Here is a 55,868-nt window from a genome sequence, read left to right on the forward strand (position 1 = left end):
GCGACGCCAAACATGGCTGGATCCGCCTGGAGCACAACGCCGACGAGAACAGCCACGACGGCCGCGGCCCCACCCGCCGCGCGGCCGCCGCGGGGGCGACCGCGGCGGACGCCTCCACCCGGGCCGCTGCCGCCCGGGACCGGGCCGGCCACGCGGACCTCGACTCGCCGGGCCACGGCCTCGCCGGCCTCCGCGAACGCGTCGACTCCGCCGGCGGCACCCTGACCATCGGCAACCGCGACGGCGGCGGGTTCGTCCTGCGAGCCACCACCTGACCGTGCCACCCCGTACGCACACCAGGAACTGCCGTTCGAGCAGCTCGTGCCGAGCGCTGGGCCCTCGTCACGGCGGCACCGTATTGCGGTTGCCCGCGGCCCGGGCGGCGGGCAGGCTCCGACCGATGGAGGCACCTCCCGTCCCGGACGGATCGCAGCGGCCGGGCCGCGTCGGCGGAGCAGCTCAGGCGGCCGGCACGGACGGGCCGGCCGGAGCCGCGCCCGCCGCCGCGACACCGGCCGTGACCGACGGCGGTCAGCGACTGATGCCGGTGGTGCCAGGTGCGGACGGCACAGGAAGGACCGGATCGTGACAAGCACGGACAACAGGCCGCCGAGGTGGGTCGACGAGGCGTTGCCGGCGACGGTCCGGGCGAAGGCGGAAGCTGCCGGCGCGCACGACTGGCTGCGGCGGCTGCCCGAGCTGGTCGCCGACATCGAGGCGGACTGGGCCATCCGCGTCGGGCGGGTGTACACCGACGCCACCGAGGCCTTCGTCGCCGACGCCACCATGACCGACGGCACGCCCGCGGTCCTGAAGCTGATCGTGCCGCGCGCGGGCAACGCCGCGGCCAACGAGGTGACGGTGCTGCGGCTCGCGGACGGCGACGGGTGCGCGCGGCTGCTGCGGCACGACGTCGCCCGGGACGCACTGCTGCTGGAGAAGCTCGGCCCGAGCCTCTTCGAGCTGGGGTTGCCGGTCACCACGCGCCACGAGATCCTCTGCGACGTCGCGAGCCGGGTGTGGCGGCCGGCACCGGACGCCGGGCTGCCGACCGGGGCTGCGAAAGGCGCGTGGCTCACGACCTTTCATCACCGGGGCGTGGGAGCGGCTGGACCGGCCCTGCGCCGAACGCACCGTCGCGCACGCACTCGCCTGCGCCGAGCGTCGCGTCGCCGCCCACGACGACGAACGGGCTGTCCTCGTCCACGGCGACGTCCACGAGTGGAACACGCTGCGCGCCCCCGACGGCTTCCGCCTCGTCGACCCTGACGGGTTGCTCGTCGAGGCGGAATACGACCTCGGTGTCATCATGCGCGAAGACCCGGTGGAGCTGATGGCGGCCGACCCCCGTGACCGCTCGCGCTGGCTCGCGGCCCGCACCGGCCTCGACGAGAGGGCGATCTGGGAGTGGGGTGTCGTCGAACGCGTCTCGACGGGCCTCGTCCTGGTCCAGGTCGGCCTCCAGCCGGTGGCCGCCCAGATGCTCGCAGCCGCCGACACGATCGCCGCGATGCGCACCTGACACCTCCAAGAGCAGTGGTGAGATCGATCGGGTCGAAGTCTGGCGGGCCGGCCGGCGGCCGCCCGCCGGTTGATCAGGCGCGCGAGAGCAGGACGCGGGCGGCTACGTTGCGGGTGGCGATCCCGAGCCGCGTCTTCGGGATCAGCATCGTCGCGGCGAGGCCGGCGGCGCGCTGCTTGGCGTCGGTGCGGGTGCGGTGAGCTGCCTCGTACACCATGAACGCCGACGCATGGTCGGACGGACTCGCCGCGAGTGCGGTCGCGAGGGTGTGCGCGCCTGCCATGGCGAGGCTCGAGCCGTCGCCGAACAAGGAGACACAGGACGCCGCGTCGCCGAGCAGCGTCACCCGCCCCTGTGACCAGGACGGCAGGCGGACCTGGCTGACGGAGTCGAAATAGAGGTCGGGTGTCGCCTGCAGCCTGGCGAGGAGCTCGGGGACCCGCCAGCCGGCGCCCGCATAGGCGTCCGTGACGATGCGCTTGTGCTGGGCGGTGTCGCGGTGGTCGAAGCCGTCGACCATCGGACCGCGGAAGATGAACGCGACCATCGGCCGGCCCGTGGACGGATGGATCGACACGAGCCTGCCGGGCGTGTTGTGCATCAGCACGTCGCGCGGATGGTCGGCCGGCTCGTCCAGTGGCATCGTCGCCACCCAGACGCCCATGTGCCGCACGAACTCGCGCTCGGGACCGAAGACGAGCCGGCGCACCGCGGAGTGCAGGCCGTCGGCGCCGACGAGGAGATCGAAGCGACGCGGCGCGGCCCGCTCGAACGTGACGTCGACGCCGCTCGTGTCCTGTGACACCGACGTGATGGTGTCGTCCCAGAGCAGCTCGGCGTCGCCGCGGGCGGCCTCCTGCAGGATCTTGGCGAGGTCGCCTCGGGGAAGCTCGACCTCACTGTTGCCCGCCGCGCTCTTGGAGCTCGGCATGGGGATGCGGCCGGCCGGGCGGCCCTTGGCGTCGATGACGAGCATCGAGGTGGCGTGGGTGGCGGCGGCCCGCAGCTGGGGCATGATGCCCAGCTCCTCGGCCACGGGCAGTGCCGGGCCTCGCACGTCGACCGGATTGCCGCTGGAGCGCAGGCCGCTCGCGCGCTCGACGATCGTGGGCCGGAACCCGCCGCGGGCCAGGAAGTGGGCGAGTGTCGGGCCGGCCACGCCTGCGCCAGAGATGAGGACGGTGGGAGGAGTCATGCCACCACGATAGCTGCATCCAGTGCAGAATTGCAATGAGTGCGAGTCGGCAGTTGATGCGGTACGATGTCGGCATGAGCTTGCGTGACCGCAAACGCGCCCGAGTCCGGCAGTCCCTCGTCGACGCCGCGACCGAGCTGTTCGAGCGGGACGGTTATGAGCGCACGACCGTGGCCGACATCGCCGCGGCGGCGGACATCGGCACGCGCACGTTCTTCAGCTACTTCGCGAGCAAGGAGGAGCTGCTGTTCCCCGAGAGCGACCGCCGGGTCCAGGCGACGGTCGACGCGATAGCCGCCCGCGACCCGGAGGACTCGCCGGTCGAGGTGCTGATCCGCGCCCTGTATCTGACCGGCGTCGACAGCGACGACCTGACCGACCGGCTGGCGGCGTTACGGCTGCGGCTGATCCGGGAGGTGCCGGCGGTGCGGGGGCGGGCGCTGCAGATCCAGCTGGACGCCCAGCAGCAGATCGCGGCGCATCTGGCCGAGGCGTTCCCGGAGCAGCTGGACCGGGTCAAGGCGGGGGCGTTGGTCGGGGCTTTCGTCGGGGCGGTGACCGGGGCGGTGCAGGTGGTGATGGAAGACCTGCCGGCGCATCACGACCCGAAGGAGATGCGGGCGGCGGTGGAGGAGGCGACCGGCGTGGCGCTGCGGCCTTGGATGACGACGCGGCCTCACTAGGTCCCGATGGGGGTGGGACAAACGTCATCGTCTCGCACGCCGCCGGGCCAGCACGCCGGGCCAGCACGTCGACGCAGCACGCTGGGCCAGCACGTCGGTCTGGCAGGTCGAGGCAGCGCGTCGAGCCAGCGCGTCAGGCTAGCGGGTCGAGGCAGCGCGCTGGGCCAGCACGACGAGGCAGCACGTCGAGGCAGCACGTCGAGGCAGCACGTCGAGGCAGCACGTCGGGCCAGCAGGTCGAGGCAGCGCGCTGGGCCAACACGACGAGGCAGCACGTCGAGGCAGCAGGTCGAACCAGCACGACGAGGCAGCACGTCGGGCCAGCACGACGAGGCAGCACGTCGAGGCAGCACGTCGGGCCAGCACGACGAGCTAGAACGTCGAGCCAGCACGTCGAGGCAGCGCGCCGGGCTGAGAGGTCGAACCAGCAGGTCAAGGCAGCGCGCTGGGCCAGCACGACGAGGCAGCAGATCGAGCCAGCGCGTTGGGCTAGCACGACGAGGCAGCACGTCGAGCCAGCGCGGCGGGCCAGCACGACGAGACGGCCGGGTGGAGCCGGGTGGAAGCGGTGAACCGCGCCGGACGGGTGACCTGGGGAGGGCGGTCGGGCATGATCGTGGCACAGTGGCACGAGTACGGGAACAGCACGGAAACGGACAAGGGGGACAAGCGATGAACAGCTTCTTCGATAGGGTGAAGGACCTCGCCGACCAGCACGACGACAAGGTTGACGCCGCGCTGGAGAAGGTGGGCGACATCGTCGACGACAAGACCGGCGGCAAGCACACGGAGCACATCGAGAAGGCCGTCGACGCCGCGCAGCAGCACACCGGGGGCGGGGACTCCACCAAGCAGTGAGCGGAGGTCAGCCGGCCGTCTTCTTCGCGGCGGAGTAGGCCAGGTGCAGGAAGTCGGCGCCGGCGATCGCGGACGCCACGGCCATGCCGAAGCGGGTCGCGCGGGGGGCGAACACGAGGCCGGCGCCGAGGCCTGACGCGACCCAGACCGCAGTACAGAACGGGCAGGTCAGGAGCTCGCCGAGGGCGTGCTGGACGCCGTGGCCGCGGGGGGTCTCGTTGACCTCCGCGGAGCCCGCGGCGCTCTCGAACTTGGTGACGGAGGCGCGCAGCGGGCTGGTGACGGCGTCCTTGGTGATGAGCCGGGACAGCTTGTGGGTGGCGACGGCCAGCAGGGCCACGTCGGTCGGGGCAGGGCGCTCGGGGAGCCGCTTTCCCGTGAGTTTGGCAACACCGGCGGCCGTGGCGACGGCGGCGCCGAAGACGGCCATGACGGTGGCGTACCCCCGCAGCGGACGCTCATCGGGCGCCTTCCGCGCATAGGTGGCCGCGGTCCGGACATCGACGTCTGCCATGGATTGGCAGCTACCCGGACCGTCCGAGCCGCAAACCAGGTGATCGTCTCGGGTACGATGGGTCCGCACCGTCGGCCCCCGCGCCGCGACACCACCGTCAGCGCCGGGCAGGACGACCCCTCAGACGTTCGGAGACTTCATGGCGGTCCGCCGCCTCATCCCTGCATCCTCGTCGGCGACCTTCGCCGATCTCGGCGTCCCAGCACCGCTCGTCGCCGCGCTCGCCGCCAGCGGCGTGACTGAGCCGTTCCCGATCCAGACGGCCACGCTGCCGGACGCGATCGCCGGTCGTGACGTGCTCGGGCGGGGTCGCACCGGCTCCGGGAAGACGTATGCGTTCGTGCTGCCGGTGCTGATCCGGCTCGCCGCGAGCCGGGCACCACGACGCCCCGGACGCCCCCGGGCGCTGGTGCTCGTGCCGACCAGAGAGCTCGCGACGCAGGTCGAGGCCGCGATGGCCCCGCTCGCGCAGGCGCTGTCGCTGCGCACGCAGGTCGTGTTCGGCGGCGTGGGGGCCAACCCGCAGATCGCCGCGTTGCGCGCCGGGGTCGACGTGCTCGTCGCCTGCCCCGGGCGGCTCGACGACCACGTGCGGTCCGGTCACGCGCGCCTCGACGACATCGAGGTCACCGTCCTGGACGAGGCCGACCACATGGCCGACCTGGGCTTCCTGCCGGTGGTCCGCCGGCTGCTGGACGCGACGCCCGCCGACGCGCAGCGCCTGCTGTTCTCGGCGACGCTCGACGCCGGCGTCGACGTGCTCGTCCGCCGGTACCTGAGCGACCCGGTGACGCACAGTGTCGACCCGGTGGCGGCGCCGCCGGTGGACATGACCCATCACGTGCTGCACCTGCGGGACGAGGACCGGTTCCCGGTGCTGGTCGAGCTGACCGCCGCGCCCGGGCGGACCGTGGTGTTCACGCGCACGAAGCGCGGCGCGAAGACCCTGGCGCGCAAGCTGGTCGCCGCGGGTGTGCCGGCCGTGGAGCTGCACGGCAACCTGGCGCAGAACGCCCGCGACCGGAACCTGACCGCGTTCTCCGACGGCAGCGCCCGCACGCTGGTCGCGACCGACATCGCCGCGCGGGGCATCCACGTCGACGACGTCGCGCTGGTCATCCACGCCGACCCGCCGGCGGAGCACAAGGCCTACCTGCACCGGTCGGGCCGCACGGCCCGGGCGGGTGCCAGCGGCACCGTGGTCACGCTGATGACCGACAAGCAGACCGGTGACGTGCGGCAGCTGGCCCGCGAGGCCGGGATCAAGCCGACGATCACCAGGCTGCGCCCCGGCGACTCGCTGCTGACCGAGCTGGCCCCGGGCGTGCGCACGTTCCACGAGCCTCCCGCCGAGCCGGTCGCCGTCCCGCGGCAGCAGGGTCGCGCCAGGGCCGAGGACGGCACCGACACCCCGCGCGGCTCGGGTCGCCGCCGCTCGGGTCGCCGCCGTGGAGCGGGCAGCGCGGCAGAAAGTGCCACAAGCCCAAGCGTCGCCGGTACGATCACAGCCCCCGCCTCCCCCACCCGCCGCAGCACCGCGCCCGCCGCGGAAGGCCCCGGCCGGACCGGACGCCGGGGCGGGAGCGCGCGCGGCGGCGAGCCGAAGGCCCGCGGCGGCGAGGAAGCGACGGCACGCCGGAGCGGGGAAGCCACGGCGACCCGGGGTGGGGACACCACGGCACGCCGCGCCGGAGACGGCACCGGACGCCGCAGCGGGGAGGCCACGGCATCCCGGGGCGGTGACACCACGGCACGCCGCGCCGGGGGCGAGGCCGGTGACGCGGGCAGCGGTCGCCGGCGCGGACGGCGCCCCGCCACCCACCGCGAAGGACAGCGGGAGGGCCAGCGGGAGGCGCAGGCCGCGTCCGGCGGCGGCGCCCCGAAGACCGGCGGCACCGCGGCGACCGCACGGCCGTCCGGCGCCGCGGCGTTCTCCGCGCAGACCAGGGTCGGCCGCAGAGGCGGACGCTGAGCAGCCCCCGGCCGGCGTGCCGGGGGCCCAGCGGTACACAAGCAAGAGCGGTACACAAGCAAAAGCGGTACACCAGCACCAGCGCAAACAGCGAACAGCGCACCCGGTACACCGGCGGAACAGCGCAAACCAACATCGCCGGCGAAACGGCGCAACCAGGCAACGCCGGCGGAACAGCGAAACCAGGAACGCCGGTGGAACGGCACAACCGGTACACCGGCGGAACAGCGGAATCAGACGGGCAGACCCCAGCGGACCAGCACCCGCTCCGCGCGTGACGGGTCGACCTTCACGGACACCCGCTGCCCGATCCCCGCCTGCGCCGACGCGTGCAACGGCAGCATCGTCTCGACGGTCACCGGGTAGGGCGGCTTGCCGGCGTGCTCGACCAGCAGGTTCAGGCGCACCAGCGGCACCATGTTGATCCGCGTGCCGGTGTCGACCAGCCCGAGGATCGTCGCCGCGCCGGGCGCACCGATCTGCTCCAGCTCCAGGTTCGCGGTCTGCGCCTGCATGCTGAGCTGGGCCTGCTGCATCTGCGCCATGCCGGCGCGCATCTGGGCGGCCGGGTCGTAGGTCGCGTCGATCGCCCGCGCCTGCTGGTTCAGCCGGCGCAGGTCACCGAAGAGGCCCACGGGGGTCAGACCTGACCGAACAGGTTGCCGTAGTGCACGGCGAGCTGGGTGTCGCCACGCATACGGGCCGGCCAGCCGGCCGCGGCCTCGTCCCACGAGGCAGCGGGCACGCCGAAGGACTGCGCCTTCAGGGCCACGCCGTCGGCGTTGAGGCCCTCCTGCGAGGCGGCCTTCGAGATGCGGGCGTACATCACCAGGTCGACGCCGGCGATCGGCGCGAGCCGCGGGTCGTCGGCGGCGATGCCGGTCGCGACCGGGGCACCGTAGGCGTTGGCGGCGCCGTAGCCCTGCATGCCGTAGGCGGCCTGCTGCTGGGCCGCGTAGGCCTGCGCGGCGGCGCTGGTCTGCTGGGCCTGGGCGACCATGCCCGGCGCGGCGGCGGCGACGTTACGCATGTCCTTGAACTGCTTGAAAAGTCCCATGATTCCCTCATCTGCATCGGTGTCCCGCATGACGGTAGGGATCCGGTTCGGCGTCCGGCGTCAGGAAAGCGATCGACACTCTGTCACCAAACCGCACCGTGCCCTGCACCACAGAAACTCAGGACCCCGAGGCGGCCGCCGACGGTGCAGGACATGGCACGAGCCCGCTCCGAGTCCGCCCGGCAGATCGCCGAGCTGCTCAAGACCGCCCGCGAGGCGCTCGGGCTGAGCCTGGCGTTCATGACCCGCCTGGACGAGACGACCCAGCACCTGGAGGTCGTGGAGTCGGCGCTGCCGATGCTGTTCCGCGACGGCACGACCCGCCCCAGGGCCAACTCGTTCTGCCAGAGCATCATGCACGGCCGGCTGCCGGCGGTGATCCCGGACGTCACCAAGTTCCCGGAGGCGATGAAGCTGCCGGCGGCGAGGATGCCCCGCCTGCGCAGCTACGTGTCGGTGCCGGTGGTGCTCAGCGACGGCACGGTCTACGGCACGTTCTGCGCGGCCGGGTTCGGGGCCGACAAGCAGCTGTCGAAGCGTGACAAGGCGCTGATGGAGGTGCTGTCGCAGGCGGCCGCGGTGATCATCGAGCCGGACTTCCGCCGGCGCGAGCTGCACGCGGAGATCGGCGGCCGGCTCGGGCCGGTCATCGAGGCGGGCGGGCCGCAGGTCGTGCTGCAGCCGATCGTGGACGTGGCGACGGGCCGGCGGATCGGGGCGGAGGCGTTGAGCCGCTTCCCGCAGGCGTGGCACCGCCCGCCGGACGTGTGTTTCGCCGAGGCGCACGAGATCGGCGTCGGCGACCGGCTGGAGGTCCTCGCGCTGCGGAAGGCGGCGGAGCACCTGGACGGCGTGCCCGGGTACGTCGCCATGAACATCTCACCGGGGACGCTGCTGACGCCGCAGTGCATGGACCTGCTGGGCCGCCTGCCGCTGGACCGGATCGTGCTGGAGCTGTCGGAGCACCAGCCGGTCGAGGACTACGACCTGCTGAAGCGGGCGCTCGCCCCGCTGCGCGGCGGCGGGATGCGGCTCGCCGTCGACGACGTCGGTGCCGGGTTCTCGTCGCTGCGGCACATCGTGCTGACCCAGCCCGACGTCATCAAGCTCGACCGCAGCATCGTCACCGGCGTCGGCACCGACCAGGTGCTGCGCGTGCTCACCCGGTCGCTGGTCGACCTGGCCGCCGGGTGCGGCGCCACCGTCGTCGCGGAGGGGGTGGAGACCGAGGCCGACGCGCTCGCGCTCGCCGGCCTCGGGGTCCACTACGGTCAGGGCTGGTTCTTCGGGCGCCCCGGGATCCCCGCCGCGCTGCGGCCCAGCTATGCGCTCAGGCAGCCGATCCTGGACGCGCCGACGGCCACGTCGTCGAACCAGAGGGTGTCGTCGCCGACGCCGTAGCTCTCCCAGCCGAGCCGCAGGTCGCTGACCCGCGGCGCCCACGCCTTCGACAGCCACTGCTGGTCGATGTCGGCGGTCGGCACCCCGTCGACCTGCAGGCCGGGCACGGCGGTGCCGTTGAGCCACGTCGTGAGCAGCCCGCGGCCGTCGACCATGAACTCCACGCAGTTCCACTGCCCGGTCGGCAGCGGACGGCTCTGCGCGACACCCGACGGGCTCTGCGCCGGCAGGGTCGCGTCGTCGGACTCACGGTTCCACTGCAGGGCGCTGTTCTGCCCGCCGAGGCGCAGGTCCTTGCCCCCGTCGGCGTTGTCCTTCAGCGCCGCGAACGCCACGTGCGCGGCCGGCAGAGCCGTCGTGTGCCGGACGTACATCCGCCCGTACCACACCGAGCCCAGCCCGCTGAGATCCTTGGTGGGCCGCACGTAGACGTGGTTGCAGTAGCCCGCCTTCCCGTCGATGCGGACCGACTTGCTGCCGCTGTGCACGACGGCGGTGTCGACGGTGGCCGTGCCGGTGCCGGAGCAGTTGGCGTTGGAGACACTCCACGCGCCGGACACCCCGCCGCTGGTCTGGCTCTCGAAGCCGTCGCAGAAGGCGGCGCCGGTGCAGCCGGCGGGCGGCGGACCCGACGACGTGGACGCCGACGGCGAGACCGACGCCGAGGCCGACGGCGACGTGGGCGGCGGGTTCTGCCCATTGGCGCTGCAGCTGAGCTGCGGTGCGCTGCCCGTGGCGCCGTTCACCAGCATGCCGAAGCTGGTGCTGCCACCCGCCGGGACGGTGCCGTTCCAGCTCACGTTGGTCGCCGTGACGGCGGCGCCCGACTGGGTCACCGTCGCGTTCCAGCCCTGGCTCACCTGCTGCCCGCCGGTCCAGCTCCACCCGACGCGCCAGCCGTTGACCGGTGCGGTGCCGGAGTTGGTCACCTTGACGTCGGCCTGGAAGCCGCCCTGCCAGCTGTTGGTCACCTGGTACGTGGCGGTGCACCCGGCGTTGCCGCCCGGCGGCGGCCCGCTGGACGTGGGCGGTTTCGGCGACGCCGATGTGGAGGCCGAAGCCGAGCCCGACGGGCCGGGGCCGGTGGTGCCGACGCCGGTCACCTCGCCGTTGCCGCCGTCGAACATGACGTCGGAGCAGCCGTAGAACGTCTCGGTGCTGTCGGAGCGGGACCACACCGAGTAGATGATGTGCCGGCCCGACTTGTTGGACGGCAGGCGCCCCGTCCAGTAGTAGTGCCCGTCGTTGGTGCCGGGCGAGCCGACCTGCGCCGGGTTGGTCGCCTGCAGGAACGGCGTGGACTCCAGGTCCGACCAGTTGAACTGCCGCGTCGGGTCGAAGCCGTCCTTGGTGACGTACAACGAGAACGTGCCCGGGTGCGCAGCCCAGTTACTGTAGTCGAACTCCATTGTGGAGCCTGAAGTGAGGTGGGTCAGCGGCCAGTCGGACCGGTTCAGGTCGAAGCCGGAGAAGTCGTAGACGGTCGCGGCGCCGCTGCACAGCTTCCCGTCGGGGATGAACCCGCTCGTGCGGCCGGCCCCGTCGGAGCGCAGCATCGCGAACCAGTTGTAGAGCGAGTTCGGCCCGCTCTGCGCGACCGCCGCCGCGCACGCCGGGTTCTTCGGCTGGATCGCGCCGGTGGCGTTCAGGCCGTCCTTCCAGCACAGATACGTCCGGCTGCCGGGCACCATCATCGCGCCGTGCGCGGCCGCCGGGTCCGCCGCGATGACCACCGTGCCCGTTCCGGCGACCGCCGCGGCGAGCCAGAGCGCCAGTCTTCGTCGTCGATTCATGGAACCTCTCTCCAGAAGGCATTCACTGCCCTGGATTGCACGGTGTGTGAGCGGCGCATGGCAACGAACCGGCGACCGGAGGACGTATCGACGCTGGACGGCCGTGAAACATTCACCGGATGGTCGGATATTTCGATACTTCAGGTGAACCGCTCGCGTTGAACACGTGCGACCCTCGATGCTTACCGCCATGTCGAGCACTGGACCGGCAGCGGTCCTTGAAGCGGCGGAGCTCTGCTCTGTTGCCGGCGACCACGCCGATGCCGCCCACCTGCTGGCGGAGGCCCTGATCACGGGCCCCTCAGACCCCGATCTGCTGCGCGCGCTCGCCGCGGCGCAGTTCGCGATCGGCTGGGACGGCTGCGCGCTCGCCCTGCTCGCCGAGGCCCACCGGGTCGCCCCCGACGACGAGGCCGTGATCACCGACCGCACCATCGCCCTGCGCGACCACGGACGGTTCGTCCAGGCCCTCGCCGTGCTCGGCACCGCGCCCCGCCGGGCGCTGCGCGCGGAGACGTACGAGGCGATGAACCTGCCGGTGCTGGCGGTCGACACCCACCCGGCCGGTCTCCGCAGCCACTGGGAGCGCACCGGCGGCCTGCTGAAGTTCCGGCGGCGGCGGCGCGAGGAGGAGCGCGTCCTCGCCGGGCTCGTCGAGGCGGCCGGGCCGCCCGCCCGCGCCGCGGTGGACATGTGCGCGCTGCTGACCCGGATCGTGAACGGCACGGCACAGGACCGCGACGCGCTCGCCGCCTGCGGCGCCGCCACCGCGCACCTCGACGGCGGCCGGCGGGCCGAGGCCGCGGCCGCCCTCGCCGAGGCGCTGCGCCGCGACTCCACGCACCCGCTGCTGCTGCGCCGCGCCGCGCTGGTCGCCGAGCGGCTCGACCGGCCCGGGCCGGCGCTCGCGCTGTACCGCAGGCTCACCGTCGACCCCAGCCCGATCCAGGTGCTGGTCCGCCAGTGCACGCTGCTCATCAGGATGCGCCGGCTGCCGGAGGCGGTGCGGTTCGCCGACAGCCTGCCGGCCGAGACCGCGCGCGCCCGGGCGCTGCGGCGGGTCGTGGCGCGGGCATACCACGAGGCCGGGCTGCCGGCCGCCGCGTGCGGCGCCTTCGACGCGGAGGACCCGCACCGGCTCCTGTGGTGGCGGACCGGTGGCCCGCTGCCGGCCCTGCGGCGCCGGCTGCACCGCCGCGACGAGGAGGTCGTCGCGGCCTGGGCGCCGCTGTCCGTCGAGGAGGTGCTGGGCCCGCTGGCGAGCGTCCCCGCCGCGGAGCTCATGGACGCGGCCGCCCACGCCGCCGGCGTCCTGGACCGGGCCCAGCGGGCCGAGGCGCGGGCGGGTCAGCCGGCCGCGATCGACGTGCTCGCCACCGGCGGGCAGGATCCGCAGCTCGTCAAGGAGCTTGCGGTGCGGCTGTTCCTCGACGACCGCGAGGAGGAGACCCTCGCCCGCCTCGACGACGTCGTGGCGGCGGACCCCGACGACATCGACGTGGTCGACGGGCAGGTCGCCGCGCTCGCCTGGCTGGGCCGCCCGAGGACGGCGGTCGAGCTCCTGGAGGCGACGGCGCCGGCCGTCCGTGCCACGTTCCCCGTCCGGGAGCAGGAGTCGACGCTCTTCGAGCAGTACCGGCTGTGGGCCCTCGCGCTGGACGCGATCGGACCGGCGGCGACCGCACCACCGCGGCTGCGCGCCCGGCGCCGCGCGCTCTGGTGGCGCACCGGCGGTCCATTGTGGATGGTCCGGCGGCGCATGCGCGGCGGGGACCGGGCCGCCCTCGCCGCCTGGCGGACCGGCACCGTCCCGCTGCTGTCCACACTGGACGCCTCGGTCCCCGCGGCCGACCATGCCGCGCGGTCCATCCTCGACAGTTACGCCCTGGACGTCGAGACCGCCACGTTGCTGTGGAACCGGGTCAACATCGTGGCCCGGCTCACCGCCGGCTACCTGGCGACCGCGGCCGCGTTCCTCGTCCTCTCCTCGGCCGCGGACAGCAGGGTCGTCGGTGCTGTCGCCGCGGCGGCGGCGTACCTGATGCTGAACCGGATCCTGTTCCGCTTCACCCGGGCCGACGACCGCCGCGTCGTCCTCACCCGGGCGGTGCCGCTGATCGCCGGGTTCGCGCTGGCCGGGACGGTGCTGTACCGGGGCCACGACGGCTGGACGGCGGTCGCCGGTGCCACGCTCGGCGCCGTCGCGGCGATGGGCACCGTCCGGCTCGCCGTGGCGGCCGCGTGCCGGCTCGTCGCGGCGTGGGCGATGCGCCGGCACCGGCGGGGCACGCCGCGGGCCGTCGCGCTGGCGGAGACCCTCGCGATGCTCGGCGAGCTGCGGCAGCACGGGCGGCGCAACGACCTGCAATGGCGGCGGTTCTGGGTGGAGCGGCTGGAGCGGATCGCGTACGCCGTCGAGCACGACCTTCCGGCGTCGTTCGGGCTCGTCGACCCGGATACGCACCGGCAGCTCGCCGACGGCGGGCGGGGTGCGGCCAGGGCGGTGCGGCAGTTGAAGTTCCTCGTCGCCGCGCCCGCGTCCGCCGACGCGTGGCGGCGGGTCGAGGAGGTGCTGCGGCACAACGCCGGCGCCCTCGCCACCGGCGAGCTGGGCAGGCTGCGACGGGTCGCGCCGGCCGCGGTGACGGCACCGGTGCGGCGCAGCCGGCGGGCGGTCGCGGCGGAGGTCCTGCGGGTCGCGCTGTTCGCCGGGCTGCCGCTCGCGGCGGTCTACGCGGCGCAGCCGTGGCTCAGCTTCTCCGGGGCGGTGCACGACTGGGCGAAGGTGATCGGGTTGGCGTGGGCGCTGCTGTACGTCCTGCTGCACCTCGACCCGACGCTGCGGGAGAAGCTCGGCACGGTCCTGGCGGTGCTGGGCCAGGGTCAGGCGCCCGTCGAGGAGCGGCCCGAGGCGCTGGCACGTTTCCGTGATTCGGCGAGGTCAGCGGCTCCGTAGTGTTTGGTGCATCGCAAGGAACACTTCGCGAACCACCGACATACAAAGGGATCTGACAGCTCGACGCGCTGCGCGCCCAGCTGGACTCGGCGTTCGCCCAGGCGACCGTGGTCCAGGACGGCCCGGCCGGGATCGCCGCCTCCTGAACCACGGCAACAGCAACAGCAGCAACGACGGCAGCGACGACAACTGCAGATGCGTGAACCCCAGCAGCGGTGCCGGTCAGCCTGCAACATGGCGGGCCGGCACTGACTCGTGCCGGCCCGCCGCTTTCAGGAAGAACTCACACGGTGTACGGGATCCGCAGCGTCGACTGGTTGCCGTTGGCGGCGGAAGCGTCGATCCGGACCGTGGTCGCGGCGTTGCCGATCGCGTTCCAGACCTCCATGCGGACACAGCCGTTGCTCATCGCGCCGAGGCTGCCGGAGGAGGACGCCAGGCCCACCGCCTGCGTGTACGTCTCCGTCCCCGGCACCGGGTCGGTGGCGAAGTAGCGGTACGTCTCCACCCGCTCGTAGCTGCCGTTGTTGGTGAGGTCGTACGACACCCGGACCTGGATGCCCTGCCCGACGGTGTTCCCGGCGTCGACGTACAGCGTGAACGCGGTCGCCTGGCCGTTCGTGCTGCCGGTGATGCCGCACTTGGTGTAGGTCACCGGGTTGTGCGGCGTGCCGTCGTAGTTGCCGTTGGCGGCGCTGACCGTCTGGGTGCCCGCGGCGGTCCCGGCGGTCGTGTTGAGCGCCGGCCCGCTGCGCAGGTAGAACAGGTTCGACCCGACCGGCGGCTGGGACGACGGCGGCTGCGAGGAGGGCGGCTGGGACGACGGCGGGTTGGACGTCGGCGGCTGCGACGTCGGCGGGTTGCTGGTCCCGCCGCCGCCGACCCACGTGAACGCACCGGTCGTGGCGGTCTTGCCGGCGGGCACGGTCAGCGTCCGGCCGTCGGAGAACGTCACGGTGAGCGGCGAGCCGGTCAGGTTCGACGCCACGTAGGTCTTCGCGCCGTTCTTGGTGAACACCGCGTAGAGCGGCGTGTTGGCGGTGACCGACGTGTCGACCTGGCCGAGCGCGGCGAGGTTGCGCAGCCAGTGGAACGTGTGCGCCTTGCTCTCGCCCTCCTCCGGGGTGTAGCCGGAGTTGGCCCGGAAGTTCGCCAGCGCGGTGTCGCCGTTGCCGAGGGCCTGGAAGGACCACAGCACGTCCTGCCAGACGGTCGGCGGGCCGCCGTTGTTGGTGACCATCTCGTTCCAGTTGACGCTGTTGTAGGCCGGCTTGTAGCCCATGTACAGCGAGCCGCCGGTGATGGGCAGCATGTTGATGCCCTGGATCATCTCCGGCTCGGCGGAGAACCAGGTGGCGTACGCGCCGCCGTCGCCCCAGACCATGCCGACGGTGTTGTGCGCGAACGTCGACGGGAAGTTCTGGTTGGACGAGTCGAACCAGTACTCCTGGATCGCCTGCGCCTGGGTCGTGTAGATGTACAGGCCGGCGTCGCGGACGGCGGTGTTGCCGGTCGCCTGGCCCCACTGGATGAGGGCGTTGGCGAAGTTCATGCCCTCCGAGGACGACTCCTGGTTGTTGCCGGCGCCGAACGCACCGTGCCCGGAGGCCCAGTCGTGGCCCGCGTAGATGTCGAAGTCCCGCAGGAACGGGAACATCGTGTCGTTGCGGTCGGGGTTGTTGGCGTCCCGGATGAGCAGGTTGACCATGCTGCCGTAGGCGTTGCTCGCCGCCCACGCCGGGTCGAACTTCGCCAGGGTCGCGGCCGCGGCGATGTAGTAGCCGTAGTGGAAGTGGTGGTCGTTGAGCTCGCTGTCGGAGCCGTACGACGCGGGGTAGCCGATCAGCGTGCCCCAGTTGGCGTCGTAGACGAACAGCCGGGTCGCCTCGCCGGGGCTGGCGGTGAACCAGTTGGTGAGGCGGGTGCGGATCGCGCTGAGCAGTGCGTCGCGCTGGGCGGTGCGGCCGAGCTGGTCGGCGATCTCGGCGAGGCGGGCGGCGCGGCCGACGCCCTTGCCGGTCCAGTAGGTGTCGTCGCCGAAGCCGGCCAGGGGGTCGCCGGAGGCGGCCTGGTCGAGGTAGCCGCCGAGCGTGGCCAGGTCGGCCCCGCTGCTGTCGGCGACCGCGGGGATCTCGGGCAGGACACCCTGGTACTTCGTGCCGGTGGTGAACGACGAGACGCCGGTGAGCGTCTTCATCGGGCCGCGCGCCGAGACGTAGGTCTGCGCGATGGGCGTGGCGCCGGTGAGGTTCTTCCACTGGTGCGGGTAGAGCGACACGACGGTGCCGCTGCCGCTGCCCTCGCGGGCGGTGGTGGTGAACGCGTAGGTCGCGTTGACCGTGCTCGTGCCGGCGTTGTACGCCCAGCTGACCCGCGTGCCGGTCACGTGGTTGTGCGCGTAGGTGCCGTACGTGTTGGCAAGCGCCGTCCGGTCGGCCGCCGGGGTGGACGTGGTCGTCGGCAGCAGCGCCACCGAGTAGTAGTCCTTGCCGGCGAGGGTCGAGGTGATGGTGCTGCCGCTGACGGTCCAGGTGGCCCCGGTCGGCGCGTAGGCGACGAAGTCGTGGCCGCGGACGGTGAAGCCGATCCGGGCGCCGCTGTTGCTCCACACGGCGGGCGGGCCGCCGAAGGTCAGCTGGGCGCTGCCGCCGCTGGTGCGGGCGTAGACGAAGGGCAAACCGTGGCCGATCGTGGCGCGCAGGGTGCGGGCGCCGTCGGACCAGTAGGGCGTCACCGTCCAGTCGGTCCAGCCGTCGACCTTGGTGTCCGGGGAGTTGAGGCCGGCCACGCCGAGGGTGAAGTCGGTCGTGTACGGGTAGTGGTACTCCCCGACGCCGGTGGCGGTGCCGGAGATCGCGGCGTCGGTGGTGTAGCTGACGCCGAGCCCGTTGTTGGCGGGCTTGAAGGCCATCGGGTGCGCGTTGAGCGGCTCGGAGTAGCTGCAGTTGAACTTCTTGAACAGCAGCGACGACCACCAGTCGTTGGTGGGGACGGCGCCGGCTGGGGCGTTGGCGGTGACCCACTGGCGCGGGTTGGTGCCGATCGAGCCGCAGCCGGCGGGCGGTGCCTGACCGGCGGGGCGGGTGGTGGCGTAGCTGCCGGAGCCGAGCGTGTCGGCGGCGGCGCTCTGCAGGGCGACGAAGGTGACGGCGGAGGCGACGAGCGCGAGTGCGGCGGCGCCGGTGAACAAGGGTCGGCCTCGGGTAAGGCGCATCGGGTGGGACTCCGATCAGAAGTGGGCGGCTTCCTGGGGTCCCTGGTGATTTTGGGCAATCGATCTGACCAATGTCAATGGTCAACTTCTGAGAGCGCTCTCAAACAGCGCCTTGAGCTGCTCATTCATTCTGAGAGCGCTTCCCGCCAGTGGATCAGCAGGACGTGCAGCGCGGCGACGGTGCGGCGCCAGGACGCGTCGACGTCGCGCGGGTCGTTGAAGCCGCCGCGGGCCTCCAGGTCGACGAAGCCGTGCAGGGTGCTGCGCAGCAGGCGCACGGCGTCGGTGGCGTCGGGCTCCTCCAGGCCGTAGCCGCGCAGCATCCCGTAGGTCAGCTCGATCCCCTTCCGCGCGGCCGAGACGTCCGCCGCCGGGTCGACCGGCGCCTGCAGCGCCGCGTAGCGACCCGGGTGGGCGCGGGCGTAGCCGCGGTAGGCGTCGGCGAACGCGACGAGCGCGTCCCGGCCGGACCTGCCGGCGACCGCCGGGCCGAGCAGGTCGGCGAACTCCGCCGCGGCCAGGAGCGCCACCCGCGAGCGCAGGTCCCGCAGCCCGCGCACGTGCGAGTAGAGGCTGGCGTCCTTGACCCCGAAGTGCCGCGCGACCGCCGACACGGTCACGCCGTCGAGCCCGGCCTCGTCGGCGAGGTCCGCGGCGGCCCGGGTCACGAGGTCGGTGGTGAGCCCTGCGCGTCTCATCCTAGCCACAATAGTCAGTTGCCTAGGGTCATTAGGCGTCGGTACCGTCGGCTGCGTGAGACCACTGACCGAGACCGACATCCGCGCGTCGTTCGTCAACTGCTCCAAGGGCGAGGCGAAACGCATCGCACTCCCCCGAGACCTGGCCGACCGGCCCTGGCCCGACCTCGACTTCCTCGGCTGGCGCGACCCGGGCGCGCTGGACCGTGCCTACCTGGTCGCGCCGGGCGGCGGCGACGCCCTCGTCGGCGTCACGCTGCGCATCGCGGCCCAGCAGCGCGGCTTCCTGCACCGCAACATGTGCTCGCTGTGCCTGACCACCCACCCGGGCAACGGGGTGTCGCTGATGACCGGCCGCCGCGCGGGCGAGGCGGGCCGCAAGGGCGACTCGGTCGGCTCGTACATCTGCAGCGACCTGGCCTGCTCGCTCTACGTGCGCGGGCTGCGCACCCCGGACGCCGGCGGGCCGAGAGAGACGCTCTCGGTGGACGAGAAGGTCGAGCGGACCCGCGGCAAGCTCGACGCCTTCCTCGCCCGCATCCTCTAGAACCAGCCCTGCCGTTTGGCCCAGCCGAGCAGGGTGCCGGACATGACGACCATGATGACGAGGACCGCGATCAGGTGTGGCCACCGCGTGTGGTCGCTGACGATGAGGTTCATGCCGAGCGCCGACGGCAGTCCACCCACAGCAGCCCGTCGCCGCTGTCGTCGGCGGCGAGCGCCGGCAGCTCCTCGACGGCGTGGGTGTGCACCGTGCCTGACCGGATGACCCGGATATCCATGCGGGCACGATCGCACACCCCGCCGGCGCCGTCACCGGCCGTCGTAGGCGGCGACGACCGCCCCCTGCGCGTCGGTGGCGACGCCGTTGACCTTCCACCCGTCCCCCGCCGGGACCCCGTCGACCCACGCGACGCGCAGCTGCGGGTGGGCGCTCCAGCGCGCGGAGCCGCGGCCCGTCGCCCCGGGCGCGCCCAGGGTCACCGCCGCGGCCGGGCCGACGTAGACGGCCACGACGACCTTGGTGCCGCCGGCCTCGTCGAACTCGTGGCGGCCGCCGTAGAAGCCGATGTCGAACGGCGGGCGGGCGAAGCGGCCGAGGCCGCGCACCTCGGTGGGGGCGCCGGTGCCGTGGTCGCTGCCGGCGACGAGGCCGGCGCCGCGCGCGTCGCCGCTGAACCACAGCACGAGCCGGCCGCCGTCGGCGAGCGTCACACCGGTCCGCATGAGGTCACCGATCTGGACGGAGGTGTCGGCGATGACGACCTCGCCGTCGCTGCGCTGGACCTGGCCGCCGGTGGCGACGACGGTCCCGGCGGCGTCGCGGGCGGTGAACCCGAGATCCGGTGAGGGCCCGCCGACCGCGCCGGTCGGCTGGACCGCGACCCCGGCGCGCCGGACCCAGAAGATCGTCGCGTCCGGCATCCCGGGCAGCCCGGCGGTGCTCGCCTGCGCGCGCTGCCCGTCCGCGGTGAGCTCGACCCGGAGGTCGGCGCCGCGGACCACGCCGTAGTCGACGATGCCGCCGTGCCGGTCGTCGAGCTCCAGGATCGTGGAGAACCCGCCGTCCCGCGGCACGGTGATGCCGCCGCCGAGCCTGCGGTACGTCCCCTTGGCCGGGTCGTGCAGCGCCGAGTACAGGCCGTTCATGTCGTCGCCGCTGTAGCGCAGGACGAGCTCCTCGCCGGTGCCGTAGGCGACGCCGGTGCGCACCACCGGCCCGGTGCCCCGCAGCTCGGTGTCGCCGGCGAGCTGCGTCGGTGCCGCCGCGGCGGCGCTCAGCGAGGGCGCGGGCAGCGGGGCGGGTCCGGCCGGCGCGCCCGCCAGGGCGGTCATCGTCGCGGCGACGGACACCAGTACAGCGGCCGCGAACGTGAACAGTCCGGTGAAGCGGCGCCGGCGGGCCCGCTGCCGGACCTGGGCGAACGTCACCCGGGGCGCGAGGTCGGCGGTCTCGTCGCGCATCGCCCGGCGGAGCTCCTCGATGCTGCGCATCACCGCGCCTCCTTCATCTCGTACGTCGTCTCGTCTGCCGCGATCCGCAGCTTGCGCAGTGCCCGCGCGTTGGTGCTCTTGACGGTGCCGAGGGCCACGCCGAGCTCGTCGGCGGTCTGCTGCTCGGTGAGGTCCAGGTAGTAGCGGCAGACGATCACCGCCCGCTCCCGCCGCGACAGCGTCTGCAGGGCCCGGGCCACGCCGTCCCTGACGACCACCCCGTCGGCCGGGTCCTGTTCCGCGCGGCGGGGCTCCGGCACGTCCGGCGTCGGCCGCTCCCGCAGCAACCGCCTCCGCCACCAGTCGTTGTGCAGGTTCACCAGGATCCGGCGGGCGTAGCCGTAGGCGTCGTCGCCGGCGACGCGGGACCAGGCGGTGTACGTGCGCACGAGGGCCTGCTGGGTCAGCTCCTCCGCCTGCGCGGCGCCCCCGGCGAGCAGGAACGCGACCCGGTACAGCCGGGCCGCGCTGGCATGCATGAAGCTGACGAACCGGTCGTCGTCGTTCTCGGGCCGCTGCATGCACTCAATACTCGGCAGCCGCCCGGAAGGTTCTGCGGCGACGCCAGGTAGCTCAGGCGTCGGGGAGCGTGAAGGAGAACGTCGCGCCGCGGCCCGGCTCGCTCTGCGCCCAGACCCGGCCGCCGTGGCGGTCGACGATGCGCTGGACGGTGGTCAGGCCGATGCCGGTGCCGGGGAAGTCGCTGCTGTCGTGCAGCCGGCCGAAGGGGCGGAAGAGCTGGTCGGCGCGTTCGGCGGGGAAGCCGGCGCCGTTGTCGCGGACGTGGAACGCCGGCGGCGAGCAGCCGATCTCGATCCGCGGGGACGCGGTGCGGCCGGTGAACTTCCACGCGTTGCCGACCAGGTTGATCAGGACGGCGCGGACCAGCTCGCCGTCGCAGGAGGCCCGCATCCCGGGCGCGACGGTCACCTCCACCTCCCGGTCCGGGTCGCGCTGGCGCAGCTCGTCCACGACGTCGGTGGCGAGCGCGGTCAGGTCGACCTCGGCGCGCTGGATCTGGCCGCGGTTGGCGGAGGCGAGCTGCAGCAGCGCGTCGATGAGCGCGTTCATCCGCTGGGCCGCCCGGTGGATGCGCAGGGCGAGGTCGGTGGGCTCCCCGCCGGTCTGCTCCTCCAGCAGCAGCTCGCTGAAGCTGATGATCGTCTGCAGCGGCGAGCGCAGGTCGTGCGAGACGGAGCCGCTGAAGGCCTCCAGCTCCCGGTTGCGCCACTCGAGCTCCTCGACGAGCTCGGCGCGGGCCTCCGCGACCTGCCGGGCGGCCCGCTCGTGCGCCGCCTCCAGCTCCCGGCGCACCAGCTCGTCGCGGATCCGCCGGTTCTGCTCGTGCAGCTGCTGCCGGCGGATGTGCGCGCGGATGTGGGCGCGCAGCGTGTTGGGGCCGTCGGCGCGGCGCACGTAGTCGTCGGCGCCGGCGGCGAGGCAGTCCAGCAGCGCGTCGCCGGCGCCCAGGCCGATGACCGGCATGTCACGCAGCCCCGGCACCGACCGGATCCGGGTGCACAGCTCCAGGCCCGCGGTCGTGGCGCCCGGCCCGTCGACCGCCAGGACCACGCACCCGGCCGGTTGCACGGCGAGCATGGCGAGGGCGTCGTCGGCGTCGGGCGCGGCGACCGGCTCGTAGCCCTCCTCCCGCAGCAGGTCCGCGGCGTGGTCCAGGAACCCGCGGTCGGGGTCGACGAGCAGCACCTTGACCTGGCCGTTGAACGGGCTGTCCGGCGGCAACGGGGTGACGGTGCTCTTGCGCAGCACGGCGGCGAGCTTGGCGAGGACCACCGCCAGGCTCTCCTGCTTGCGCACGAACGCGTCCGCGCCGGCGTCGAGGATCTGCAGCTCGGTCGCGTAGTCGTCGGCGGCGGTCAGCAGCAGGCACGGCACGTTGCGCAGCGTCGCGTCGAGCCGGACCCGGCGGATGACGGTCGCGCCGTCGATCCCGGGCAGCACCCCGTCGACGATGATCGCGCTCGGCGGGCTGGCCGCCGCGACCCGCAGCCCCTCCTCGCCGCTGGCGGCGGCGAGGACCTCGTAGCCTGCGCCGGCGAGCAGGTGCCGCAGCTCCTCGCGGAACGTGAGGCTGTCGTCGATGACCAGCACCGACGGCTGGGCGGGTGGCTCGGCGCCGCGCCGCAGCAGCTCCCGGCTGCGGGCCACGACCGCGTGCGCGTCGTAGGGCTTGCCGACGTAGTCGTCGGCGCCGTGGCGCAGGCCCCGGAGGCGGTCGCTGACCTCCGCCTCGCTGGACAGCAGCAGCGCCACCACCCCGGCGTGGCCGGGATGGGCCCGCAGCGCCCGCAGCAGCTCGACCCCGTCGGCGTCCGGCAGCAGCACGTCGAAGAGCGCGACGTCGAACTGCTCGGCCTCGAACGCGGCGAGCGCGTCGGCACCGTTGGCGCACAGCACGGTGCGGAAGCCGCCCTCCTCGAACGCCTCATGGAGGTCCATCCGGACGGTCAGGCTGTCGTCGACGATCAGGACGGTGCTCGCCATCCGACCTTCTCCGTCAGCCCGGCCGCGATCAGGTCCGGCGGCAGGATCTCCACCGCGGCGTGCAGCGCCGCGGCCTCCTTCGGCATGCCGTAGACGACGCAGCTGCCCTGGTCCTGCGCGTAGGTGTGCGCGCCGGAGCGGCGCATCGCGAGCAGGCCTTCGGCGCCGTCGCGGCCCATGCCGGTGAGCAGCACGCCGGTGGCGCCCGCGCCGACCTCGGCGGCGACGGACTCGAAGAGCACGTCGACGGACGGGCGGCACGAGTGCCGGGGCGGCCCCGAGTTCAGGTGCAGGTGCCCGCCGCGGACGGTCAGGTGCCGGTCCGGCGGCGCCATCACGACCTGCCCGGCGACGGACTCGAGGCTCTCCCCGCCGCGGGCGTACCGCACGACGTGGCCGGTCTGCTCGGCGAGCCACCCGGTAAAGGCCTGCGCGAACGTCTCGTTGGTGGCGAGGTGCTGCACGTACAGCAGCGGCACCGAGAAGCCCCTCGGGATGCCGCGCAGCAACGTGACGATGGCGCCGGGGCCGCCCGTCGAGGCGCCGACCGCGACGAGTCTCCTGGGCATCCGGGGTGTACGGATGGCCGCCTGCACGGGTGCGGCCGCTCCCGGGGGGCGGTGCCGCGTCACGACCCGGATGCGCGACACGACCTTGACCGCGGTGCGCAGCCGCGCGCCCCACGTGTCGTCGGAGGCGTCGCCGCGCGGCTTCTCCAGCACGTCGACCGCTCCCGCGGCGAGCGCGTCGTACGTGGTGAACAGCTCCTGCCGGGAGGCCGAGCACACCACGAGGATCGGCGTCGGCTGGCTCGCCATGATCCGCTCGGTGGCGGCGAGGCCGTTCATCACGGGCAGGACCACGTCCATCGTGATGACGTCGGGCCGCAGCCGCCGGCACAGCTCGACGGCCTGCGCGCCGTCGACGGCCTCCCCGACGACGTCGAAGCCGTGCCGCTCGGTGAGCGCCTCGCGCAGGCACTGCCGCACCGTCGCGGAGTCCTCGACCACCAGTACCTTGATCACGGGTTCCCCACCAGGTCGCGGATGTGGCCGAGCAGCTCCTCCTGGTTGAACTCCGACTTCACCATGTACGCGCTGGCGCCGGCCTCGGCGCCGCGGCGGCGGTCCTCCGCGGACGCGCGCGAGCTGACGAGGATCGCGGGCGTCTCGCGCAGCACCGGGTCCTCGCGGGTCAGGGCAACGAACGTGAACCCGTCCATGCCCGGCATGTCGATGTCGACGAGGAACAGGGCGTACCGCCGCAGCTTGACGCGCTCGAGGGCCTCCTCGGCGGAGGCTGCGAGCTCGACCTCGTAGCCCGCCGACTCGAGGATGCTGCGCTCCAGCATCCTGGTGGTGAGGGAGTCGTCGACGACGAGGACCGGGTCGGTGCGCCCGGCGGCGCCGGCCTCCCGGGTGAGCGGGTCGGCGGGCTTCTCGCCGTCGGCGGCGGCGACGAGGCCGTGCGGGTCGAGCACGATCCGTGGGTTGCCCTCGGCGTCGATGGACAGGCCGTTGACGACCGCGCCGGCCGGCGCGAGCTCCGGCAGTGGCCGCACGACCAGCGCCGACGTGCCGAGCAGCCGGTCGACGCCCACCGCGAGGACCCGGCCGGCGGCGGCGATGATGACGCCGACCGCGCCGCCGTCGCCCTGCGGCTGCGCCGGTGGATCTCCGCCCGGGGTCAGCACGCGCGCGAGGGGCAGGAAGGCGATGACCTGCCCCTCGTGGGCCATCGCGCCGGCCGCCGCGGCGGCGGCGACCTCGACGGCGCTCAGCAGGACGCAGGTGCGCACCGCGTCCAGCGGCAGCGACGCGAGGGTCCCGGCCGCCTCGACGACGAGCCCCGACAGCGACACCAGCGACAGCGGCACGACCAGCTCCACGGTGGTGCCGCGGCCGGGCTCGGTGCTGACGTCGACCTCGCCGCCGAGCTGCTCGGCGACGTCACGGACGGCGTCGAGGCCGATGCCGCGCCCGGAGATGCCGGTGACCTCGCCGGCGGTGCTGATCCCGCCGTGCATGAGCAGCCGCATCAGCTCCCGCACGTCCTGCTCGGCCGTCCCGGAGCCGCCGGCCACGAAGCCCTGCGCCTCCGCCTGGCGCCGCACGGCGGCCAGGTCGAAGCCGCGGCCGTCGTCGGTGCAGCGGAACGCGGCGTTCGTGCCGCGGCGGCGGACCTCCACGGTCACGTGCCCGGCGGGCGGCTTGCCGGCGGTGCGCCGCTCCGCCTCGGTCTCCACCCCGTGCGACACGGCGTTGCGGACCACGTGCAGCAGCGCGCCGGACGCCAGGCTCAGCACGTGCGGGTCGAGCCGCAGGTCGCCGCCGCGGCTGTCGAAGACGACCTTCTTGCCCTCGGCGGCGGCGGCGTCGTACGCGGCCCGGTGCAGCGTGGTCAGCACCGCCGCGACCGGCACCAGGCGGAGCCCTTCGGCGCGGCCGCGGATGTCGTCGAGCTCGCGCTCCACCTGCTCGACGGTCTCCGTGAGCTGCCGGCCGAGCGCCGTCAGGTCGGCGGCCAGGCGGGTCGCCATGGCGCCCGTCCGGCCGTCGGCGCCGTCGTGCTGGGCGGCGCGGATCCGCAGCTGCTCCGTGATCGCCTCGGCGGCCCGGCGCGCCCGCTCGACGGTCGCGACCTGGCGGCGCAGCGGCGCGAACCGGGCATGGGCCTCGCCGACCGCGTCGAGCAGTTCATCGATGTCCGCGCTGTCACGGCGTACAGGAGCGGCTTGAGGCTCTGGCTTTTCTGGCTTTTCGGGCTTTTCTTCCTTCTTGTCCGGCTGTTGCAGAACGCCGGCCAGGACGGTCATCTGGTCGGTCAGGGTGAGCAGCGCGCCGACCGTCTCCGGCGGGACCGGCGCGGCGCCGTCGCGGTGCGGGACGAGCAGCTCCTCGAGGGCGTGCGCGGCGTCGGCGATCTCCTTCTGCCGCACCACCCGCGCCGCGCCCTTGAGCGTGTGCGCGTGCCGCAGCAGCCTGGCGACGGGCTCCCGGTCCGCGCTGTCGCGGGTGAGCTCCAGGACCCCCTGGGCGAGCTGCCCGACGAGCTCCTGCGCCTCGATCCGGAAGTACCGCAGCGGATCCTTGGCCACCGCGGGCGACGGGGCGCTCAATGCCGGTCGGCGCCCGCGGCGACCAGCCGCAGCAGCTCGGTGGAGAGCCCGGCGAGATGGGTCGCGGTCTGTCTGGTCTGCACGGCGCTGGACTCGCTCTCCTGGGTGACCCGGGCGGTGTCGGTGACCGCGACGTTGACCTGCTCGACCGCGGTCGTCTGCTGCTTGGTGGACAGCTCGATCTCCCGCGCCGACTCGGTCGTCGTCGCGACCAGGTCGGCGATCTGCTGGAACGACGCGGTGACCGCGCCGAACTGCCGGGTGCCGGCGTCGACGGCCTTCGCGCCGGTCTCGGTCGCCATGACCGTCGTGTTCACCGCGCCGCGGACGTCCTCGATGAGCGCGCGGATCTCCTTGGCGGAGCCGGCGGTGCGGTCGGCGAGCTTGCGGATCTCGTCGGCGACGACCGCGAACCGGCGGCCCCACTCCCCCGCCCCGGACGCCTCGATGGTCGCGTTGATGGCCAGGATGTTGGTCTGCTCGGCGAGCTCCGACACCAGGTCGACGACGCCGCCGATCTGCTGCGAGCGCTGCCCGAGCTCCAGCATGTGCTGCACGATCAGGTCGACCTGGCGGCGGATCGCGGTGATCGACTCGCGGGCCTGCTCGATGGTCGCGTCGCCGGAGTTGGCCGCGCCCGCGGTCTCCTCGGCGATCTTCGCGACCCGCTGCGAGCCCTCGGCGATCTGCCGCGACGTGATCAGCAGCTCCTCGATCGTCGTGTTGATCTCGCTCATCGCGGTCGCCTGCTCGCGGGCGCCGTTCGCCTGCTGGCTGGCGGCGGCCTCCAGCTGGGCCGAGGAGCTCTGGATGTGCCCGACCGTGCTGGCGACCTGCTTGCCCAGTGACCGGATCAGCAGCACCGCCACCAGCACGCCGAACACCAGCGCGAGCAGCGCGATGCCGATCACGACGAAGGTCGCCACCCGCGCCTTGCTCGACGCGCCGTCCCGCTGGTCCGTCAGGTCCTGGCGCAGCAGCCCGCCGAGCGCGTCGATGTGCTGGTTGAGCGCCTCGCGCTGCGGCGCCACCGTGTCGTCGAACTCCTTGCCGATCCGCTCTGCCGAGGCGGCGTCCCGCCGCAGCGCCAGCACCGCCTCCAGCGCCGCCTGGTGGTTCTGCTCGGCCTGGACGGAGGCGTCGAGCAGGTCCCGCTCGCGCTGCGAGTCCGTCACCTCGCGCAGCCGCTGGACCGCCTGGGCGAACAGTGCGCGGGCCTCGGTGATCTGGGTGCGGAACCGTTCGTCGCCGGTCAGCAGGTACCCGCGGGACGCGCTGCTCTTCGCCTCCACCGACACCCGCAGCTGCTGCGCCTCGACCAGGCCCTGCACGCCGATGTCGATGACGTGGTCCTTGCCGCCGACGACCGTGTCCAGCGCGGCGACCGTGACCGCGCCGGTGATCATCGTGAGCAGCACGACGACCGCGAAGCCCGCGGCGAGCCTGCGGCCGAACGTCCATCTCCGGTTCATCGTTCCCCGTCCCCCGCTGTCACCGCGTCCCGTGCGGCTCCCGTCAGTGTCTGGATCGCCGCCCGTACCGCCGGGACATCGACGATCGGCCGGGCGCCGCCGTCCATCGGCACGATCCCGCGCAGGCAGCCGCGCGGGCCGTGGCCCGCCGACTCCTCCACGATCAGGTCGCGCGGGACGCGCAGGTGGCCGTCGAGGTCCTCGAACGCGAGCGCCACCGGTGGCTCGCCGGCGACCAGGACCAGCCAGCGCCGGTCGGCGGTGGCCGGGTGGCCGAACACGCCCCCGAGGTCGTAGACCGGCACGATCGAGCCCCGGAAGCTGGCGACGCCGAGCAGTGACGGCTGGGGGCCGGGCAGGCGCGTCACCGGGCGGTCCGGGAAGAGGCCGGCGGCCTGGGTGAGGCGCAGCGCGTACCGGTGGCCGCCGACCCGGATCGCGAGGAGGTCGTCGAAGCCGGTGACCTGCTCGCGGTGCGGTTCGGTGAAGGAGCGGTCGAACGACTCGCGCAGCTCGGCGAGGCGCTGCGTCAGGTCGAGGGTCTTGGTCTTCATCGCGTGTCCCGCGGCGGTCGGCTTCGGTCCGCGGCCCGTTCCGCGGGCGTCATCGCGGTGCGGCCGTTTCGGCGTGGCAGAGTGCGATCAGGGCGCCGCGGCCGAACCCGCCGCCGAAGAGCAGGACGCGCTCCTCCTTCTCGTGCCGCAGCAGGGCCGCGGCCCGGCCCAGTTCGCGTTCTGCGGTCTGCCGGTCGCCGCCGCGCCGGGCGAGCAGCCCCATCCGCAGCCGCGGCATCGCGAACTCGGCGTCGAGGTGGGCGGCCATCCGGTGGTGCTCCAGCGCCCCGTCCGTGTCGCCGTCGCCCTCCCGGCACTCGGCGAGCAGGTGGTGCGCGTCGGGATTGAGGGCGTCACGGTCCAGCAGGCGGTGGCAGACCGCGGCGGCCCGCCCGGTGTGCCCGAGATGGGCGAGGACGGCGCCGCGCAGGAGCAGCACGTCGGGCCGGTCGGCCGCGGCGGTGTCGATCGCGTCGAGCGCCGCGAGGGCCTCACCGAACCGCTCCTGCTGCACGAGATGCAGCGCCTTCGCCTTGCCGTCCTCCTGAGGTGCCGGCCGCACCCGGTGTGCGTTCTGCGCCTGCTGTACGACCTTCTGGTAGTAGAACGTGTTGTGGGTGTGCTGCACCGCGAGGGCGGGCGGCTTGCTGCCGAGCGTGTCGGTGTGCCCCAGGAAGAGATAGCCGCCCGGCGCCAGGGCCCGCGTGATCCGGGCGACCGCCGCCGCGACCGTCCTCGGCGTCAGGTACATCAGCAGGTTGCGGCAGAAGACGACGTCGTACGTGTCGGGCGCGAACAGCACCGGGTCGTCGTTGACGGCGTTGTACTCCAGGAACCGCACGCGCCCGCGGAGCCGCTCGTCGATCTCGACCCCGTCGGCGGCGGCCCGGAACCATCGCTGCTGCATGGCGTCCGGGGTCTCCCGCAGCGACCACTGCGAGTACCGCCCGGCGGCGGCGACGCGCAGGGCGGCCCGGTTGACGTCGAGCCCGACGATCGACACGTCCCACGACGGCTCGACGCGTCCGGCGGCGACCATCGCGAGCGTGTACGCCTCCTCGCCCGTCGAGCAGCCCACCGACAGCAGCCGCAGGCATCGCTGGGTGGCCCTGACCCGGACGCGCGCGGGCAGCACCACCTCCGCCAGGACGTTGAACTGCTCGATGTTGCGGAAGAAGTAGGTCTCGTTGACGGTCACGGCCTCGGCGAGGGCGGCGAGCTCGTTGTTCCAGGCGGTGCCGAGCCGGTCGAGGTAGCCCCGGCCGGACAGGCCGTGCTGGCCGGCGCGCGCCCGCAGGGTCGCGGCGAGCTGGGGGTCCCGCTTGTCGTCGAACGTCAGCCCGAGCCGGATCGACAGCAGCTCGCGCAGCCGCGCGACGTCCTCGTCACGTTCCATCGTGCACCGGCCACTCGTCGTGCTCTGTGCTTGCGCTTGCGCTTGTTCTTGTTCTTGTTCTTGTGCTTGTCAACGGCCATTCGCTGCTCAGGAACAGCAGGGGCCGGGCATCCAGGACGCCGACGGCCGCGACGATCCTGGTCGCCGAGGCGGCGAGCATCGGCGGTGGCGGCCGGTCGGCGTCCGGCTCGACCGGCAGCACCCCGCGGACCGGCCCGGTGGCGTACGCGAGCGGCCCGCTTCCGGTGCGCGTCGTCACGAACCTGCTGGGCCGCTCCGCCGCCGCGCCGAGGAGCCGCGCCGTGTCGACGACGGGCACCGCGAGGCCGCGGATCACGCTGACCCCGAGCAGCACGTCGGCCGTGCCAGCCAGCGGCTGCACCGGCAGCGGCCGGATCGTCTCCACCACCTCACGCAGGGGCAGTGCGCACAACAGGTCACCGACGCCGAAGACCAGCGACAGCCCCGGCGGCGCTTCCGTGACAGCGGTCATCGCCACGCGATCATGATATGCGGCATTGGTCGGTTTTATACCGCGATCGGGTGAGGGCTGCGTGCTCTCGCCGGCTCCGGTTTTTGTCATACCCTCGGCGTAGGTTCGCAGGCATGGACGTGACCGCATCTGTTTCCCGGCTCGCCGCAGCCGCGTCGTTTCTGCTGCGCATGCTGACCGGCCGCTCTCTTCAGCCGTCCCACGCGGGCGTGCTGCTGCGCGCCGACGACGCCGGCCTGCACCTGGTCGCCACCGACGGCGAGGTGGTCGTCCACCTCCACACTCCCGCGACCGTCCACACCCCCGGCGAGGTGGTCGTCCCCCGCCGGGCCGTCGCCGACACCCTCACGTCCCTCGACGCCGCCGACGCCCGTCTCACCGTCCAGGGCGGCCGCCTGTCGATCCGCGTCCCGGGCGCCCGGTTCGCGCTGCCCAGCCTCCCCGACGCCACACCCCCGCCGGTCCACCTGCCCCCTGCCCACGGCACCGTCACCGGCGACGACCTCCGCACCGCCGCCGTCCCGGTGGCCGGCGCCGCCTCCCGCGAGCACGCCCTGCCCCTCTTCACCGGCGTCCGCCTCCGCGCCCACACCAGCACCCTGTCGCTCCTGGCCACCGACCGCTTCCGCCTGGCCGCCGCCGCGATCCCCTGGCACCCCGCCCCCGCGCCGGCAACCGACACCGTCGCCCGCGAGACTGCGACCGTCCGCGCCGGGGTCGAGGCACTCGTGCCCGCAGCCGTGCTGGCCCGCGCCGCGCAGCACCTGTCCCGCGAGGAGACCATCCACGTCCACACGGACGACGACCTGTTCGCCCTGTCCTGGGACGGCGGCAGCCTCACCACCCCGACCCTCGGCACCGGTTACCCCGACGCCCAGATGTCCCGCCTCCTCGACATCTCCGCCATCTGCACCGTCGAGACCGACGCCGACACCCTCGCCCAGGCGGTCGACCGCGCCACTGCCTTCGGTGGCCCCCACGGCCGCGTCACCCTCCAACCGATCGAGGGCGCCCTCCTGGTCCACGCCGACGACCCCCTCACCGGCGAGTCCGAGCAAACCCTCAAGGCCACCACCGACGGCACCCACGTCGTCCGCTCGTTCCAGGCCCGCCTCCTCTTGGACGCCCTGCGCGCGTTCCCCCACCACCCCGTGCGGCTCCAGTTCCAGCCCGACCTGCGCGCGACCGCGTTCACCGCCGCCCTGCCCACCACCACCCTCAACTACCTCGTCGTCCCCCTCCGCACCCCACCGACCACCTGACACCGCCCGCCCCCTCGACCCCGCCCGGCCCCAGTCCCAGCCCGACCTACGCACAACCACGTCCACCACCGCGCTGCCCACCACCCTCAACTACCTCGTCGCCCCCCTGCGCACCCACCGACCACCTGACACCGCCCGCCCTCTCGATCCCGCCCAGCTCCAGTCCCAGCCTGACCTACGCACAACCACGCTCACCACCGCCCTGCCCACCACCCCTCAACTACCTCGTCCCCCCTGCGTACCCCACCGACCACCTGACACCGGACCGGCCCCTCAGCCCCGCCCGCTCCAGGTCCAGCCCGACCTACGCGCAACCACGTCCAGCGCCGCCCTGCCCACCACCCCCAACTACCTCGTCGTCCCCTCCGCACCCATGCCACTGGCGGGGGCGAGTTCAGGTCCCAGGGCGCTGCACCTGGCGACGCATGCGATCACCGACCACCTGAGGCCGACCGAGCCCCCTCAGCCCGTCCGACACCCCATACAGCCACAACCACTGCCGCCCCCGACCGGCCCGCTGCGGCGCGGCTGCACTGGTTTCGTCAACGGACACCCCAGCCACCTTCAGCCCCGAGGAGGCCTCCGTGTCCTTCACATCCCGCCGCCCGCCTCGACGGCCTTCACCTCGCTGCAGATCCCCGCCTCTCAACACCCAGACACCGTGAGCCTCCCCGACCTTCATCCCCACGTCGTTCGCCGCCCCGCCACGGACCCCACGACCTTCGTCTCCACGTCGTTCACCAGCCCGCCACAGCCCGCCACGACCGTCACATCCCGCTGCCTGACTCGACGACCTTCAACGCGTCCCTCGGCATGCGCCCCACTTGCACTTCACACCCACCGCAGGCATCCACGACCTCTCCACCTCGCCGCAGAACTCCGCGTCATCCACCGCCACGCCGAGGATCTCCTACGACCTTCATCCCCACGTCGTTCGCCCACCCGGCCAACAGGCCCCACGACCTTCACCTCGCTGCAGATCCTCCGCCCTTCGACACCCAAACACCGTGAGCCTCCCCGACCTTCATCCCCACGTCGTTCGCCGCCCCGCCACGGACCCCACGACCTTCGCCTCCACGTCGTTCACCAGCCCGCCACAGCCCGCCACGACCGTCACATCCCGCCGCCTGACTCGACGACCTTCAACGCGTCCCTCGGCATGCGCCCCACCTGCACTTCACACCCACCGCAGGCATCCACGACCTCTCCACCTCGCCGCAGAACTCCGCGTCATCCACCGCCACGCCGAGGATCTCCTCGACCCTCAGCGGCCGCCACGATCGTTGTGCGAGCCGTGTCCGCGCCCGATCGGCCGGCGTGGGCGCTCGCCACCGCGACCGGCAGGTGCTGCCGCCTCTGACTTATTTGGAATCTGGCATGCCTACTGTTCTCGACCATGATCGAGATTCCTTGGGACAAGTTTCCCCTGGTGGGTGGGCATGAACATGCCCACCGATGGCTGTCCGGGATGGCCAACCGCATCGACAGCATCCGCGGCTTCTTCTGCGACCTCATCGACTTCGAGTGGATCGAGGCGAAGTTCGACCCCCGCCGGGTGCTCACCCTGCCCATCTCGCTGCGCGCCCAGATGAGACCCAACCCGCGGATCATCGACGACGCGTCCTGAGCCGAGATCATGGCCGCCGGGCCACCCTCAACAGCGAGGACCTCAAGCCCTACAGCAGCCCAGCCCGGCACGGACCCGGACACCGGCGAACAGTTCACCAGCTGCCTGCTACGAATCCCGGCGAACAAGACCTCCGGCCCTTTCACCAAACCGGTCGACCCCGTCGTCGGACAGCTCATCGACGCCTGGCGCGGACAGCTCATCGGCAAGGCCTACCTCAACGACCGGATCATCCCGGCGCTCTGCAGCAAGGCCAGCATTCCCGAATCCGACTCCCGCGGGGCGCTCACCAGCGACCGCGCTCGCGCCACCATCGCCACCCAACTGCTCAACGCACGCGAGCCGCTCACCCTCGCAGACCTGCAGCAATGGCTCGGCCACAAACACGCCGCCAGCACCCGCTATTACGGCGAAATCCTGCAGCGCACCCTCAGCGCCGCCTACCGCAAAGCCGACTGCTTCGCCAGCACCTCGCACAGAATCTCGGGCGCCCGTGCAGCCGACCTGCACGGGGCGCCATTGTTGCCCTTCAATCAGCTCCCCGGCGGGGAGACGGGCGCTCTGCTGAGTACAACCGCCACTGGTCGAAGCGATTCACCGGACTCGTTGGGCGATCCTCAGCTCAGTCAGGTACCGCTTGACAACTTGACCCCCGTAGTCCACGTCGATCAGCCGCGCGATGGAGTTCAGCAAGCCGTTCCGCTGCACGTCCGGCAAGGCACGGTGTCCGGAGTAGGTCAACAGCAGATCCAGGTAGTCAGCTGTGGAGTACGCCAGCTCCCACTCGTATCGGTAGAACGTCGCAGGACCGAATCGCCCCGACGAGGTGAGCTCCCGATCGTCTTCGACGATGTCACGAGCAGTGTCAAGACGCAGGCCCGGTGGGGTCGACGGATCGAAGCGCTCGTAGCACTTCTGGATCTCAACGAAGAATGCCTCGGTCCAGGTGCCGCCAGCGATGTGGTGGGTTGCGACGGTGCCCAGCAGGCCACCGAGACGCAAAGCGTCAGCAGACTTCGACACCCGCACCGCGGGGTCGATCCAGTGAAACGCGGTAGCGGAGAACACCACGTCGAACGGTTCACCGGGCAAGGACCAATCCTCGAATGCCCCCGTAACGACCTCCACCGCGTCGAACGCGGCAAGATTTCGCCGGGCCACAGCCGCCAGGTCCGCGCCCAACTCGACAGCCACGATGCGGTAGCCCCGCTCGGCCAACGGCACGGTCGCCTGCCCGGTGCCACAGCCGATCTCCAGCACTCTTGCCCCAGGCGCTACCCCGGCCGCAGCGAGATCATCAAACATCTGCACCGGGTACCGAGGGCGGGCACGGTCATATCGGGCAGCGTCCGCGTTGAAGTTCTCTCGCAACCTCACATAGTCATTGCTATCGCTCACCATCCGAGAGTACGAGCGCAGCTCCTGCGGCAGGCACCCAATTCTCGATGCCAGACACGGCAAGGTGCACGGGGGTCAGTTGTTGGGGGCCTCGGAGCTGATGTCGGCCAGGGGTGAAGCGGGGTCGCGGTCGATGGCGAGGTCGCCGAGGGAGACGATGCCGACGAGGTTGTCGCCGTCGAGGACTGGGAGGCGGCGGAGGGCGTTGGTGCGCATGAGCTCCGTGGCGGTGTCCACGTCGTCGTGTGGGGAGACGGCGACCAGGTCGGGGGCGACGACGTCGCCGACGGCGGTGGTGGCCGGGTCGGCGCCGGTGGCGACCACGCGGACGGTGACGTCGCGGTCGGTCAGGACGCCGCGGACGCCGCTGGTGGCGGTGACCACGAGGGCGCCGATGTCAGCGTCGCGCATGAGTTCCGCGGCGGCGGTGATCGGGGCGTCGACGTCGATGGTGAGTGGTGCGCTGGTCATGATGTTCTTCACCTGCTGGCCCATGACTGGACGACTACCCACTTCCGCCGGTGGGAATCCCCGCCGGGACCCGCCGCGACAGCGGTGGGGCGGAGCAACGGCTGACGGTGACCGCCCGCCGGTGGTGTGTGCCGGCGGGCGGTCAGGCCTGGCAGTGGGCAGTGGGTCAGTTGTCGCGCAGTGGGTCGAGGCCGCCGGTGAGGCTGGCGACGCCGCAGTTGGGGGCGGACCAGAAGCGGCTCGGGCGGCCGTCGACGTGGGTGTGGTCGTTGTGGTCGGGGTACCCGGGGCCGAGGATGCCGGCGAAGCCGTGGTTGCGGGCAGCCTGGGCGAGGGTGCACAGGGAGTGCGGGCCGGCGCCGAGATCGGCGGCGTCGCCGTAGAGGTGGCGGCTGGACGAGGCGCCGCCGACGGCGTTGTTGCACGCGGCGCTGCGGAAGCCGCTGGTGACGCGGATCGGCTGGTCGCCGAGGGCGTGCCGGAGCGCCTGGAGCTTCCACATCGTGACCAGGGCGTTGGCCTTGGCGGTCGCGGCGGAGACGTTGCCGCCGGCCCACGTGCTGTTGCAGTTGTTCAGCTCGGCATAGCTGAAGCTCACGGGCGTGCAGTCGTCGTCCTGGAGGGCGTACAGCTTGGCGAACGTGGCGGGTCCGGCGATGCCGTCGGCGGTGAGGCCGTATGCTGCTTGGAACCGGGCCACCGCTGACTTCGTCGCGGGCCCGTAGACGCCGTCGAGTCCGAGGACCGCGCCCGAGCCGGGGTAACCGGCGACGCGGATCTGCAGCTGCCGGACCCCTTCTCCCGACGATCCCTGGGCCAGCGTGCCGCTCCACGTGTAGCAGGCGTCGGCGTGTGCCGGAACTGCCGTGACGATCAGCGCTCCGGCCGTTGAGAACACCATCAGTAGCGCCGCACTGAGCAGGCGCATCAGTCTTCGCATAGACGCATATAAGTGTACGAATGGAGTGAAGTCAATGGATGTCCGTCGGTACATTCTGACCGGGGCACCCGGCGCCGGGAAGACCACCGTGGCGCTGGCGTTGCGTGCCCGGGGGCACCACGTCGTCGACGAGGCGGCGACCGACGTGATCGCCGCGTCACCGCATGAGCGGCCGCACGAGCGCCACGAGGAGTTCCTCGACCTGGTCGTACACCTGCAGCGGCACCGGCAGGAGCAGGCCGGCGACACACCGGTGCAGCTCTTCGACCGCTCGCCGCTGTGCACGCTCGCCCTCGCGAGGTATCTCGCGAGGTTCGCCGTCGTCGAGCCCACCCCGGCGCTCGACGCGGAGGTGCGGCGGGTCCAGGAGCGGCAGGTGTACCAGCGGCTGGTGTTCCTCATCCAGCCGATCGGGTTCGTGACCCCGACCGCGGCCCGGCGCATCACCTACCAGCAGTCGCTGGTCTTCGCCGGAATTCACGAGGAGGTGTACCGGGAGCACGGCTACGATCTGCTCGAGATCCCGCCCGGCACGGTGCGGGAGCGGGTCGCGATGATCGAGGAGCGGCTGTCATAGACACGACGGAGGACCTGGTGCGGCGGCTCGTCGCCGACCAGTTTCCACAGTGGACGGACCTGCCGGTGGCGGTGGTGCCCAGGCCCGGCACCGACAACGCGATGTACCGCCTCGGCGACGAGCTCGCCGTCCGCCTGCCCCGGCAGGCGAGCGGCGCCGCCCAGGTCGAGCGCGACGCGCACTGGCTGCCCCGGCTCGCGCCCCGGCTGCCGCTCCCGATCCCCGAGCCCCTGGCGACCGGCCGGCCCGCGCTCGGATTCCCGTTCCCGTGGACGGTCGGCAGGTGGCTGCCCGGCGACACGGTCGAGGCGTTCACCGAGCGGCGCGACGCGCTCGACCTCGCCGCGTTCGTCAGCGCACTGCGTGCCGTCGACCCGGACGGCGCCCCCGACGGGTATCGCGGCGGCTCCCTCGCCCGCAACGATGCGTCGGTACGCGACGCGATCGCCCAGCTGGACGGCGAGCTCGACCCGGACGCCGCCATCGCCGCCTGGGAGAAGGCCCTGGCCGCGGCCCCGTGGGACGGCCCGCCGACGTGGAGCCACGGCGACCTGCACGCCGGCAATGTCCTCGCCGCCGGCGGCCGGGTCAGCGCGGTCATCGACTTCGGCTGCGCCGGCGTCGGCGACCCGGCCTGCGACGTCATGCCCGCCTGGACGCTGCTGACCGCCGAGCACCGCGACACGTTCCGCGACGCGGTCGGCGCCGACGACGCGATGTGGGAGCGGGCGCGCGGCTGGGTGCTGTGCATGGGCCTGGTCGCCCTGCCGTACTACCGCGACCGCAACCCCGCCTTCGCCGCGATCGCCAGACGGATGCTCGGCGAGGCACTCCCGCGAGACTGAGCACCGCCGTAAGCCGAGACGCCGCCGGGAGACGAAGCGCCATCGGAAGACGAGGCGCCACTGGGAGACGAGGCGCCGCCACGGAGACGAAGCGCCGCCGCAGAGACGAAGCGCCGCCGCGGAGACGAAGCGCCGCCGCGGAGACGAGGCGTCAGCCGGCGGCTGACAGGTCCGACGGGATCATGCTGTACATGACCAGGTCGTGCCGGCCGGAGCGGGAGACGGCGACGTTGCGCAGCACGCCCTCGACCCGGAAGCCGGCCCGCTCCGCGACGTGCCGGGACGCGGCGTTCGCCGGTGCCGCCTGCAGCGCGATGCGGTGGAAGCCCTGCTCCGTCAGCGCCCACCGGGCCACCGCCGCGGCCGCCTCGGCGGCGACGCCCCGCCCGCGCGCCCACGGCGCCGTCCAGTAGTGCATCTCCGCCGACATCGCCGTCCAGTCGGCGCTGAACAGCGACACGTGCCCGACCAGCCGCCCGCCCTCGCGGGGCGCCACGGCGAAGCCGATGCCCTTGCCGGCGCGGCGGCGCTCCTCGATGCCGCTCGTGCACCAGGCCAGCGCCGTGTCGAGACCCGCGCCGGCGTACGCGTAACCGAGCGGCGACGCGTCGACGAACCGGGCGTCGTGCCAGACGGCGTGGACGTCCTGCGCGTCGCCGGGCACGAACGGGCGCAGCACCAGGCGCGGCGTGGTCAGCGTGACGGACGGCAGCACGGGCTCGGCGGTCACGGCAGCGTCACGCTGTCGACGGGGTCGGCGGAGGTCTCCCACCGCTGCCACCACAGCGCGTCCGGCAGCTCACCGGACGCCTCGACGATGCGGTCCAGCAGGTCCACGCTCTCCTGCGACGCGTCGACCTTGGCGTCCTGGACGATCGCCGACAGCTCCCGCAGCCGCTCCCGCATCACCACCCCGACCAGGTCGCGCCCGGCGGGCGTCAGCGCCAGCCACGTCGAGCGGCGGTCGTCGACGCGGTGGAAGCGCCGCACGAGGTGCTTGCGCTCCAGCCGGTCGCACATGCGCGTCAAGGTCGACGGCGCCACGTCCAGCTCCCTGGCCAGGTCCGCGCTGCGCTGCGGGCCGCCGGTCGCCAGCTCCACCAGCGTGCGGTACTGGGCCAGCGTCACGTCCGAGTCCATCGCCGCCAGATTCCGATCCGCCAGTGCAACCATGCAACGGCTGACCGCCAGCAACGCACGAACCAACGCCTCGTTTCCCCCCGGGGTGGTCATCCGGACATCGTTGCATGGTGGATACGTCGTTCCGGGTGCACTATCGTGTGCGTTGATGGTTGCAGTACGGCAACATTCTAGAAGGAGGCAAATGAACGGCGACGGCACGCCGGAGCTGGCCCGCATCCTCATCGTCGAGGACGACGCCGGCGACGTCGCGTTCACGCTCGACGAGTTCCGCGAACACCGGCTCAGCAACGAGGTCACCGTGATCGGCGACGGCCTCGAGGCGATCGACTTCCTCGAGCACCGCGGCGCGCACGTGGACGCCGCGACGCCCGACATCGTCCTGCTCGACCTCAACCTCCCCGGTGTCGACGGCCGGGTCGTGCTCGACCGGATCCTCGGCAACCCCCGCCTCGCCGACCTGACCGTCGTGGTGCTCACCGGCTCGCCCGCGGAGGAGCAGATGCTGCGCGACTTCGGCGTCCCCAGCGAGCACTTCTTCCGCAAGCCCGTCGACTTCGCGCAGCTGGCGAAGCTCATCCACGGCATCGACCGCTACTACCTGGTGATCGGCCGCCTCACCGGTCGGTGATCAGCGTGTGGTAGTCGGCGACGGTCAGCGGCCGGTCCGTGAGCGCGCCGTCGGCGCCGGGCACCTTCAGCACCTGACCGTCCTGCAGGAAGCGGACCGTGTCCACGTCGGTGCGGGCGTCGAGGGTGCACACGATCTGTCCGATCGCGAGGATGTCGTCGGTACGGCCACCCGCCTGCCGACGGAACGTCACCTCCGCGGTCCCGGCGACCAGCCGCACCCCCGCGATGAGGTCCGTGCCGGTGAGCGCGCTGGTCAGCCCGGCGGCGTGCTCGGCGTCGGTCGGGCCGGCGGCCAGGTCGGCGAGCAGCGCGGCCACGTCGCTGGTCGAGGCGACCCGCCGCTCCACCGCCACGAGCTGGTCGTCGCGGACCAGGTAGAGCCGCTCGACGACGGCCCCCACGGAGTTGCCCGCCGAGTTGCCCGGCGCCTTCTGCGACGGGTTGGGGATCACCAGCGACGGCTCGATCGGCCGTGGCGCGTGCTCGTCGGGGACCCCGCAGGCCTGCGCCGAGAGCGCGAGCAGGGCGGCGGCGACGACGAGAAGCGCGCGGCGTCTCACCGTACGACACCCGGCAGATCCACCCGGAAGCGCGCACCGCCGCCCGGACGGTCGAGCACCTCGACCCGCCCGCCGTGCGCGCTCGCGTGCTGCGCGACCAGCGAGAGGCCCAGGCCGGTGCCGTCGCCGCCGCCGCGGGCGCCCGCCGACCGGCCGCGGACGAACCGGTCGAAGATCACCTCGCGGTCGGCGGGGCGGACGCCGGGGCCCTCGTCGTCGACCTCGACCCGGCCGGCCCCGGCGACGCAGGTGAGCCGGACGGCGACCGGGCCGCCGCCGTGCCGGACCGCGTTGTCCAGCAGGTTGGCCAGGATCTGCTCGAGGCGGCGCCGGTCGACCAGCCACTGCGGCGCGTCGTCGTCGCCGGGCGGCTCCACCAGGTCCGCCGGCAGGCCCTGCGCCTCGGCCACCCGCCGGGCCAGGGCGTGCGGGTCGACCGGGGCACGCTGCGCCGGCTGGTCGCTGCGGGCCAGCTCGAGCAGGTCGTCGACGAGCGACTGGAACCGTTCGATCTCCTCGACGACGAGGCCGGCGGCGAGCGCGGTCCGCTCGTCGAGGTGCTCCCGCCGCCGGTGCAGGACGCTCGCCGACGCCGCGAGGGTCTGCAACGGCGAGCGCAGCTCGTGGCTGACGTCGGCGGCGAACCGGCGGTCCCGCTCGTGCCGGCGGGCCAGCTGGTCGACCATGCCGTTGAACGACGTCGTCAGCCGCGCCAGGTCCGGCTCGGCGGCCGGGTCGAGGCGGGCGCTCAGGTCGCCGTCGGTGATGCCCTGGGCGGCGTCGGCGACCGAGCGCAGCGGGCGCAGCACGTACCGGGTCGCGTACCAGCCCAGGCCCGCGCCGGCCGCCGCGACCGCGGCCGCGACGAGCCCGAGCACCCAGGCGAGGGTCCGCAGCGTCTGGTCGAGCTCGCGCAGGTAGTCGATCTCGTACAGCGCCGTCGTCGGCGACAGCGACACCCCGATGACCAGCGCCGGGACCCCGTCGACGCGGACCCACTGGGCGCCCTGGCCGCCCTCCTCGACGAGCCGTTGCAGCCCCGCCGGGACGGCGTCGGCGGCGCCCGGGTCATTGTTGCGCGTGTACCAGCCGTCGTCGCGGCGCAGCAGGGTGCGCCGGTTGCCGCCGGTGTCCAGCGACCTGAGGATGTCCACGACGTCGGGGTCGTCGTCGCGGAGGCTCGCGGTGATGATCCTCGCGTCGTACGCGGTGGCCCGGACCGTGGCCCGTTCCCGCCCGGCGAGCAGGGCGCTGCGGGTCAGCTCGTACGAGATGAACGCCATCGACGCGGACAGCGCCAGGGCCCCCGCGGCGAACCCCGCGATGACCCGTGTGCGCAGCCCGGCCCGCCTCATCGCTGCAGCTTGTAGCCCATGCCGCGGACCGTCACCAGGCGCCGGGGCGCCCGGGAGTCGTCCTCGATCTTCTGCCGCAGCCGGCCGACGTGCACGTCGACGAGGCGTTCGTCGCCGACGTCGTACTCCCACACCCGCTGCAGCAGCTGCTGGCGGGACAGGACCAGGCCGGGGTGCTCGGCGAGCTCGCACAGCAGCCGGAACTCGGTCCGTGTCAACGCGACCGGCTCGCCCGCGACCCGCACCTCGCCCGCCTCGGGCAGGATCTCCAGGTCGCCGAAGACGAGCGTCGACACGGTGGCCAGCACCGCCCGGCCGCGGCGGCGCAGGGCGCGCAGCCGGGCCGACAGCTCCTTCACCGCGACCGGCTTCACCAGGTAGTCGTCGGCGCCGGCCTCGAGCGCGGCCACGATGTCGTGGGTGTCGTCGCGGGCGCTGACCACCACGATCGGCACGTCGTCGTCGCGGCGCAGCTGGCGGATGCACTCGAAGCCGTCGACGCCGGGCAGCATCAGGTCGACCAGGACGGTGTCCGCGGGCTCGGCCCGCTGCGCGACGAGGCCGTCCTCGGCGGTGGACACGCCCCGCACCGAGTAGCCCTCGTCCTCCAGCGCCAGCATCAGCGACAACCGGATCCGATCGTCGTCTTCGATGACCAGTACGCCCGACACCACTGCATCATGCCAGGTCGGATGCGTTGTCATCGAACTGTCATACTTCCGCGGAACTCCCGCCACATGCGCGGCGGAGGCTCGTACCATGCATACCGGCACCCCCTTGGTCGAGATCGTCGTCACCGAGGAGCTCGACGCCGCCTCGGAGCCACGGGTCCGGGCGCTGCTCGAGGACGCGCTGACCATGCGCCCCGAGCAGCTCGTCCTCGACCTGTCCGGCTGCCCGTTCATCGACGCGACCGCGATCGGCATGCTGCTGGACGTCCACCGGCAGGTCTGGACCTCGGGTGGCAGACTCACCTTGCGCGCCCCGTCACCCCGCGTCAGGAGAACGTTGCAAATCGCGCACGTAAATCACGTGTTACGAATGGTCCCCGAGGACGACGGACACGACATGATGACGGAGACCAGAGCGGCCTCTTGAGAGGAGCGGCGACCGTGACCGCGGCGACGACACCTGACGGCACCGACTTCACGTTGATCTGCGACGCCTGTGGCCAGAGCGTCACCGGGCTGGGCGCGACGATGCACAACTGGGATCTCGTCTGGAGCCTGTTCCGCCGGCACGGCTGGACCGGCGCGCGGCTCGCGACCGGCCCGCACAGCTGCGGGCGCTGCTCCCGGGTGCCGCTCGCGTCCGCGGACGCCGACCCGGTCGGCTGGCTCGCCGGCGACGCACCGCCTTCGGAGGCGGTCGTCGAGGCGGCGCCCGCCCCCGTGGTCGTCACCGACGCCCGGGTGAGCGCGGCGGTGGTCGACGAGGCACTGGTGGTGTCACTCAGCGGCGACCTGGACATCGAGGTCGGGCCGGCGCTGCGCGACGCGCTGTCGCCCGCCGGCTACCGGCCCGGGCACCTGGTGCTCGACCTGAGCCGGGTCACCACCCTCGACTCGTCGGTGCTGGGGCTGCTCGTCGCCGCCCGGCACCGGGCCGCGCAGGCCGGCGGCCACACGTGCCTGGTGGGGATCGCGCCGTTCATGCGCCGGATGATGCACACCCTGTGCCTGCTGCACCTGTTCGTCGTGCTGCCCGACCGGGACGCCGCGCTGAGCTGGCTGCGCGGCGACGACACGGAGCTGCCCCGGCAGCGTGACCTGCGGGGTGAGACGACGCCGGCCTGAGCCGTGACAAACGCTGCATCGAACTATAGAAATGTCGGGATGAACGGAAGTTCCTGACATCTCGGAGGGAAGTGCAGCATGCCCAGCTCCTCTGTCAGCCGGCGCGGTCTCCTCGGCGCGGCCGCTCTCGGTGGCGCCTCGCTGTTGGGGACCCCGGCCGCGAGCGCCGCGCCCGCGCACCGCCAGTCGCGGGTGCCGCTCGACCGGATCAGCGTGCAGCTCTACACGCTGCGCGACCAGCTCGGCCTGGACCTCGCCGCGAGCCTCGCCGAGCTGCGCGCCATCGGGTACACCCGGGTCGAGCACGCCGGGTTCGTCGGCCGGACCGCCGCCCAGTTCCGCGCCGCCCTGGACGCCGCCGGCCTGAAGGCCACCTCGGGGCACGTCGCCATCCCGCAGCCGTGGGACGCGACCGCGTGGCAGCGGGCCCTCGACGACGCCAACGTCGTCGGCAACCGCTTCATCGTCCACCCGTTCTTCGGCATCGACCCCGCCACCGGCCAGCCGATCCGCGACGGCGCGAAGTATCACGCGCTGGCCCGCGACCTCAACCGCGCGGGCGCCCTGGCCAGGCGGGCCGGCCTCGACTTCGGGTATCACAACCACCAGCTGGAGTTCGTCCGCCAGGACGGGGGGTCCCGCACCGGGTACGACATCCTCACCGCCGAGACCGATCCCGGCCTCGTCCACCTGGAGGTCGACCTCTTCTGGGCGTGGCGGGGCGCCGCCGACCCGGTCGACCTCGTCCAGCGGCACCGCGGCCGGATCCGGCAGGTGCACGTGAAGGACATGGACACGGCGGCGGCGTTCACCGATCCGGGCGCTGGCCTCATCGACTTCGGCCGGATCTTCGAGCATGCCCGTGAGGCCGGTCTGGTGGAGTACATCGTGGAGCGCGACGACGCCGGGACGCCGCCGCGCACGCCGGCGGACGCGCTGACCACCGCCCGGAACGGCTTCAAGTTCCTGTCCGACCTGCGCTTCTGACTCACCACTCGTGCGGCAGGCTCGCTTCTGACTCACCACTCGTGCGGGAGGCTGTAGCGCCAGTTCGCCGCGATGAACGTGCCCGCCGGGGTCCGGTAGGACGGCCACACCCCTGCATCTTCATCGGACCTCGGCAGGTCGCGGCGGACCTTTCTGGCCTTCGCGCCCGCCAGTTTCGTCTCGTGGTATGGCCGGTCGTGCCGCACGTCGGGCACCGGCACGCTCGCGGGCCACGGCTCGGAACCGCCGGGGTCGGCGTCGAGATGCACGGCGACCAGGAGCAGCGCGTCGGCGGCCCACGGCGTCCCGTCCGCGCGCACCCGTCGCCGGAGGACCTGCACGTGGTCGTACAACTCGTGCAGCGCGACAGGAAACGCATGCCGCGGATCGCCGTCGCCCCACCCGTCGAGATGCGCGGTCAGGTAGTGCCCATCGGCGGTCCGGACCCGCACCCGCTCCGACGGGGCGTCCTCCGGCGGTTCGAAACCGGGCCGGCGGCGCAGGTCCGCCCGCTTGCCGAGGACCTGGGCCGCGTGGGTCCGCAGCGCCTCCGCCTCCCCGGCCGGCAGGTACCGGTGCGCCGCCGCGTCCGCGTAGGCCTCGCCGTCGCCGTAGACGGCCAGCGGCGGGGGCACCATGACGCCGACGCCGGGCGGGAAGAACCCGCGCTGCTTCTCCCACTCGAACATCGGCCACTGCACGACCGCCCGGGCCGCCCTTTCACCCAGGAATGAGCCGGCGAAGACCCCACCGGCCACCAGCAGTGCTCTGCGCTTCACGCTGTCGAGCCTAGGGCCTATTGTTCCGATTTTTCGCTCATGTACTGATTTGCTCCGGCCGCTCAGGGGGCTATGTAGAAAAGCGGCTGAGGGCTATGTAGAGTCGATGCATGGCGTCGGATGTTCGAATGACCGCGGCGGTGGCGAAGGTGGTGTCCGCCTTCCTCGCCGATCCCGCCGTGGATCGATATGGCCTGGATCTGATGCGGGCGACCGGCCATCCGAGCGGCACGCTGTATCCGATCCTGCTGCGCCTGCAGCGGGCCGGCTGGGTCGACGCGCATTGGGAGGACATCGACCCGGTGGCCGCCGGTCGCCCCGCCCGCCGCTACTACCGGCTGACCCCCGACGGCGTCGTCGCCGCCCGGACCGCGGTGGCGGAGCTCTATGCCCAGCTGGCGCCCGTCGTCGCGCCCCGGACCACCGAGGGGCTGGCATGACCGCGCTCGACCGCCTCGCCGAGGCCCTGCTGCGGCTGGCGGCCCGGCGGTGGCCCGCCTCGGTCCGTGAGGTGCAGCTGCAGGAGTGGTCCGCCGAGCTGCACGCGCTGCGCACCGAGCCCGGCGCCGGTGCCGGGCGGCGGGCGTTCGGGCAGCTGCGGTTCGCGTTCAGCCTCGCCGCCGCCGCACCCGTCGACGACGAGGACGGGGTGCCCCGCGGCTGGCGCGACGCCCTGCCGGCGGCGGGTCGCGCCCTGCAGCCGTTCGCCGTTCTGGTGTTCTTCGGCCTGATCGCGATCGGCCCCGCCGCCGGCGTCCTCCGCGCCGTCGACGAATGGCTCCTCGGCCTGGCCGGCGTGAAGATCGGCTGGCCCTCGGGCGCCGCGATCACCGCGCTGACGTCGGTGCCCGCGCTGCTCGTCCTCACCATCGTCGCGTGGTGGCTCGGCCGCCGCATGCCGCTGGGCCTGCCCGGCCTCGGCCGGGCCGGCTCCGCCGCCGCGGCGCCGCTGCCCCTGGCGCTGGCGTTCGCGGTGCTCGTCGTGGGCACCCAGAGCTCGATCGGCGTCGCCGGCGAGACGTTCGCCGTCTGCCTGGTCATCGGCGCGCCGGTCTGGACGGCGCTCACCGCGGCGCTGGCGGCGGCGGTCGCCCGGCTCACGTCCACACGCCGCCGCTGGTGGCCGGTCGCCGCGCTGCTCGCCCTCGTGGCGACGCCGCTGGTCGTGGAGCTGGCGGTGACCGCCGCCGTCCTGCCGGCGATCTCCGCCTCCGGCGCTGAGCTGTCGGCCGCCTTCGCCTGGGCGCCCGACCTCGTCTCCGGCGCCGTCCTGGGCGGCGGCGCCGACTCGTGGCACCAGTCCCCCGAGGCCATCAGCCTGTTCAACGCCACCAGCGCATACCCGGTGCACCTGCTCATCCTCACCGGCGTCGCCCTCGGCTACGGTGTGGGCGCGGCCCACCCCCGCCCGCCGAGGCCGGCGCCGGTCCCGGTGCCCGCCGCCGCCCCGATGCGCCTGCGCCCGTCCACCGTCACGGCCGGCGTGGTGGCGCTCCTCGTGGGCCTGTTCTCGTGGGCCTACACGCTGACCGTCCTGACCCCCGCCATGCCCAGGGTCGGCGAGACGGCTCCGATGCCGGGCGGCGACGGCGAGCTGTACATGTGGGTGGCCGAGCTCCGCTGGGGCGGCGTGACCCTCGCCGCCCTCGGCCTGCTGCTCGCCACCGCGGACCGCCGGGCCGGCCCGCTCGCCGCCGCCACGCAGACCGTCGCGCTGCTGGTCACCGACGGCGTCCTCGCCCGGACCGAGTCCCCCACCCTGCGCACCGCCCTGACCGCGGGCGCGATCACCGCCACCGTCGCCTGGGCCGTCGCCGGCCCCACCCTCGGCAGGGACGGCCTGGCCGCCCGCCGCCGCCTCGCCTGGACGGCGGTCATCGCCGCCTGCTGCGGGCCGATCATGTTGGGCCAGGGCACCCCGGCGGTCAACCACCCGTTCCTGCCCACCGGCCTGTCCGTCACGACCGCGCTCGTGGCCGCGGGCCTCGCCCTCGTCGCCGCCCGGTCCGCCGCCGCGGCCCGCCCCGTCCCCCTGCACCCGGCCTGGTCCGCCGCCGTGACCGCCACCCCGGTGCTGCTCCTCGGCGCCCTGGGCCTCACCACCGGCGCCGGCGTGCCGAGCGACATCACGATCACCGGCCTGCTCCTGTCCGCCCCGATGCTGCTCACGGTCATCGCCGTCATGCGCACCCGCCGCCCCGCCGGCGGCTGGGCCAGACCAACCCTCTGGACCGTCCTCGTCCTGACCAGCCCCGTGCTGAGCTTCCTGCTCGTCGCCGCGTCCCTGCTGCTGTCGATGTTCGCCGCCAACGTCCTGTTCACCGTCGCCGGCAGCAGCTGGGCCGCCGACGGCATGTCCCTCCTCCCCGGCGCCGTCATCCTCACCCTCACCATCGGCGTCCTCACCGCCAGGAAGCTGATCCGCACCCCGGAGCCACCGCCCGGCCATCCCGCCCTACCCTCCCCTCACCCCACCCCGCCGCCGGGGCAGCCAGCCGTACCGCCTTACGCCCCAGCCCTCCACTCGCCAGCCCTCCACCGGCCGTCCCCACAACCGCCGGCCCTCCACCCACCGTCCCTCCAACCAGCCCCACCAGCCGGCCAACCAGCCGGGCGGCTCTAACCACCAGCACCCAGCACCGCCGCGCCACCGGACCAGCAACCGCCCGCTCTGCCCCACCCACCGACCCTCCACCCGCCGACCCTCTACCCGACTGTCTCGCCACCCGGCTGTCTCGCCAACCGGCCAACCGGCTCTCACCACCACGCCACGACCTTGGCCAGCAGCCGCCCGCCCGGCCCTCACCCACCCACACTCCGCCCGCCAGCACCCATCCGCTGGCCCTCGACCCGCCGGCCCTCCACCGGCCATCGCTCCGACGCCCACCAGCCAGCCAACCGCACGGACCTGACCACCAGCACCCAACACCGCCACGCCACCCGGACCAGCAACCACCCGCTCTGCCCCACCCACCGACCCTTCCCCCGCCAACCCTCCACCCGGCTGCCTCGCCACCCGGCCAACCAACCGGCCGACCGGCTCTCACCACCACGCCACGACCTTGGCCAGCAGCCGCCCGCCCGGCCCTCACCCACCCACACTCCACCCGCCAGCACCCCACCCTGTGGCCCTCGACCCGCCGGCCCTCCACCCGGCCGCCGCTTCAACGGCCCCGCCAGCCGACCAACCAGCCGCGCGAACCTGACCGCCAGCACCCAGCACGCCACGGCCACCCGGCCAGCAAACACCCGCGGGACCGACACCGCCTTACCCACCAGTCCCGCCGGCTCGCCGCCCAGCCGCACAGAAGCAGCTGCTGAACCCCGAACTCGCCTCGCCAACCGGGCCACCACCCGCCTTCAGTCGACCAGGCCGTCCTGCAACGCTGGCCCTCCTCCCGCCATCTCGGCAACCGGACCTGCCATCGGCCAACCGGGCGCGCGGCGCTGACCGCCAGCACCCCGACCCGCCGATTCTCCAGCGGCCAACACTCCAACCACGGGCGCTTCGATCGACAGTCCAAACGGCTGGCCACCCAGCCACACGAGGGCAGCCGCTGGATCCCGAACTCGCCGCGCCTCGCCAGCTGGGCAACCGGCCTCGCCAGCCGGCCGAACAGCCGCACGGCTCTGGTTGCCACCACCCAGCGCGCCACGCCAGGTGGGCCAGCAACCGCCTTCGCCGCCCTACACACCGGCTCTCCTACACCACGCCAGCGGACGCGACGCTCCGGCTGGCCCACCCAGCCGCGCGAAGTAGCTGCTGGAACCCGACCTCGCGTCCCCAGCTGGGCAACACCCGTGTCGCTCCACAGGCCGTCACTGCGACCGCCGGCCCTCCATGGCCGACGCTCCCCAGCGGCGCTCCAACGACCGGGGCTCCAGCCGGGCCCGCCAGAGAGCCATCCCAGGCCGCGCGGCCGGTCCGAACAGTTCTGCCAGCTCGGCGACCAGCAGTTCCGCTCGATCTCCCGGCCCCGCCTGACCGGATGCACCCAGCTTCTGACGGGCCCCTCCGCACGGGAACACCATCCGCCAGCTTCCCGTCCTGCACCGCCCGATTGGCAAACGTGGGGCGGCGGGGATGAGTTGACCGGCGGTGTGGTGGCTGTCGGAAGATCCAAGGACGGATCCGGTCGTGGTGATGGCCAGATCCGTCCTTGGATCAATGCCGGAGCGTTGTGGTCAGGTGGGTGGGTGGAGGAGGAGAGGGATCGCGGACTCCTCGATGGTGCGGGCCTGGTCCAGGAGGTCGGCCAGGGTGGTGAAGACGGTGGTGGGGTCGGTGGTGGTGGGGTGGCGGGCGGTGGTGGAGATCGCTGACCAGATGGTGGCGGCGGAGCGGAAGGTCGACGCCGCTTCGGTGAGGTGGGGATTGCCGGTCAGGGTGGCGGCCTCGTCGAGGAACTCGGCGTAGAGCGGGCGGGTGGCGGCGGGGGCGGTGTACTGCTCCTCCAGGCACTCGTGGAGCCGCCGGAGCGCGAACGTGAATGCGGCGGGTGTGGCGAACCGGCGGGGGAAGCCGGTCTTCGTGCGGGTGTCGCGGAGCTGGGACGCCAGACGGGTCATGCCGGAGAAGCCGAAGTTGGTGTCGAAGGCGTTGCCGAGGACGGGGACGGTGAGGTGGGTGGCGGTTTCGGCGAGGGCGGCGGGAATCGCGGTGGGCAGGGGGACGGTGGGGGTGCCGGTGACGACGAGGCGGTGGTGACGGCCCTTGCGGTGGGCGGACCAGGCCTCCATGAAGGCGTCCACGGGCAGCTGGTGCGGGGCGTCGTCGTGGACGGTGAAACCGCCGGGGTGTTCGTCCAGGACGAGGATGCCGTGGGGGTCCGCGTCGATGGGGACGGCGACGGTACGCCATGGCAACCGGCTCGCGGTCACGGTGCAGTACACCGGACGCCCGGCGGCAAGGGAGAGCCGCAGCGCCTTGAGGGGCCGCCGGGGTGGTGCTGTGCGACTCGGTGAACGGGACGCCGAGGCGGGTCAGCACCGTGGGGGTCCAGGGGGCGGGGTGGTGCTGGGCGACGACGGTGAGCATCGGGGGCATGCCACGGTAGTCGAAGACGGCGGTCATGGAGCCGATGCCGCCGCCGAGGCCGCAGATCATCGGCTCGCTGAGGTCGGTGCCGGCGGCGTGCAGGAGGCGGCGGACGAGGTCGCTGGGCTGATGTTGCGGGGGGCGGGCAGTGGCGCGGGCGGCGACGACGTGCCTGCGGGCGGTGGTGTAGGACTCCCCGGTGCGTGTGCTGCGCTCACGGACGAGTCGCTTGAGATGCTTGTGGTCGGTCATCGCGGCTGCCTCACCGACGGTCGGGCCGCTTCCGCGTGCCCACGCGGCGAAGTCGGCGACCGTCGTGCGGGACCGGGCCTCAACAAGACCGCGATGGCAACGGACCATCTCCTCCCCCGCGCGGCCGGCGGGCGTGGGCCACCGGTCGAGGGTACGGCGCGCGGACTGCGCCACCAGGCACTGTATCCGACCCCGTGCTTGACTGGAGCCATGGCGGGCGAGCGGCGGTTCGTGGTGCAGCGGCACCGCGCGACGCGGCTGCACTACGACTTCCGGCTGGAGATCGACGGGGCGCTCGCCAGCTGGGCGGTGCCGAAGGGGCCGACGCTCGACCCGAAGGTGCGGCGGGCCGCGTTCCACGTCGAGGACCACCCGATGGACTACGTCGACTTCGAAGGGGTCATCCCCGCCGGTGGGTACGGTGGCGGCGACGTCATCGTGTGGGACGCCGGGACGTGGGAGCCGTACAAGGACCCGGACCCCGCCGCCGCGGTGGCCGCCGGCCAGCTGCACGCGCGGCTGCACGGCGAGAAGCTGCGCGGGGCGTTCGTCCTCATCCGGACGGGACGGCAGCAGAACGGCAAGGACGACTGGCTGCTGCTGCACAAGCGCGACGAGCACGCGGTCGACGGCTGGGACCCGGAGGACCATCCGCGCTCCGTCCTCAGTGGACGCACGAGCGAGGAGGTGCTCGCCGACCCCGACCGGCTGTGGGACCCGCACACCGGCGCCCGGGCGCTGCGGGCGAGCGAGTCGGAGCTGCGGGCGCTCGACGGGCTGCGCGACGGCGACGACTGGCACGTGTTCGGGCGCGCGGTGCGCGTCGGCGATCCGGGCACGGTCCTGTTCCCACCCTCACGGGCCGGGGAGGCGCCGGTCACGAGGCGGGAGCTGCTGCGGTACGTCACCCGGACGGCACCGGCACTGCTCCCCCACCTCGCCGGCCGGACGCTCGCCCTGCGCCGCTACCCGGACGGTGCCGGCGGCCGCGCGACCTGGCAGCGCCGGCCGCCGCGGCACGCGCCGCCGTGGCTGACCGCCTTGAACGCGGACGAGCCGGCCGCGGTGGTGTGGGCGGCCGCCGCGGGCGCCCTCGAATGGCACGTCGACACGACGGGCCTGGCCGTGATCGACCTGGGGGCCGGCAACGCGTGGGCGGATCAGGTCGCGCTCGCCCGCCTGTACCGGACGGCGTTCGAGCACCTGAAGGTCTCCGCCGGCGTGAAGGTCGGGCCCGGCATCGAGCTCTGGGTGCCGGCGGCCGGCGACGCCACCGCCTGGGTCGAGTCGCTCGCGCGCTCCATCGCGGCGGTGGCGCCCGGCTTCCAGCATCACGGCGTGGCGGGCGGGCCGGCGGCGGTCGCGCCGTACAGCCCGCTCGCCGCGCCGGGTGCGCCGGTGTCGGCGCCGATCGGCTGGGACGAGCTCGACGACCCGGCGCTGGCCCCGGCGGCGTTCACGGTCCGCACGGTCGCGGACCGCGTCGCCGAGCGCGGCGACCTGTTCGCGGCCACCCTCGCCCCACCGCGCGCCCTGCCACCGCTGGTCTGAGGTCCCGCCCCCGCCACCGGGCAGCGGGACGGCACGCCACAGACCACCGGCCACCGCCAGACAACCGCCGCCAGCCGACCGCCGCCGAACGGCCACCGCCAGACGGCTACCGCCAGCCGACCACCGCGGCCAGACGACCGCCGCCGAACGGCCACCGCCAGACGGCTACCGCCGAACGACCACCGCCAGATGGGCCCGTGGGTCGCCGGGGTCAGGCGATCGCGGCGGCCGCGGCCCGGCCGGCCACGCGGCCGGAGAACAGGCAGCCGCCGAGGAACGTGCCCTCGAGCGAGTTGTAGCCGTGCATGCCGCCGCCCCCGAAGCCGGCTGCCTCGCCCGCGGCGTACACACCCGGCAAAGGCGAACCGTCGGGCTGCAGGACCCGGGCGGAGAGGTCGGTGTGCAGGCCGCCGAGGGTCTTACGGGTCAGGATGTTGAGGCGGACGGCGATGAGCGGGCCGGCCTTCGGGTCGAGGAGGCGGTGCGGGGTCGCGACGCGGATGAGCTTGTCGCCGCGGTAGGCCCTGGCGCCGCGGATCGCGGTGATCTGCGCGTCCTTGGCGAACGGGTTCGTGAGCTGGCGGTCGCGGGCCTCGATGACGGCCTTCACGGCGGGGGCGGAGAGCAGGGAGGAGCCGGCCAGGGTGTTCATGCCGGCGACGAGCTCCTCCACCGTGGGCGCCACCACGAAGTCGGCGCCCTTCTGCTTGAAGGCCTCCACGGGGGCGGGCGCGCCGGGGCGGACCCGCTGCAGCACCTGCCGGACGCTGCGGTTGGTGAGGTCCGGGTTCTGCTCGGACCCGGACAGCGCGAACTCCTTCTCGATGATCTTCTGGGTCAGGACGAACCAGCTGTAGTCGTGCCCCGTCGCCATGAGGTGCTTGAGGGTGCCGAGGGTGTCGAAGCCGGGGTAGCACGGGGCCGGCAGGCGCTTGCCGGTGGCGTCGAGCCACAGCGACGACGGGCCCGGCAGGATGCGGATGCCGTGGTTGGGCCAGACGGGGTCCCAGTTCTGCAGGCCCTCGGTGTAGTGCCACATCCGGTCGGGGTTGATGATCTGCCCGCCGGCGGCCTCGGTGATGCCGAGCATCCGGCCGTCGACGTGCGCGGGGACGCCGGCGACCATGCGCTTCGGAGGCGTGCCGAGCCGGGCCGGCCATGCCTTGCGGACGAGGTCGTGGTCGCCGCCGATGCCGCCCGAGGTGACGATGACGGCCTGGGCCGACAGCGAGAACTCGCCGGTGACCTCGCGGGAGCTCGTCTGCCCGCGCGCCACGGAGCTGTCGGCCAGGACGGCGCCGCTGACCCCGGTGACGGTGCCGCCGGTCTTCAGCAGGGCGTCGACGCGGTGCCGGAAGCGGATCTCGACCAGGGGGCTGGCCTGGGCCCGGCGGGCGAAGGGCTCGACGACGCCGGGCCCGGTGCCCCAGGTGATGTGGAAGCGGGGCACGGAGTTGCCGTGGCCGTCGGCGGGGCCGCCGCCGCGCTCGGCCCAGCCGACGACGGGAAACACGCGGTGCCCCATCGCCCGCAGCCAGGAGCGCTTCTCGCCGGCGGCGAACTGGACGTAGGCCTCCGCCCAGCGGCGCGGCCACAGGTCCTCGTCCCGGTCGAACGCGGCGCTGCCGAGCCAGTCCTGCCACGCGAGGTCGGCGGAGTCCTTGATCCCCATGCGGCGCTGCTCCGGCGTGTCGACCAGGAACAGCCCGCCGAACGACCACCACGCCTGCCCGCCGAGGCTCTGCGGCGGCTCCTGCTCCAGCAGGATCACCCGCTTGCCCGCGTCGGCGACCTCGGCCGCGGCGACCAGCCCCGCGAGCCCCGCGCCGACCACGATCACATCTGCATCCACGCCCTCAGACTAGGCATCGGCGTGCGAGAATCGTGGCGCCGGGAGCAGAATCTCGGCATCGTTTTGTCACCCCGGTGACAATTTCGGGAGGTGTACGGTCGATCTCAGCGCCGCCGTCCGCGAGCGGCTCCGCGGCCTGCGCGAGCGGCTGCACGACCGGACCCTGGCGACGGTCAGCGCGGCGATGCTCGCCCAGGGCCGGTCGCTGTCCGGCGGGCAGGGGCGCGGGCTCACCATGGGCGTCGAGACGGCCGTGGACGCGTTCGTCGACACGTTCGTCGCCGGCGGCGACCTGACCCGCACCCGTGCGGTGTTCCACGAGCTCGGCCGGACGGAGTACCGGGAAGGCCACCGCATCGACGCGCTGCGCTCGGTGCTGACCGTCGGCGGCCGGGCGATCTGGTCCGCCGTCAGCGATCCCGGCGACGACGGCGAGGCGCTCGACCGCGCCGACCTGTCCGCCGTGGCACACGCCCTGTTCGGTTACGTCGACGTGCTCGCCGGTGCCGCCGCCGAGGGGTACCTCGACGAGCAGCAGGACGCCGCGCTCGACTGGGCGCTCGTCCGGCGCCGCCTGATCACCCTGCTGGTGCAGCCGGACCCGCCCGGCGACGCCGCACTGCACGCCGCCGCGGAGGCGGCCCGCTGGCCGCTGCCGGCGACGGTGACCGTCGTCAGCGTCGAGGGCACCGACGCCGAGCACGTCGCCCGCGCGGTCGGCGGCAACGCGATCGCCACCGTCATCGACGGCGCGACCAGCGTCGTGCTGCCCGGCAGGACCGTCCGCGGGCTCACCGGGCGGCGGTCGGCGGTCGGGCCGGAGGTGGAGTTGCGGCGGGCGCGGACGTCGCACCGGCTGTCGCGGCGGGCGCTGCAGCTGCAGCAGGCGGGCACGCTCCCCGACGGTGTCGTCGCCTGCGACGAGCACCTGGTGACGCTGCTGCGCGCGTGGGAGCCCGGCGTCGCCGACCGGCTCGCCGCCCGCGCCCTCGCCCCGCTCGCGGACGCGACCCCGGCGTCACGGGAGGTGCTCGCGGAGACGCTCCTGCAGTGGCTGCGCTGCCAGGGGCAGGTCATTGCGACCGCCGAGGCGTTGCACACCCATCCGCAGACCGTCCGGTACCGGCTGCGCAAGCTCCGCGCGGCGTACGGCGACCGGCTCGACGACCCCGACGAGCGGCTGGCGCTGCAACTCGGCCTGTCCTGAGCCGCGTCTGCCGGTGCCCATCCCCACGCCCGACCAACCTGTGACGCACGCCACTGAACCGGAAGCTCGGCCCGGCCCGTCGGGAAGGGTGGACGGGCAGGTGGGGAGGCGCCGGTGGAGCTGGAGCTGCGGTCGCGGCTGGCCGACGAGCTGTCGGCGGGGCCGGAGCCGCCCATCGGCGACCTGGTCGCGGCGTCGATCCTGCAGGGGCGGCGGCTGCGGGTGACCCGGCGGCTGCGGCACGGGGCGGCCGCGCTGCTGGCCCTGCTGGTGACGACCGGCCTGGTGAGCGGGTGGGCCGTGCTGCGTCCGGGGGCCGCGCAGGTCGGTGCCCCCGCGCTCGCCGGCCCGCTGGTCCCGGCCACTCCGGCGGGCCTGCTGGTGCTGCTGGAGTCGCTCCTGCCGGAGGGCGTGACCAGCGGCTACGCCGGCTCCGCCGACGGCGGTCTGATGGTCCAGGTGTACCTCGACACCGGCCGGGGCCCGGGCATGCTGCGCGTGGCGGTCGGCCGGGACACCAACGGCCCGCTCGGCGCGGACGAACGCGCGAAGTTGAGCCAGGGTGCGGTCACCGGCCCGTTCCGCCGGCCCGACGGCGCCGAGGTGACCGTCGCGTACCTGCCCGACAACTGCGTGCAGCGCACCGTCGTCGTGCTGCACCGCCCGGACCGGGTCGTCGTGCAGGTCAACATCGCCGCGTGCCTCGCCTGGGACGGCACCACCAACGCGGAGGCGCCGCAGGTGCTCACCGCCGTGCAGGCCGAGGCGGTCGCCGCCGACCCCCGCTGGGGCGTCATGATCCCCCGCTCCCTCGTGGACGCCGGCGCCGCCCGGCACCCGACGCTGCCGGAGCTCACATGAGCGGGCCGGAGCGCAGCGGAGGAGCCGCGAATCGGCATCGCGGGAGTGGGTCAGGCCGGCGCCGGAGCGCAGCGGAGGCGGTGGCATGACGGACGCGGAGGCGGACTTCGTCGACTACGCGCGGGCGGCGGCGCCGAGGTTGCGGCGCACCGCGTACCTGCTCTGCCACGACTGGCATCTGGCGCAGGACTTCACGCAGACGACGCTGGCGAAGCTGTTCGTGCACTGGCGGCGCATCCAACGGCGGGACGCCCCCGACGCGTACGCGCGGAAGGTCCTCCTCCGTGTCTTCCTGGACCACCAGCGCCGCAGCAGCAGCCGCGAGCTGGTCGTGCCGCGCATCGCCGAGCCGGAGGCCCGCCCGGACCAGCCCGAGCTCCGGCTGACGCTGCTGGAGGCGATGGCCCACATCCCCGCCCGCGACCGCGCGATCCTGGTGCTGCGGTACTGGGAGGACCAGAGCGTCGACACGGTCGCCGACCTCCTCGGCATCCCCACCGGCACGGTGAAGGCCCAGAGCGCCCGCGCCCTGACCCGCCTCCGCCGCCTGCTGGGCACCACGGAGCTGGCCCTGCGCGACTGACCCTGCGCGACTGACCCGCGGGGCGGTGGGGTCAGGGGCTCAGCGGGCGGTCCAGCCGCCGTCGATGAGGAGGGTCTCGCCGGTGATGAGGGACGCGGCGGGCGAGACGAGGAACAGCACGGCGCCGGCCACCTCGACGGGTTCGCCGATGCGGTGCAGGGCGGCGATCCGCTCGACGACGTCGCGGCGGTGGGCGGGGTCGGCGAGGTACTCCTCGGTGCCGGGGGTGTGGATGAACGTCGGGGCGACCGCGTTGACCGTGATGCCGTGCCCGCCCCACTCGACGGCCAGGCAGCGGGTCAGGTGCGCGATCGCGGCCTTCGTCATGCAGTAGACGGCCTCGCCGGGCAGGGCGACGGCGCCGGCCTGGGAGCCGATGTTGACGATGCGGCCGTGACCCTGCCCGATCATGACGCGGCCGGCGGCCTGGCTGGCGAAGAAGGTGCCCTTGAGGTTGACGGCGAGGGTGCGGTCGAAGTCGTCCTCGACGACGTCCTCGGCGAGGTTCTCCGGGGCGATGCCGGCGTTGTTGACGAGGATGTCGAGGCGGCCGAAGTGCGCGACGGTCGCGTCGACGGCGGCGCGGACCTGGCCGACGTCGGTGACGTCCATCTGCAGCGGCAGCACCCGCCGGCCGAGCGCGGCGACCTCGGCGGCGAGACCCGCGTCGGCGCCCGCGTCGCGCAGCCCGAGCGCGACGTCGGCGCCCGCGTGTGCGAGGGTGAGAGCGATCGCGCGCCCGAGCCCCCGCGCGGCCC

50 protein-coding genes and 3 pseudogenes (1 of these 53 running past the window's edge) are annotated in these 55,868 nt (G+C 73.4%); 23 read left to right on the top strand and 30 right to left on the bottom strand.

Annotated elements, in window-relative coordinates:
• The 3 genes and pseudogenes from AB0I21_RS17070 to AB0I21_RS17080 all read left to right on the top strand — a co-directional run.
• Positions 1 to 275, top strand: a pseudogene (locus AB0I21_RS17070) (hypothetical protein); the annotation flags it as partial.
• 310 nt (positions 276 to 585) lie between these two features.
• Entirely contained in the window at positions 586 to 1,269 is a 684-nt protein-coding gene (locus AB0I21_RS17075; protein ID WP_360562068.1) for an aminoglycoside phosphotransferase family protein, read from the top strand.
• 4 nt (positions 1,270 to 1,273) lie between these two features.
• Entirely contained in the window at positions 1,274 to 1,522 is a 249-nt protein-coding gene (locus AB0I21_RS17080) for a hypothetical protein (RefSeq protein ID WP_360562070.1), read from the top strand.
• Between the two features lie 73 nt (positions 1,523 to 1,595).
• Here the strand turns inward: AB0I21_RS17080 and AB0I21_RS17085 are convergent, their stop codons facing one another.
• Positions 1,596 to 2,717 (bottom strand): FAD-dependent monooxygenase, encoded by a 1,122-nt coding sequence (locus AB0I21_RS17085; protein ID WP_360562072.1) that lies wholly within the window; start codon positions 2,715 to 2,717, stop codon positions 1,596 to 1,598.
• Positions 2,718 to 2,791: 74 nt separating this feature from the next.
• Here AB0I21_RS17085 and AB0I21_RS17090 point away from each other — a divergent pair, with 74 nt between their 5' ends.
• The gene (locus AB0I21_RS17090; RefSeq protein WP_360562074.1) at positions 2,792 to 3,400 is read left to right on the top strand and encodes a TetR/AcrR family transcriptional regulator; all 609 of its coding nucleotides are present in this window, start codon (positions 2,792 to 2,794) and stop codon (positions 3,398 to 3,400) included.
• A 672-nt stretch (positions 3,401 to 4,072) separates the two neighbouring features.
• Positions 4,073 to 4,258 carry an antitoxin gene (locus AB0I21_RS17095; protein ID WP_344504295.1) on the top strand — a complete coding sequence of 62 codons (186 nt, stop codon included), beginning with the start codon at positions 4,073 to 4,075 and terminating at the stop codon, positions 4,256 to 4,258.
• 7 nt (positions 4,259 to 4,265) lie between these two features.
• Here the strand turns inward: AB0I21_RS17095 and AB0I21_RS17100 are convergent, their stop codons facing one another.
• Positions 4,266 to 4,772 (bottom strand): DUF1360 domain-containing protein, encoded by a 507-nt coding sequence (locus tag AB0I21_RS17100; RefSeq protein WP_360562076.1) that lies wholly within the window; start codon positions 4,770 to 4,772, stop codon positions 4,266 to 4,268.
• Between the two features lie 139 nt (positions 4,773 to 4,911).
• On the opposite strand from AB0I21_RS17100, the pseudogene AB0I21_RS17105 reads away from it, so the two are divergent.
• A pseudogene (locus tag AB0I21_RS17105) lies at positions 4,912 to 6,102 on the top strand (DEAD/DEAH box helicase); the annotation flags it as partial.
• An 875-nt stretch (positions 6,103 to 6,977) separates the two neighbouring features.
• On the opposite strand, the gene AB0I21_RS17110 reads toward AB0I21_RS17105, so the two are convergent.
• Both AB0I21_RS17110 and AB0I21_RS17115 read right to left on the bottom strand, forming a co-directional pair.
• Positions 6,978 to 7,379: a hypothetical protein gene (locus AB0I21_RS17110; protein WP_360562077.1), complete on the bottom strand. Its 402-nt coding sequence runs from the start codon at positions 7,377 to 7,379 to the stop codon at positions 6,978 to 6,980.
• Between the two features lie 5 nt (positions 7,380 to 7,384).
• Positions 7,385 to 7,801 (bottom strand): hypothetical protein, encoded by a 417-nt coding sequence (locus AB0I21_RS17115; RefSeq protein ID WP_360562079.1) that lies wholly within the window; start codon positions 7,799 to 7,801, stop codon positions 7,385 to 7,387.
• Positions 7,802 to 7,954: 153 nt separating this feature from the next.
• Between AB0I21_RS17115 and AB0I21_RS17120 the strand changes: the two genes are divergently transcribed.
• Entirely contained in the window at positions 7,955 to 9,202 is a 1,248-nt protein-coding gene (locus AB0I21_RS17120) for an EAL domain-containing protein (protein WP_360562080.1), read from the top strand.
• On the opposite strand, the gene AB0I21_RS17125 is transcribed toward AB0I21_RS17120, so the two are convergent.
• Both AB0I21_RS17125 and AB0I21_RS17130 read right to left on the bottom strand, forming a co-directional pair.
• Positions 9,124 to 9,762, bottom strand: coding sequence for a hypothetical protein (locus AB0I21_RS17125; protein ID WP_360562243.1), 639 nt, complete (start codon positions 9,760 to 9,762; stop codon positions 9,124 to 9,126). The two genes, AB0I21_RS17120 and AB0I21_RS17125, sit on opposite strands and share 79 nt — an antisense overlap.
• A 138-nt stretch (positions 9,763 to 9,900) precedes the next feature.
• Positions 9,901 to 10,995 (bottom strand): annotated as a pseudogene (locus AB0I21_RS17130) (lytic polysaccharide monooxygenase); the annotation flags it as partial.
• A 190-nt stretch (positions 10,996 to 11,185) separates the two neighbouring features.
• Here AB0I21_RS17130 and AB0I21_RS17135 point away from each other — a divergent pair.
• The gene (locus AB0I21_RS17135; RefSeq protein ID WP_360562082.1) at positions 11,186 to 13,951 is read left to right on the top strand and encodes a hypothetical protein; all 2,766 of its coding nucleotides are present in this window, start codon (positions 11,186 to 11,188) and stop codon (positions 13,949 to 13,951) included.
• Positions 13,952 to 14,234: 283 nt separating this feature from the next.
• On the opposite strand, the gene AB0I21_RS17140 is transcribed toward AB0I21_RS17135, so the two are convergent.
• Both AB0I21_RS17140 and AB0I21_RS17145 read right to left on the bottom strand, forming a co-directional pair.
• Positions 14,235 to 17,165 carry a glycosyl hydrolase gene (locus tag AB0I21_RS17140; RefSeq protein ID WP_360562084.1) on the bottom strand — a complete coding sequence of 977 codons (2,931 nt, stop codon included), beginning with the start codon at positions 17,163 to 17,165 and terminating at the stop codon, positions 14,235 to 14,237.
• Positions 17,166 to 17,290: 125 nt separating this feature from the next.
• Entirely contained in the window at positions 17,291 to 17,863 is a 573-nt protein-coding gene (locus AB0I21_RS17145; protein ID WP_360562086.1) for a WHG domain-containing protein, read from the bottom strand.
• A 55-nt stretch (positions 17,864 to 17,918) separates the two neighbouring features.
• Here AB0I21_RS17145 and AB0I21_RS17150 point away from each other — a divergent pair, with 55 nt between their 5' ends.
• Positions 17,919 to 18,410 carry an FBP domain-containing protein gene (locus tag AB0I21_RS17150; RefSeq protein WP_344504285.1) on the top strand — a complete coding sequence of 164 codons (492 nt, stop codon included), beginning with the start codon at positions 17,919 to 17,921 and terminating at the stop codon, positions 18,408 to 18,410.
• A 109-nt stretch (positions 18,411 to 18,519) separates the two neighbouring features.
• On the opposite strand, the gene AB0I21_RS17155 is transcribed toward AB0I21_RS17150, so the two are convergent.
• Genes AB0I21_RS17155 through AB0I21_RS17200 form a run of 10 tightly spaced genes read right to left on the bottom strand, consistent with a single transcriptional unit; the run spans position 18,520 to position 29,486 of the window.
• Positions 18,520 to 18,645, bottom strand: coding sequence for a hypothetical protein (locus AB0I21_RS17155; RefSeq protein WP_360562089.1), 126 nt, complete (start codon positions 18,643 to 18,645; stop codon positions 18,520 to 18,522).
• A 31-nt stretch (positions 18,646 to 18,676) separates the two neighbouring features.
• Positions 18,677 to 19,861, bottom strand: coding sequence for a hypothetical protein (locus AB0I21_RS17160; RefSeq protein WP_360562091.1), 1,185 nt, complete (start codon positions 19,859 to 19,861; stop codon positions 18,677 to 18,679).
• The gene (locus AB0I21_RS17165) at positions 19,858 to 20,379 is read right to left on the bottom strand and encodes a SigE family RNA polymerase sigma factor (protein ID WP_360562093.1); all 522 of its coding nucleotides are present in this window, start codon (positions 20,377 to 20,379) and stop codon (positions 19,858 to 19,860) included. Before AB0I21_RS17165 ends, AB0I21_RS17160 begins: the two co-directional genes overlap by 4 nt.
• Positions 20,380 to 20,431: 52 nt before the next feature.
• Positions 20,432 to 22,363 carry a response regulator gene (locus AB0I21_RS17170; protein WP_360562095.1) on the bottom strand — a complete coding sequence of 644 codons (1,932 nt, stop codon included), beginning with the start codon at positions 22,361 to 22,363 and terminating at the stop codon, positions 20,432 to 20,434.
• On the bottom strand, positions 22,345 to 23,388 hold the full coding sequence (gene cheB, locus AB0I21_RS17175; protein WP_360562097.1) for a chemotaxis-specific protein-glutamate methyltransferase CheB: 1,044 nt from the start codon (positions 23,386 to 23,388) through the stop codon (positions 22,345 to 22,347). Before cheB ends, AB0I21_RS17170 begins: the two co-directional genes overlap by 19 nt.
• Complete coding sequence (locus AB0I21_RS17180) at positions 23,385 to 25,460, bottom strand: response regulator (RefSeq protein WP_360562099.1); 2,076 nt, start codon at positions 25,458 to 25,460, stop codon at positions 23,385 to 23,387. The genes cheB and AB0I21_RS17180 overlap by 4 nt, the downstream gene beginning before the upstream one ends.
• Positions 25,461 to 25,477: 17 nt before the next feature.
• Positions 25,478 to 26,953 carry a methyl-accepting chemotaxis protein gene (locus AB0I21_RS17185; protein WP_360562101.1) on the bottom strand — a complete coding sequence of 492 codons (1,476 nt, stop codon included), beginning with the start codon at positions 26,951 to 26,953 and terminating at the stop codon, positions 25,478 to 25,480.
• Positions 26,950 to 27,507: a chemotaxis protein CheW gene (locus AB0I21_RS17190; RefSeq protein WP_360562103.1), complete on the bottom strand. Its 558-nt coding sequence runs from the start codon at positions 27,505 to 27,507 to the stop codon at positions 26,950 to 26,952. Before AB0I21_RS17190 ends, AB0I21_RS17185 begins: the two co-directional genes overlap by 4 nt.
• A gap of 49 nt (positions 27,508 to 27,556) precedes the next feature.
• A complete protein-coding gene (locus AB0I21_RS17195) occupies positions 27,557 to 28,903 on the bottom strand; it encodes a CheR family methyltransferase (RefSeq protein ID WP_360562105.1) in 1,347 nt (448 codons plus the stop codon).
• Positions 28,893 to 29,486, bottom strand: coding sequence for a chemotaxis protein CheW (locus tag AB0I21_RS17200; protein WP_360562107.1), 594 nt, complete (start codon positions 29,484 to 29,486; stop codon positions 28,893 to 28,895). The genes AB0I21_RS17195 and AB0I21_RS17200 overlap by 11 nt, the downstream gene beginning before the upstream one ends.
• Before the next feature lie 23 nt (positions 29,487 to 29,509).
• Here AB0I21_RS17200 and AB0I21_RS17205 point away from each other — a divergent pair, with 23 nt between their 5' ends.
• Together AB0I21_RS17205 and AB0I21_RS17210 are read left to right on the top strand one after the other, a co-directional pair.
• On the top strand, positions 29,510 to 30,658 hold the full coding sequence (locus AB0I21_RS17205; protein ID WP_360562109.1) for a DNA polymerase III subunit beta: 1,149 nt from the start codon (positions 29,510 to 29,512) through the stop codon (positions 30,656 to 30,658).
• Positions 30,659 to 32,054: 1,396 nt separating this feature from the next.
• On the top strand, positions 32,055 to 32,285 hold the full coding sequence (locus tag AB0I21_RS17210) for a hypothetical protein (RefSeq protein ID WP_360562111.1): 231 nt from the start codon (positions 32,055 to 32,057) through the stop codon (positions 32,283 to 32,285).
• 594 nt (positions 32,286 to 32,879) lie between these two features.
• Here AB0I21_RS17210 and AB0I21_RS17215 read toward each other — a convergent pair.
• The 3 genes from AB0I21_RS17215 to AB0I21_RS17225 all read right to left on the bottom strand — a co-directional run bounded on the left by AB0I21_RS17215 (position 32,880) and on the right by AB0I21_RS17225 (position 35,055).
• Positions 32,880 to 33,686: a class I SAM-dependent methyltransferase gene (locus AB0I21_RS17215; protein ID WP_360562113.1), complete on the bottom strand. Its 807-nt coding sequence runs from the start codon at positions 33,684 to 33,686 to the stop codon at positions 32,880 to 32,882.
• 72 nt (positions 33,687 to 33,758) lie between these two features.
• Complete coding sequence (locus AB0I21_RS17220) at positions 33,759 to 34,154, bottom strand: CBS domain-containing protein (RefSeq protein ID WP_360562115.1); 396 nt, start codon at positions 34,152 to 34,154, stop codon at positions 33,759 to 33,761.
• Positions 34,155 to 34,320: 166 nt separating this feature from the next.
• On the bottom strand, positions 34,321 to 35,055 hold the full coding sequence (locus AB0I21_RS17225; protein WP_360562245.1) for a D-Ala-D-Ala carboxypeptidase family metallohydrolase: 735 nt from the start codon (positions 35,053 to 35,055) through the stop codon (positions 34,321 to 34,323).
• A 73-nt stretch (positions 35,056 to 35,128) separates the two neighbouring features.
• Here AB0I21_RS17225 and AB0I21_RS17230 point away from each other — a divergent pair, with 73 nt between their 5' ends.
• Both AB0I21_RS17230 and AB0I21_RS17235 read left to right on the top strand, forming a co-directional pair.
• Complete coding sequence (locus tag AB0I21_RS17230; protein ID WP_360562117.1) at positions 35,129 to 35,671, top strand: AAA family ATPase; 543 nt, start codon at positions 35,129 to 35,131, stop codon at positions 35,669 to 35,671.
• A 17-nt stretch (positions 35,672 to 35,688) separates the two neighbouring features.
• Positions 35,689 to 36,516, top strand: a complete 828-nt coding sequence (locus tag AB0I21_RS17235; protein WP_360562119.1) for an aminoglycoside phosphotransferase family protein — start codon at positions 35,689 to 35,691, stop codon at positions 36,514 to 36,516.
• 151 nt (positions 36,517 to 36,667) lie between these two features.
• On the opposite strand, the gene AB0I21_RS17240 is transcribed toward AB0I21_RS17235, so the two are convergent.
• Both AB0I21_RS17240 and AB0I21_RS17245 read right to left on the bottom strand, forming a co-directional pair.
• The gene (locus AB0I21_RS17240; RefSeq protein ID WP_360562121.1) at positions 36,668 to 37,246 is read right to left on the bottom strand and encodes a GNAT family protein; all 579 of its coding nucleotides are present in this window, start codon (positions 37,244 to 37,246) and stop codon (positions 36,668 to 36,670) included.
• The gene (locus AB0I21_RS17245) at positions 37,243 to 37,656 is read right to left on the bottom strand and encodes a MarR family transcriptional regulator (protein WP_360562123.1); all 414 of its coding nucleotides are present in this window, start codon (positions 37,654 to 37,656) and stop codon (positions 37,243 to 37,245) included. The genes AB0I21_RS17240 and AB0I21_RS17245 overlap by 4 nt, the downstream gene beginning before the upstream one ends.
• A 184-nt stretch (positions 37,657 to 37,840) precedes the next feature.
• Between AB0I21_RS17245 and AB0I21_RS17250 the strand changes: the two genes are divergently transcribed.
• Complete coding sequence (locus AB0I21_RS17250) at positions 37,841 to 38,287, top strand: response regulator (RefSeq protein WP_344504264.1); 447 nt, start codon at positions 37,841 to 37,843, stop codon at positions 38,285 to 38,287.
• On the opposite strand, the gene AB0I21_RS17255 is transcribed toward AB0I21_RS17250, so the two are convergent.
• The 3 genes from AB0I21_RS17255 to AB0I21_RS17265 are packed head-to-tail and all read right to left on the bottom strand — an operon-like array spanning position 38,274 to position 40,875.
• Complete coding sequence (locus AB0I21_RS17255) at positions 38,274 to 38,849, bottom strand: GerMN domain-containing protein (protein ID WP_360562126.1); 576 nt, start codon at positions 38,847 to 38,849, stop codon at positions 38,274 to 38,276. The two genes, AB0I21_RS17250 and AB0I21_RS17255, sit on opposite strands and share 14 nt — an antisense overlap.
• Positions 38,846 to 40,204, bottom strand: a complete 1,359-nt coding sequence (locus tag AB0I21_RS17260) for a HAMP domain-containing sensor histidine kinase (RefSeq protein WP_360562128.1) — start codon at positions 40,202 to 40,204, stop codon at positions 38,846 to 38,848. The genes AB0I21_RS17255 and AB0I21_RS17260 overlap by 4 nt, the downstream gene beginning before the upstream one ends.
• Positions 40,201 to 40,875, bottom strand: a complete 675-nt coding sequence (locus tag AB0I21_RS17265) for a response regulator transcription factor (protein ID WP_360562130.1) — start codon at positions 40,873 to 40,875, stop codon at positions 40,201 to 40,203. The genes AB0I21_RS17260 and AB0I21_RS17265 overlap by 4 nt, the downstream gene beginning before the upstream one ends.
• 88 nt (positions 40,876 to 40,963) lie before the next feature.
• Between AB0I21_RS17265 and AB0I21_RS17270 the strand changes: the two genes are divergently transcribed.
• The 3 genes from AB0I21_RS17270 to AB0I21_RS17280 all read left to right on the top strand — a co-directional run bounded on the left by AB0I21_RS17270 (position 40,964) and on the right by AB0I21_RS17280 (position 42,987).
• Complete coding sequence (locus tag AB0I21_RS17270) at positions 40,964 to 41,302, top strand: STAS domain-containing protein (RefSeq protein WP_360562132.1); 339 nt, start codon at positions 40,964 to 40,966, stop codon at positions 41,300 to 41,302.
• Between the two features lie 14 nt (positions 41,303 to 41,316).
• Positions 41,317 to 42,000: an STAS domain-containing protein gene (locus AB0I21_RS17275; protein ID WP_344504259.1), complete on the top strand. Its 684-nt coding sequence runs from the start codon at positions 41,317 to 41,319 to the stop codon at positions 41,998 to 42,000.
• A gap of 78 nt (positions 42,001 to 42,078) precedes the next feature.
• Positions 42,079 to 42,987, top strand: a complete 909-nt coding sequence (locus tag AB0I21_RS17280) for a sugar phosphate isomerase/epimerase (protein ID WP_360562134.1) — start codon at positions 42,079 to 42,081, stop codon at positions 42,985 to 42,987.
• Between the two features lie 32 nt (positions 42,988 to 43,019).
• Here AB0I21_RS17280 and AB0I21_RS17285 read toward each other — a convergent pair whose 3' ends face one another.
• Positions 43,020 to 43,766, bottom strand: a complete 747-nt coding sequence (locus AB0I21_RS17285; protein ID WP_360562136.1) for a hypothetical protein — start codon at positions 43,764 to 43,766, stop codon at positions 43,020 to 43,022.
• Positions 43,767 to 43,876: 110 nt separating this feature from the next.
• On the opposite strand from AB0I21_RS17285, the gene AB0I21_RS17290 reads away from it, so the two are divergent.
• On the top strand, positions 43,877 to 44,206 hold the full coding sequence (locus AB0I21_RS17290) for a PadR family transcriptional regulator (protein WP_360562138.1): 330 nt from the start codon (positions 43,877 to 43,879) through the stop codon (positions 44,204 to 44,206).
• Positions 44,203 to 46,389 carry a hypothetical protein gene (locus AB0I21_RS17295; protein WP_360562140.1) on the top strand — a complete coding sequence of 729 codons (2,187 nt, stop codon included), beginning with the start codon at positions 44,203 to 44,205 and terminating at the stop codon, positions 46,387 to 46,389. The genes AB0I21_RS17290 and AB0I21_RS17295 overlap by 4 nt, the downstream gene beginning before the upstream one ends.
• A 1,562-nt stretch (positions 46,390 to 47,951) precedes the next feature.
• Here the strand turns inward: AB0I21_RS17295 and AB0I21_RS17300 are convergent.
• A complete protein-coding gene (locus AB0I21_RS17300; protein WP_360562142.1) occupies positions 47,952 to 48,632 on the bottom strand; it encodes a DUF4872 domain-containing protein in 681 nt (226 codons plus the stop codon).
• Positions 48,633 to 49,266: 634 nt separating this feature from the next.
• Between AB0I21_RS17300 and AB0I21_RS17305 the strand changes: the two genes are divergently transcribed.
• Entirely contained in the window at positions 49,267 to 50,607 is a 1,341-nt protein-coding gene (locus AB0I21_RS17305; protein WP_360562144.1) for a DNA polymerase ligase N-terminal domain-containing protein, read from the top strand.
• Between the two features lie 211 nt (positions 50,608 to 50,818).
• Here the strand turns inward: AB0I21_RS17305 and AB0I21_RS17310 are convergent, their stop codons facing one another.
• Entirely contained in the window at positions 50,819 to 52,459 is a 1,641-nt protein-coding gene (locus AB0I21_RS17310; protein ID WP_360562146.1) for an FAD-binding dehydrogenase, read from the bottom strand.
• A 184-nt stretch (positions 52,460 to 52,643) separates the two neighbouring features.
• Here AB0I21_RS17310 and AB0I21_RS17315 point away from each other — a divergent pair, with 184 nt between their 5' ends.
• From AB0I21_RS17315 to AB0I21_RS17325, 3 genes are all read left to right on the top strand, one after another.
• Positions 52,644 to 53,666 (top strand): helix-turn-helix domain-containing protein, encoded by a 1,023-nt coding sequence (locus AB0I21_RS17315; protein WP_360562148.1) that lies wholly within the window; start codon positions 52,644 to 52,646, stop codon positions 53,664 to 53,666.
• 114 nt (positions 53,667 to 53,780) lie between these two features.
• Positions 53,781 to 54,527 (top strand): hypothetical protein, encoded by a 747-nt coding sequence (locus AB0I21_RS17320; protein WP_360562150.1) that lies wholly within the window; start codon positions 53,781 to 53,783, stop codon positions 54,525 to 54,527.
• A gap of 85 nt (positions 54,528 to 54,612) precedes the next feature.
• Positions 54,613 to 55,110, top strand: a complete 498-nt coding sequence (locus AB0I21_RS17325; protein ID WP_360562151.1) for a SigE family RNA polymerase sigma factor — start codon at positions 54,613 to 54,615, stop codon at positions 55,108 to 55,110.
• A gap of 39 nt (positions 55,111 to 55,149) precedes the next feature.
• On the opposite strand, the gene AB0I21_RS17330 is transcribed toward AB0I21_RS17325, so the two are convergent.
• Positions 55,150 to 55,868: the 3' portion of a 3-oxoacyl-ACP reductase family protein gene (locus AB0I21_RS17330; protein ID WP_360562152.1), read on the bottom strand. 94 nt of this gene lie beyond the right edge of the window; 719 of the gene's 813 nt are visible here — the last part of the coding sequence; its start codon lies beyond the right edge, outside the window; its stop codon occupies positions 55,150 to 55,152.

The sequence above is a fragment of the Dactylosporangium sp. NPDC050588 genome (assembly GCF_040654975.1).
GTDB classification, from domain to species: domain Bacteria; phylum Actinomycetota; class Actinomycetes; order Mycobacteriales; family Micromonosporaceae; genus Dactylosporangium; species Dactylosporangium maewongense.

What these genes read in the sequence shown, in the direction of transcription:
- AB0I21_RS17185 (WP_360562101.1), bottom strand. Translation starts at nt 26,953, where the DNA reads ATGAACCGGAGATGGACGTTCGGCCGCAGGCTCGCCGCGGGCTTCGCG.
- AB0I21_RS17280 (WP_360562134.1), top strand. Translation starts at nt 42,079, where the DNA reads ATGCCCAGCTCCTCTGTCAGCCGGCGCGGTCTCCTCGGCGCGGCCGCT.
- AB0I21_RS17305 (WP_360562144.1), top strand. Translation starts at nt 49,267, where the DNA reads ATGGCGGGCGAGCGGCGGTTCGTGGTGCAGCGGCACCGCGCGACGCGG.
- AB0I21_RS17200 (WP_360562107.1), bottom strand. Translation starts at nt 29,486, where the DNA reads ATGACAAAAACCGGAGCCGGCGAGAGCACGCAGCCCTCACCCGATCGC.
- AB0I21_RS17295 (WP_360562140.1), top strand. Translation starts at nt 44,203, where the DNA reads ATGACCGCGCTCGACCGCCTCGCCGAGGCCCTGCTGCGGCTGGCGGCC.
- AB0I21_RS17290 (WP_360562138.1), top strand. Translation starts at nt 43,877, where the DNA reads ATGGCGTCGGATGTTCGAATGACCGCGGCGGTGGCGAAGGTGGTGTCC.
- AB0I21_RS17260 (WP_360562128.1), bottom strand. Translation starts at nt 40,204, where the DNA reads ATGAGGCGGGCCGGGCTGCGCACACGGGTCATCGCGGGGTTCGCCGCG.
- AB0I21_RS17100 (WP_360562076.1), bottom strand. Translation starts at nt 4,772, where the DNA reads ATGGCAGACGTCGATGTCCGGACCGCGGCCACCTATGCGCGGAAGGCG.
- AB0I21_RS17135 (WP_360562082.1), top strand. Translation starts at nt 11,186, where the DNA reads ATGTCGAGCACTGGACCGGCAGCGGTCCTTGAAGCGGCGGAGCTCTGC.
- AB0I21_RS17215 (WP_360562113.1), bottom strand. Translation starts at nt 33,686, where the DNA reads ATGGTGAGCGATAGCAATGACTATGTGAGGTTGCGAGAGAACTTCAAC.
- AB0I21_RS17095 (WP_344504295.1), top strand. Translation starts at nt 4,073, where the DNA reads ATGAACAGCTTCTTCGATAGGGTGAAGGACCTCGCCGACCAGCACGAC.
- AB0I21_RS17165 (WP_360562093.1), bottom strand. Translation starts at nt 20,379, where the DNA reads ATGCAGCGGCCCGAGAACGACGACGACCGGTTCGTCAGCTTCATGCAT.
- AB0I21_RS17195 (WP_360562105.1), bottom strand. Translation starts at nt 28,903, where the DNA reads ATGGAACGTGACGAGGACGTCGCGCGGCTGCGCGAGCTGCTGTCGATC.
- AB0I21_RS17145 (WP_360562086.1), bottom strand. Translation starts at nt 17,863, where the DNA reads ATGAGACGCGCAGGGCTCACCACCGACCTCGTGACCCGGGCCGCCGCG.
- AB0I21_RS17245 (WP_360562123.1), bottom strand. Translation starts at nt 37,656, where the DNA reads ATGGACTCGGACGTGACGCTGGCCCAGTACCGCACGCTGGTGGAGCTG.
- AB0I21_RS17140 (WP_360562084.1), bottom strand. Translation starts at nt 17,165, where the DNA reads ATGCGCCTTACCCGAGGCCGACCCTTGTTCACCGGCGCCGCCGCACTC.
- AB0I21_RS17230 (WP_360562117.1), top strand. Translation starts at nt 35,129, where the DNA reads ATGGATGTCCGTCGGTACATTCTGACCGGGGCACCCGGCGCCGGGAAG.
- AB0I21_RS17315 (WP_360562148.1), top strand. Translation starts at nt 52,644, where the DNA reads ATGCTCGCCCAGGGCCGGTCGCTGTCCGGCGGGCAGGGGCGCGGGCTC.
- AB0I21_RS17085 (WP_360562072.1), bottom strand. Translation starts at nt 2,717, where the DNA reads ATGACTCCTCCCACCGTCCTCATCTCTGGCGCAGGCGTGGCCGGCCCG.
- AB0I21_RS17210 (WP_360562111.1), top strand. Translation starts at nt 32,055, where the DNA reads ATGATCGAGATTCCTTGGGACAAGTTTCCCCTGGTGGGTGGGCATGAA.
- AB0I21_RS17220 (WP_360562115.1), bottom strand. Translation starts at nt 34,154, where the DNA reads ATGACCAGCGCACCACTCACCATCGACGTCGACGCCCCGATCACCGCC.
- AB0I21_RS17090 (WP_360562074.1), top strand. Translation starts at nt 2,792, where the DNA reads ATGAGCTTGCGTGACCGCAAACGCGCCCGAGTCCGGCAGTCCCTCGTC.
- AB0I21_RS17120 (WP_360562080.1), top strand. Translation starts at nt 7,955, where the DNA reads ATGGCACGAGCCCGCTCCGAGTCCGCCCGGCAGATCGCCGAGCTGCTC.
- AB0I21_RS17325 (WP_360562151.1), top strand. Translation starts at nt 54,613, where the DNA reads ATGACGGACGCGGAGGCGGACTTCGTCGACTACGCGCGGGCGGCGGCG.
- AB0I21_RS17270 (WP_360562132.1), top strand. Translation starts at nt 40,964, where the DNA reads ATGCATACCGGCACCCCCTTGGTCGAGATCGTCGTCACCGAGGAGCTC.
- AB0I21_RS17205 (WP_360562109.1), top strand. Translation starts at nt 29,510, where the DNA reads ATGGACGTGACCGCATCTGTTTCCCGGCTCGCCGCAGCCGCGTCGTTT.
- AB0I21_RS17115 (WP_360562079.1), bottom strand. Translation starts at nt 7,801, where the DNA reads ATGGGACTTTTCAAGCAGTTCAAGGACATGCGTAACGTCGCCGCCGCC.
- AB0I21_RS17250 (WP_344504264.1), top strand. Translation starts at nt 37,841, where the DNA reads ATGAACGGCGACGGCACGCCGGAGCTGGCCCGCATCCTCATCGTCGAG.
- AB0I21_RS17225 (WP_360562245.1), bottom strand. Translation starts at nt 35,055, where the DNA reads ATGGTGTTCTCAACGGCCGGAGCGCTGATCGTCACGGCAGTTCCGGCA.
- AB0I21_RS17155 (WP_360562089.1), bottom strand. Translation starts at nt 18,645, where the DNA reads ATGGATATCCGGGTCATCCGGTCAGGCACGGTGCACACCCACGCCGTC.
- AB0I21_RS17170 (WP_360562095.1), bottom strand. Translation starts at nt 22,363, where the DNA reads ATGGCGAGCACCGTCCTGATCGTCGACGACAGCCTGACCGTCCGGATG.
- AB0I21_RS17190 (WP_360562103.1), bottom strand. Translation starts at nt 27,507, where the DNA reads ATGAAGACCAAGACCCTCGACCTGACGCAGCGCCTCGCCGAGCTGCGC.